Source organism: Streptomyces sp. B6B3, from assembly GCF_039871525.1.
Lineage (GTDB): Bacteria > Actinomycetota > Actinomycetes > Streptomycetales > Streptomycetaceae > Streptomyces.
Genome location: NZ_JBDPLU010000019.1, coordinates 1 through 57,671, shown reverse-complemented (window position 1 = coordinate 57,671; position 57,671 = coordinate 1). Strand labels below are relative to the sequence as shown.

At 72.1% G+C, this 57,671-nt stretch carries 53 protein-coding genes and 1 tRNA gene (1 of these 54 running past the window's edge); 41 read left to right on the top strand and 13 right to left on the bottom strand.

Annotated elements, in window-relative coordinates; all coding sequences use genetic code 11:
- On the bottom strand, nt 1-874 hold the 5' portion of the coding sequence (locus ABGB06_RS30370) for a hypothetical protein (RefSeq protein ID WP_347595397.1). Its footprint begins 209 nt before the window's first position; 874 of the gene's 1,083 nt are visible here — the first part of the coding sequence; it begins with the start codon at nt 872-874; its stop codon lies beyond the left edge, outside the window.
- 181 nt (nt 875-1,055) lie between these two features.
- Between ABGB06_RS30370 and ABGB06_RS30365 the strand changes: the two genes are divergently transcribed.
- On the top strand, nt 1,056-3,698 hold the full coding sequence (locus ABGB06_RS30365; RefSeq protein WP_347595394.1) for a valine--tRNA ligase: 2,643 nt from the start codon (nt 1,056-1,058) through the stop codon (nt 3,696-3,698).
- A 246-nt stretch (nt 3,699-3,944) separates the two neighbouring features.
- Here ABGB06_RS30365 and ABGB06_RS30360 read toward each other — a convergent pair whose 3' ends face one another.
- A complete protein-coding gene (locus tag ABGB06_RS30360) occupies nt 3,945-4,697 on the bottom strand; it encodes a BTAD domain-containing putative transcriptional regulator (protein ID WP_347595391.1) in 753 nt (250 codons plus the stop codon).
- Nucleotides 4,698-4,895: 198 nt separating this feature from the next.
- Between ABGB06_RS30360 and ABGB06_RS30355 the strand changes: the two genes are divergently transcribed.
- The 19 genes from ABGB06_RS30355 to ABGB06_RS30265 all read left to right on the top strand — a co-directional run bounded on the left by ABGB06_RS30355 (nt 4,896) and on the right by ABGB06_RS30265 (nt 27,352).
- Nucleotides 4,896-6,407: a folylpolyglutamate synthase/dihydrofolate synthase family protein gene (locus tag ABGB06_RS30355; protein WP_347595716.1), complete on the top strand. Its 1,512-nt coding sequence runs from the start codon at nt 4,896-4,898 to the stop codon at nt 6,405-6,407.
- Entirely contained in the window at nt 6,407-6,742 is a 336-nt protein-coding gene (locus ABGB06_RS30350; protein WP_347595388.1) for a DUF4233 domain-containing protein, read from the top strand. The genes ABGB06_RS30355 and ABGB06_RS30350 overlap by 1 nt, the downstream gene beginning before the upstream one ends.
- Before the next feature lie 79 nt (nt 6,743-6,821).
- A complete protein-coding gene (gene ndk / locus ABGB06_RS30345) occupies nt 6,822-7,244 on the top strand; it encodes a nucleoside-diphosphate kinase (RefSeq protein ID WP_347595385.1) in 423 nt (140 codons plus the stop codon).
- A gap of 347 nt (nt 7,245-7,591) precedes the next feature.
- The gene (locus ABGB06_RS30340; protein WP_347595713.1) at nt 7,592-8,611 is read left to right on the top strand and encodes a rod shape-determining protein; all 1,020 of its coding nucleotides are present in this window, start codon (nt 7,592-7,594) and stop codon (nt 8,609-8,611) included.
- A 151-nt stretch (nt 8,612-8,762) separates the two neighbouring features.
- Nucleotides 8,763-9,872: a rod shape-determining protein MreC gene (gene mreC / locus ABGB06_RS30335; protein ID WP_347595382.1), complete on the top strand. Its 1,110-nt coding sequence runs from the start codon at nt 8,763-8,765 to the stop codon at nt 9,870-9,872.
- Nucleotides 9,873-9,875: 3 nt separating this feature from the next.
- The gene (gene mreD / locus ABGB06_RS30330; protein WP_347595379.1) at nt 9,876-10,577 is read left to right on the top strand and encodes a rod shape-determining protein MreD; all 702 of its coding nucleotides are present in this window, start codon (nt 9,876-9,878) and stop codon (nt 10,575-10,577) included.
- Entirely contained in the window at nt 10,574-12,709 is a 2,136-nt protein-coding gene (gene mrdA, locus ABGB06_RS30325) for a penicillin-binding protein 2 (RefSeq protein WP_347595376.1), read from the top strand. Before mreD ends, mrdA begins: the two co-directional genes overlap by 4 nt.
- 115 nt (nt 12,710-12,824) lie before the next feature.
- Nucleotides 12,825-13,952, top strand: coding sequence for an FtsW/RodA/SpoVE family cell cycle protein (locus ABGB06_RS30320; protein ID WP_347595699.1), 1,128 nt, complete (start codon nt 12,825-12,827; stop codon nt 13,950-13,952).
- 86 nt (nt 13,953-14,038) lie between these two features.
- Nucleotides 14,039-15,544: a CYTH and CHAD domain-containing protein gene (locus ABGB06_RS30315; protein ID WP_347595373.1), complete on the top strand. Its 1,506-nt coding sequence runs from the start codon at nt 14,039-14,041 to the stop codon at nt 15,542-15,544.
- Between the two features lie 55 nt (nt 15,545-15,599).
- Nucleotides 15,600-17,525 (top strand): TIGR03960 family B12-binding radical SAM protein, encoded by a 1,926-nt coding sequence (locus tag ABGB06_RS30310; RefSeq protein ID WP_347595370.1) that lies wholly within the window; start codon nt 15,600-15,602, stop codon nt 17,523-17,525.
- Between the two features lie 92 nt (nt 17,526-17,617).
- Nucleotides 17,618-17,866 carry a type II toxin-antitoxin system VapB family antitoxin gene (locus ABGB06_RS30305; RefSeq protein WP_347595367.1) on the top strand — a complete coding sequence of 83 codons (249 nt, stop codon included), beginning with the start codon at nt 17,618-17,620 and terminating at the stop codon, nt 17,864-17,866.
- Nucleotides 17,836-18,270, top strand: coding sequence for a PIN domain nuclease (locus ABGB06_RS30300; RefSeq protein ID WP_347595365.1), 435 nt, complete (start codon nt 17,836-17,838; stop codon nt 18,268-18,270). The genes ABGB06_RS30305 and ABGB06_RS30300 overlap by 31 nt, the downstream gene beginning before the upstream one ends.
- A gap of 50 nt (nt 18,271-18,320) precedes the next feature.
- Nucleotides 18,321-18,875: a GNAT family N-acetyltransferase gene (locus ABGB06_RS30295; RefSeq protein ID WP_347595362.1), complete on the top strand. Its 555-nt coding sequence runs from the start codon at nt 18,321-18,323 to the stop codon at nt 18,873-18,875.
- Between the two features lie 102 nt (nt 18,876-18,977).
- Nucleotides 18,978-19,727 carry a TIGR03936 family radical SAM-associated protein gene (locus ABGB06_RS30290; RefSeq protein ID WP_347595359.1) on the top strand — a complete coding sequence of 250 codons (750 nt, stop codon included), beginning with the start codon at nt 18,978-18,980 and terminating at the stop codon, nt 19,725-19,727.
- Nucleotides 19,728-19,927: 200 nt separating this feature from the next.
- On the top strand, nt 19,928-23,872 hold the full coding sequence (locus ABGB06_RS30285; protein WP_347595356.1) for an Rne/Rng family ribonuclease: 3,945 nt from the start codon (nt 19,928-19,930) through the stop codon (nt 23,870-23,872).
- 253 nt (nt 23,873-24,125) lie between these two features.
- Nucleotides 24,126-24,449 (top strand): 50S ribosomal protein L21, encoded by a 324-nt coding sequence (gene rplU, locus ABGB06_RS30280; protein WP_347595353.1) that lies wholly within the window; start codon nt 24,126-24,128, stop codon nt 24,447-24,449.
- Between the two features lie 13 nt (nt 24,450-24,462).
- On the top strand, nt 24,463-24,720 hold the full coding sequence (gene rpmA, locus ABGB06_RS30275; RefSeq protein WP_347595350.1) for a 50S ribosomal protein L27: 258 nt from the start codon (nt 24,463-24,465) through the stop codon (nt 24,718-24,720).
- A gap of 109 nt (nt 24,721-24,829) precedes the next feature.
- Nucleotides 24,830-26,239 (top strand): GTPase ObgE, encoded by a 1,410-nt coding sequence (obgE, locus tag ABGB06_RS30270; RefSeq protein ID WP_347595347.1) that lies wholly within the window; start codon nt 24,830-24,832, stop codon nt 26,237-26,239.
- A gap of 471 nt (nt 26,240-26,710) precedes the next feature.
- Nucleotides 26,711-27,352: an alpha/beta family hydrolase gene (locus ABGB06_RS30265; protein ID WP_347595344.1), complete on the top strand. Its 642-nt coding sequence runs from the start codon at nt 26,711-26,713 to the stop codon at nt 27,350-27,352.
- A gap of 85 nt (nt 27,353-27,437) precedes the next feature.
- On the opposite strand, the gene ABGB06_RS30260 is transcribed toward ABGB06_RS30265, so the two are convergent.
- Nucleotides 27,438-29,492 carry a hypothetical protein gene (locus tag ABGB06_RS30260; protein ID WP_347595341.1) on the bottom strand — a complete coding sequence of 685 codons (2,055 nt, stop codon included), beginning with the start codon at nt 29,490-29,492 and terminating at the stop codon, nt 27,438-27,440.
- Nucleotides 29,493-29,702: 210 nt separating this feature from the next.
- On the opposite strand from ABGB06_RS30260, the gene proB reads away from it, so the two are divergent.
- From proB to ABGB06_RS30235, 5 genes are all read left to right on the top strand, one after another.
- Nucleotides 29,703-30,821, top strand: coding sequence for a glutamate 5-kinase (gene proB, locus ABGB06_RS30255; RefSeq protein WP_347595338.1), 1,119 nt, complete (start codon nt 29,703-29,705; stop codon nt 30,819-30,821).
- A gap of 277 nt (nt 30,822-31,098) precedes the next feature.
- Entirely contained in the window at nt 31,099-31,461 is a 363-nt protein-coding gene (locus ABGB06_RS30250; protein WP_347595696.1) for a hypothetical protein, read from the top strand.
- A 146-nt stretch (nt 31,462-31,607) separates the two neighbouring features.
- Nucleotides 31,608-32,927 (top strand): glutamate-5-semialdehyde dehydrogenase, encoded by a 1,320-nt coding sequence (locus tag ABGB06_RS30245; protein ID WP_347595335.1) that lies wholly within the window; start codon nt 31,608-31,610, stop codon nt 32,925-32,927.
- An 86-nt stretch (nt 32,928-33,013) separates the two neighbouring features.
- A complete protein-coding gene (locus ABGB06_RS30240; protein ID WP_347595332.1) occupies nt 33,014-33,685 on the top strand; it encodes a hypothetical protein in 672 nt (223 codons plus the stop codon).
- A 190-nt stretch (nt 33,686-33,875) separates the two neighbouring features.
- Nucleotides 33,876-35,003 (top strand): hypothetical protein, encoded by a 1,128-nt coding sequence (locus ABGB06_RS30235; RefSeq protein WP_347595329.1) that lies wholly within the window; start codon nt 33,876-33,878, stop codon nt 35,001-35,003.
- A gap of 707 nt (nt 35,004-35,710) precedes the next feature.
- On the opposite strand, the gene ABGB06_RS30230 is transcribed toward ABGB06_RS30235, so the two are convergent.
- Nucleotides 35,711-36,901: a M48 family metallopeptidase gene (locus ABGB06_RS30230; RefSeq protein ID WP_347595326.1), complete on the bottom strand. Its 1,191-nt coding sequence runs from the start codon at nt 36,899-36,901 to the stop codon at nt 35,711-35,713.
- A gap of 180 nt (nt 36,902-37,081) precedes the next feature.
- On the opposite strand from ABGB06_RS30230, the gene ABGB06_RS30225 reads away from it, so the two are divergent.
- The 5 genes from ABGB06_RS30225 (at nt 37,082) to ABGB06_RS30205 (ending at nt 40,923) form a co-directional block, all read left to right on the top strand.
- Entirely contained in the window at nt 37,082-37,255 is a 174-nt protein-coding gene (locus ABGB06_RS30225) for a hypothetical protein (RefSeq protein WP_347595323.1), read from the top strand.
- 9 nt (nt 37,256-37,264) lie between these two features.
- Nucleotides 37,265-37,888, top strand: a complete 624-nt coding sequence (gene nadD, locus ABGB06_RS30220) for a nicotinate-nucleotide adenylyltransferase (RefSeq protein WP_347595320.1) — start codon at nt 37,265-37,267, stop codon at nt 37,886-37,888.
- 21 nt (nt 37,889-37,909) lie between these two features.
- Nucleotides 37,910-39,688 (top strand): LCP family protein, encoded by a 1,779-nt coding sequence (locus ABGB06_RS30215; RefSeq protein WP_347595317.1) that lies wholly within the window; start codon nt 37,910-37,912, stop codon nt 39,686-39,688.
- A 126-nt stretch (nt 39,689-39,814) separates the two neighbouring features.
- Nucleotides 39,815-40,276 (top strand): ribosome silencing factor, encoded by a 462-nt coding sequence (gene rsfS, locus ABGB06_RS30210; protein WP_347595693.1) that lies wholly within the window; start codon nt 39,815-39,817, stop codon nt 40,274-40,276.
- Nucleotides 40,273-40,923 carry a histidine phosphatase family protein gene (locus tag ABGB06_RS30205; protein WP_347595690.1) on the top strand — a complete coding sequence of 217 codons (651 nt, stop codon included), beginning with the start codon at nt 40,273-40,275 and terminating at the stop codon, nt 40,921-40,923. The genes rsfS and ABGB06_RS30205 overlap by 4 nt, the downstream gene beginning before the upstream one ends.
- A 234-nt stretch (nt 40,924-41,157) precedes the next feature.
- On the opposite strand, the gene ABGB06_RS30200 is transcribed toward ABGB06_RS30205, so the two are convergent.
- Nucleotides 41,158-42,069, bottom strand: coding sequence for a helix-turn-helix transcriptional regulator (locus ABGB06_RS30200; protein WP_347595314.1), 912 nt, complete (start codon nt 42,067-42,069; stop codon nt 41,158-41,160).
- 224 nt (nt 42,070-42,293) lie between these two features.
- On the opposite strand from ABGB06_RS30200, the gene ABGB06_RS30195 reads away from it, so the two are divergent.
- Complete coding sequence (locus ABGB06_RS30195; RefSeq protein WP_347595687.1) at nt 42,294-43,682, top strand: MFS transporter; 1,389 nt, start codon at nt 42,294-42,296, stop codon at nt 43,680-43,682.
- 86 nt (nt 43,683-43,768) lie between these two features.
- On the opposite strand, the gene ABGB06_RS30190 is transcribed toward ABGB06_RS30195, so the two are convergent.
- Entirely contained in the window at nt 43,769-44,473 is a 705-nt protein-coding gene (locus ABGB06_RS30190) for a DUF305 domain-containing protein (RefSeq protein WP_347595311.1), read from the bottom strand.
- A 165-nt stretch (nt 44,474-44,638) separates the two neighbouring features.
- On the opposite strand from ABGB06_RS30190, the gene ABGB06_RS30185 reads away from it, so the two are divergent.
- The 3 genes from ABGB06_RS30185 (at nt 44,639) to ABGB06_RS30175 (ending at nt 46,634) form a co-directional block, all read left to right on the top strand.
- Nucleotides 44,639-46,045, top strand: coding sequence for a hypothetical protein (locus tag ABGB06_RS30185; protein ID WP_347595308.1), 1,407 nt, complete (start codon nt 44,639-44,641; stop codon nt 46,043-46,045).
- Nucleotides 46,046-46,230: 185 nt separating this feature from the next.
- Nucleotides 46,231-46,464 carry a hypothetical protein gene (locus ABGB06_RS30180; RefSeq protein ID WP_201868120.1) on the top strand — a complete coding sequence of 78 codons (234 nt, stop codon included), beginning with the start codon at nt 46,231-46,233 and terminating at the stop codon, nt 46,462-46,464.
- A 97-nt stretch (nt 46,465-46,561) separates the two neighbouring features.
- A tRNA-Ala gene (locus ABGB06_RS30175) sits at nt 46,562-46,634 on the top strand.
- A gap of 77 nt (nt 46,635-46,711) precedes the next feature.
- Here the strand turns inward: ABGB06_RS30175 and ABGB06_RS30170 are convergent.
- From ABGB06_RS30170 to ABGB06_RS30155, 4 genes are all read right to left on the bottom strand, one after another.
- Nucleotides 46,712-47,869, bottom strand: coding sequence for a site-specific integrase (locus ABGB06_RS30170; protein WP_347595303.1), 1,158 nt, complete (start codon nt 47,867-47,869; stop codon nt 46,712-46,714).
- Nucleotides 47,866-48,201 (bottom strand): helix-turn-helix domain-containing protein, encoded by a 336-nt coding sequence (locus tag ABGB06_RS30165; protein WP_347595300.1) that lies wholly within the window; start codon nt 48,199-48,201, stop codon nt 47,866-47,868. The genes ABGB06_RS30170 and ABGB06_RS30165 overlap by 4 nt, the downstream gene beginning before the upstream one ends.
- Nucleotides 48,202-48,392: 191 nt before the next feature.
- Nucleotides 48,393-49,202 carry a hypothetical protein gene (locus tag ABGB06_RS30160; RefSeq protein WP_347595297.1) on the bottom strand — a complete coding sequence of 270 codons (810 nt, stop codon included), beginning with the start codon at nt 49,200-49,202 and terminating at the stop codon, nt 48,393-48,395.
- A complete protein-coding gene (locus ABGB06_RS30155) occupies nt 49,199-49,459 on the bottom strand; it encodes a hypothetical protein (protein WP_347595295.1) in 261 nt (86 codons plus the stop codon). Before ABGB06_RS30155 ends, ABGB06_RS30160 begins: the two co-directional genes overlap by 4 nt.
- A gap of 372 nt (nt 49,460-49,831) precedes the next feature.
- On the opposite strand from ABGB06_RS30155, the gene ABGB06_RS30150 reads away from it, so the two are divergent.
- From ABGB06_RS30150 to ABGB06_RS30140, 3 genes are all read left to right on the top strand, one after another.
- Nucleotides 49,832-50,080, top strand: coding sequence for a hypothetical protein (locus tag ABGB06_RS30150; RefSeq protein ID WP_347595293.1), 249 nt, complete (start codon nt 49,832-49,834; stop codon nt 50,078-50,080).
- Nucleotides 50,081-50,179: 99 nt separating this feature from the next.
- Nucleotides 50,180-51,043, top strand: coding sequence for an LLM class flavin-dependent oxidoreductase (locus ABGB06_RS30145; protein ID WP_347595290.1), 864 nt, complete (start codon nt 50,180-50,182; stop codon nt 51,041-51,043).
- A gap of 539 nt (nt 51,044-51,582) precedes the next feature.
- Nucleotides 51,583-52,224: a hypothetical protein gene (locus ABGB06_RS30140; RefSeq protein WP_347595287.1), complete on the top strand. Its 642-nt coding sequence runs from the start codon at nt 51,583-51,585 to the stop codon at nt 52,222-52,224.
- 58 nt (nt 52,225-52,282) lie between these two features.
- Here ABGB06_RS30140 and ABGB06_RS30135 read toward each other — a convergent pair whose 3' ends face one another.
- Nucleotides 52,283-52,708, bottom strand: a complete 426-nt coding sequence (locus tag ABGB06_RS30135) for an ATP-binding protein (protein ID WP_347595284.1) — start codon at nt 52,706-52,708, stop codon at nt 52,283-52,285.
- On the bottom strand, nt 52,705-53,439 hold the full coding sequence (locus tag ABGB06_RS30130; RefSeq protein ID WP_347595281.1) for a DUF317 domain-containing protein: 735 nt from the start codon (nt 53,437-53,439) through the stop codon (nt 52,705-52,707). Before ABGB06_RS30130 ends, ABGB06_RS30135 begins: the two co-directional genes overlap by 4 nt.
- A 620-nt stretch (nt 53,440-54,059) precedes the next feature.
- Here ABGB06_RS30130 and ABGB06_RS30125 point away from each other — a divergent pair.
- The 4 genes from ABGB06_RS30125 (at nt 54,060) to ABGB06_RS30110 (ending at nt 57,062) form a co-directional block, all read left to right on the top strand.
- A complete protein-coding gene (locus ABGB06_RS30125; protein WP_347595278.1) occupies nt 54,060-54,509 on the top strand; it encodes a hypothetical protein in 450 nt (149 codons plus the stop codon).
- A 91-nt stretch (nt 54,510-54,600) separates the two neighbouring features.
- Entirely contained in the window at nt 54,601-55,122 is a 522-nt protein-coding gene (locus ABGB06_RS30120; protein ID WP_347595275.1) for a regulator component, read from the top strand.
- Complete coding sequence (locus tag ABGB06_RS30115) at nt 55,109-56,278, top strand: MAB_1171c family putative transporter (RefSeq protein WP_347595272.1); 1,170 nt, start codon at nt 55,109-55,111, stop codon at nt 56,276-56,278. Before ABGB06_RS30120 ends, ABGB06_RS30115 begins: the two co-directional genes overlap by 14 nt.
- Before the next feature lie 34 nt (nt 56,279-56,312).
- Nucleotides 56,313-57,062 (top strand): SDR family NAD(P)-dependent oxidoreductase, encoded by a 750-nt coding sequence (locus ABGB06_RS30110; protein ID WP_347595269.1) that lies wholly within the window; start codon nt 56,313-56,315, stop codon nt 57,060-57,062.
- Between the two features lie 70 nt (nt 57,063-57,132).
- Here ABGB06_RS30110 and ABGB06_RS30105 read toward each other — a convergent pair.
- The coding region (locus ABGB06_RS30105) for a WD40 repeat domain-containing protein (RefSeq protein ID WP_347595266.1) at nt 57,133-57,671 on the bottom strand (539 nt) is incomplete at its 5' end.

Here is a 57,671-nt window from a genome sequence, read left to right as displayed (position 1 = left end):
CGCACAGCGTGGTCTCGGGCCGGTAGCCGAGGTCGGGGTCGTTCTCGGTGCCGCGCCCGATCTGGCACTTCAGCACCGCGTCCGAGTCGGTGTGGTCGGACGGGCTGTCCACCATCTCGAACTCGGTCTCCTCCTCCTGCTCCGCCTCCTCGGTGGCCAGCGCGAACATCGCGTTCACGGTGGCCTCCGGGTTCTCGACCTCGCCCCACAGGCCGACCACGCCGAGGGTGACGGTGCCCGGCTCCCAGACGCCGCCCGACTGCTCCCAGGCGTCCGGCGGCATGTTCCGGTAGATGCCGTCGTCGCTCTCCATGTCCGCCAGGCCCGCCTCGGCCAGCTCGTCCTCGGTCGGCCCGTCCCCGCCGCCGCCGTCGTACTTGTGGAACTCGCCCGTCTCGTCGGGCAGGCTGAGCGTGTACCTCGTGCCGTCGTCCGCGGCGATGGAGCCCGCGTCGTCCCGCAGCAGGAAGAAGGCCGCGCCGCCGACGACCGCGAGCGCGGCGACGACGGCGACGATGATCAGCGGGGCGCGCTTCCTGCCGCTCCCCGACGGGGGCGGCAGGTGCCCGTACGGGGGTTGTCCCGGAACCTGGCCGGGCATCTGGCCGGGGACCTGTCCCGGCGGCATCGGCTGCTGCCCGTAGGGTCCCGGCTGTTGCGGCTGGCCGTACCCGCCGGGCGCTCCCGGCTGCTGTGGGTAGCCGTACGCCTGTCCCGCGCCGTGGGCCGCTCCGGGCGGCGGCGGAGCCGGTGCGCCACCCTGTCCGTACGGGTTCGGGCCGCCGGGCGGCGGCCCCTGCGGCGGCGGCGCCCCGTACGGGCCGGGCTGGTTGCCGGGCTGCTGCCCGTACGGCCCCGGCTGGTTGTAGCTCATGATGGGTTCCCCTCAGGAACTAGCGCATCGGAATGCTTCCGCTCATCCTGTCTGACGAGATGCATCTGTGTACATCGAGGCCCCGAACGCTTTCAAACCAGGCCGAAAGCCCACCATGCGGGACGGCCGCCGGACGAAACGGATTCGGAGCCGGGACCCCGGCCGCCCTAGACTGTGGGGCGTGACCGAGAACACCCAGCAGCCCACCAACGGGCACCACAGCGCCCCCGCAGACCTGCCGACGCAGTACACGCCGGCCGAGGTTGAGGAGAGGCTGTACGAGCGCTGGGTAGACCGCGGCTACTTCGAGACTGACGCGAAGCGCGAGGACGGCGGCGAGAAGGAGCCGTTCGCGATCGTCATCCCGCCGCCCAACGTCTACGGGAACCTGCACGTCGGGCACGCCCTGGAACACACGCTCATCGACGCGGTGACCCGGCGGAAGCGGATGCAGGGGTACGACACCCTCTGGCAGCCCGGTATGGACCACGCCGGCATCGCCACGCAGAACGCGATCGAGCGGCAGCTGGCCAGCGAGGGCAAGTCGCGCCACGACGTGGGCCGCGAGGCGTTCGTCGAGCGCGTCTGGCAGTGGAAGGCCACCTCGGGCGGCCAGATCGCCGGGCAGATGCGCCGGCTCGGGGACGGCGTCGCCTGGTCCCGTGACCGCTTCACCATGGACGAGGGCCTGTCGCGGGCCGTCCAGACCATGTTCAAGCGGCTCTACGACGACGAGCTGATCTACCGCGCCGAGCGGATCATCAACTGGTGCCCGCGCTGCCTCACCGCCATCTCCGACATCGAGGTGGAGTACCAGGACGACGACGGCGAGCTCGTCTCGCTGCGGTACGGCGACGGCGAGGACTCCGTCATCGTCGCGACCACCCGGGCCGAGACGATGCTCGGCGACACCGCGGTCGCGGTGCACCCCGACGACGAGCGGTACGCCCACCTGATCGGGCGGCGGATCGCGCTGCCGCTGACCGACCGCACCATCCCGGTCGTCGCGGACGAGCATGTCGACCCCGAGTTCGGCACCGGCGCCGTCAAGGTCACCCCGGCCCACGACCCCAACGACTTCGAGATCGGCCGGCGGCACGGGCTGCCGCAGCTGACCGTCATGGACGAGCACGCGGTCATCACGGTGCACGGCCCGTTCCAGGGTCTGGACCGGCTGGAGGCGCGCTCCGCGGTGGTCGCCGCGTTGCGCGCCGAGGGCCGGGTCGTCGACGAGAAGCGCCCGTACCGGCACTCGGTCGGGCACTGCTCGCGGTGCGGCACGACGATCGAGCCGCGGCTGTCGATGCAGTGGTGGGTCAGGGTCGGCCCGCTCGCCAAGGCCGCGGGCGACGCGGTCCGCGACGGCCGGGTCGCCATCCACCCGAAGGAGATGTCCTCCCGCTATTTCGAGTGGGTGGACAACATGCACGACTGGTGCATCTCCCGGCAGTTGTGGTGGGGCCACCGGATCCCCGTCTGGTACGGGCCGGACGGCGAGGTGGTCTGCGTCGGTCCCGACCAGGAGGCCCCGAGCGGCCCCGGCTGGCACCAGGACGAGGACGTTCTCGACACGTGGTTCTCGTCGGGCCTGTGGCCGTTCTCCACCCTCGGCTGGCCGGAGCGGACCGAGAGCCTGGAGCGGTTCTATCCCAACTCCGTGATGGTCACCGGGTACGACATCCTGTTCTTCTGGGTCGTCCGGATGATGATGTTCGGCCTCTACGCCATGGACGGCGTCGAGCCGTTCAGGGTGATCGCGCTGCACGGCATGGTGCGCGACCAGTTCGGCAAGAAGATGTCCAGGTCGTTCGGGAACGTGGTCGATCCGCTGCAGTGGATGGACTCCTACGGCGCCGACGCGGTCCGCTTCACGCTCGCCCGCGGCGCCAACCCGGGCGTTGACATCCCGGTCGGCGAGGACTGGGTGCAGGCCTCGCGGAACTTCGCCAACAAGGTGTGGAACGCGACCCGTTTCGCCCTGCTGAACGGCGCGACCATCGAGGGCCCGCTGCCCGACCCGGCCGAGCAGTCCGCGGCCGACCGGTGGATCCTCTCCCGGCTGAACTCGGTGATCGCCGAGGTCGACGGACACTACGAGGACTACCAGTTCGCCAAGCTCAGCGACGCGCTCTTCCACTTCGCGTGGGACGAGGTCTTCGACTGGTACGTCGAGCTGTCCAAGACGGTCTTCACCGCGGGCGGACGCCCCGCGGAGGTGGCCCGCCGGGTCCTCGGCGAGGTCCTCGACGTCACGCTGCGCCTGCTGCACCCCGTGATCCCGTTCGTCACCGAGGAGCTGTGGACCACGCTCACCGGCGGCGAGTCGCTGGTGGTCGCCGCCTGGCCGGCGGACTCCGGGTTCCGCGACCCGGCCGCCGAGCGGGAGATCGCGGGCGTCCGGCAGCTGGTCACCGAGGTCCGAAGGTTCCGCGCGGACCAGGGCCTGCAGCCGGGACAGCGGGTCCCGGCCCGGCTGGAGCTGACCGACCCCGGGCTCGCGGCGCACGAGGAGGCCATCCGCGCGCTGCTGCGGCTGACCGCGCCGGGCGACGGCTTCTCCGTCACCGCGACCCTGCCGGTGCCGGGGGCCACCGTGGCCCTCGACCTCTCCGGCGTGATCGACGTCGCGGCGGAGCGGCGCCGGCTGACCAAGGACCTCGCGGCCGCGGAGAAGGAGCTGGCCCAGACCAGCGCGAAGCTGGCCAACGAGGGCTTCCTCGCCAAGGCCCCCGACCACGTGGTGGACAAGATCCGCACCCGCAGGTCCACGGCCGAGGCAGACATCACCCGCATCCGCACCCAACTCGACCGCCTCCCCACCTGACCCCCGGGCCCTCCGACCCCGGGGCCACGACGCCCGCACGGAACCGGCCCCGCCGCCGTGCGGGGCCCTTCGGGCGAGCCCCCGAGCCGGTTCGGCCTGCCGTCGGTCGGGGGAGGGGCCGTCGGGCCTGGTACCAGGGTGGCCGGCGCCTCGCGCCCGGCAGTGTTCGGGCGAGCCCGGGCGGCGAGGCCCGCCTCCTGGTTCGGGAAGGGGTGGGGCGGGGGAGGAGCCCAGCGCGGGGAGGTCTCAGCCCGCGCGGCGGGCCAGCAGCCGCTCGTGCAGCAGCGAGAGGCCCTCGTCCGGGTCCCGGCCCAGCTCCTCGCGGAAAGCGACCCGCGCCATCTGGTAGGACTCGGTCAACCGGCCGGGCTCCCCGAGCCGGTGGTGGGCGCGCAGCACCACCTCCCACGCCCGTACCCGCAACGGATCGTTGGACACCACCCGCCACGCGCTGTCCAGCGCCTGCCGCGGCTCGCCCAGCGCGAACCAGGCCGTGGCGACGTCCTCCAGCACCCGCAGCCGCTCGCCGTCCAGGATGGCCAGCTCCTGGTCGAGTATTCCGCGCCGCGCCAGGCCGGCCGCCGCCTGCTCGGAGCGCCACAGCTCGAGCGCCCGGCGCAGCAGCAGCACCGCCCGCAGCGGGTTGCTGGCGAGCACCTCCCGGCCCTGCCGGGCGAACTCCGCGAACAGCAGGTGGTCGCTGTCCTGCCGGGTCAGCCGCAGCTCGTACCCGCCGGGATGGCCGATCAGCGACGTCGCGGCGCAGAGCGAGCGCCGCAGCTGGTGCACGTAGGAGCGCAGGTTGGGCAGGGCGGAGCGCGGTGGCTCACCGTCCCACAGGGCCTCACTCAGCGTGTCCAGCGAGACGACGCGGTTCGCCCGGAGCAGCAGCGCGGCGAGGACGATCCGGGGCTTTCCGCCCTTCAGCGGCTGGCGTCCCTCGCCGACGCGGACCTCGACCGGTCCGAGCAGCCGATAGACCGGATCTGGCTCAGCCATGAACGCTCCCCACTACCCTCGCCTCGCCCGAACGCCCGTACCGCGGTGGCGTCCGCACGAAGTCGAAAGCCTAGTCGATGCGCCTGACGGGAACGCCGCTCGTAGACTGGCCAGGTGACCGAGCGCGACCATCCCGAGCCCGACCGGCCCGACGACGACCAGGCCAACGACTCCGACGACTCCGCCGAGTTCGACCGGTTGGACGAGTTCGACGAGATCATCGCCTCCGAGCGCGACCGCGATCCCGACCTGGCGGTGATCGAGGCCGGCAGCCGGACGCTGCGCACCCAGGGCGGCCCGGCGGCCGAGGACGCGGTGCCGGCCCGCCCCGCCGACCCCGCGGTCGACCGCGCGCTGCGGGACGTGGAGACCGAGCTGTCCAAGCGCTGGGGCGAGACGAAGCTGGACCCCTCGGTGGTCCGGATCCGCGCGCTGCTCGACGTGCTCGGCGAGCCGCAGCAGGCGTATCCGGCGATCCACCTCACCGGCACGAACGGCAAGACCAGCACGGCCAGGATGATCGAGGCGCTGTTGGGCGCCATGGACCTGCGCACCGGCCGTTTCGCCAGCCCGCACCTGCAGTCCATCACGGAGCGGATCAGCGTCGACGGGGCGCCGGTGCCGGCCGAGCGGTTCGTCGAGGTGTACGAGGAGGTCAGGCCGTTCGTCGAGTTGGTGGACGAGCGCCAGCCGTACCGGCTGTCCTTCTTCGAGGTGCTCACCGGCATGGCGTACGCCGCGTTCGCCGACGCCCCGGTGGACGTGGCGGTCGTCGAGGTCGGCATGGGCGGCACCTGGGACGCGACGAACGTGATCGACGCGCGGGTCGCCGTGCTCACCCCGATCGACCTCGACCACACCGACCGGCTCGGCTCCACGCCGGCCGAGATCGCCGTGGAGAAGGCCGGGATCATCAAGCCGGGCGCGACCGTGGTGCTCGCGCAGCAGCCGGTCGACGCCGCCGCCGTGGTGCTGCGCCGGGCGGCCGAGGTGGGTGCCACCGTCGCCCGGGAGGGCCTGGAGTTCGGGGTGCTGTCCCGCGAGGTCGCGGTGGGCGGCCAACTGCTGACCCTGCGCGGCCTCGGCGGTGAGTATCCGGAGGTCTTCCTGCCGCTGCACGGCGAGCACATGGCGCACAACGCGGCGGTCGCGCTGGCCGCGGTGGAGGCGTTCTTCGGCGCCGGCGCGGGGCCGGCGGGTTCCGAGGACAGGCGCACGCTGGACCCCGAGGTGGTGCGCGCCGGGTTCGCCGCCGTGAGCTCCCCCGGACGGCTCGAGGTGGTGCGCACCAGCCCGACCGTGATCCTGGACGCCGCGCACAACCCGGCCGGCGCCCGCGCGGCGGCGGCCGGGGTGTCCGAGGCGTTCGGCTTCAGCCGGCTGGTCGGCGTGGTCGGGACGAGCGGCGACAAGGACGTGCGGGGCCTGTTGGAGGCGTTCGAGCCGATCCTCACCGAGGTCGTGGTCACCCGGAACAGCTCGCACCGCGCGATGGACGTGGACCGCCTGGCCGCTCTGGCCGTCGAGGTGTTCGGCGAGGACCGGGTGCAGGTGGAGCCGCGGCTCGACGACGCGCTGGAGGCGGCGATCACGCTGGCCGAGGAGGAGCAGGAGTACGCGGGGGCCGGGGTGTTGGTCACCGGCTCGGTGATCACCGCGGGCGAGGCGCGGGTGTTGCTCGGTCGCGCCGGCGGAAGCGGGGGGCGTTGATGCGGACGCTGTGCGCGAGCACGCTGGTCGGCGAGTTCATCGTCATCGGCCTCGCCGGGCTGGTCGCCAGCCGGTTGACCGACACCTCGACGGGCGTCGTCTGGACGGTCTCCGGCACCGCCATGGTGCTGTGCCTGCTGCTCGTCGGCATGGTCGGCCGCCCCGGCGGGGTGCAGCTCGGCTGGGTCCTGCAACTGGGCCTGATCGCCAGCGGTCTGGTGGTGCCGGCGATGTTCCTGCTCGGCGCCGTCTTCGCCGGGTTGTGGTGGGCATCGGTCCATTTCGGTCGCAAGGTGGACGAGATCAAGGCCGCCCGCGCCCGTTCCGCCGCCTAGTCAGGACCCTGGGCCGGGGTCGGCCGGGTGTCCCGGTATGGTGCGGCCAACCCACCCCGTCTCCCAGGAGCCGCCCACCATGACCCAGCGCACTCTTGTCCTACTCAAGCCGGACGCGGTCGACCGGGGCCTGGTCGGCGAGATCCTCGGCCGCATCGAGCGGAAGGCCGGCTGGCGGATCGTCGCGTTGGAGCTGCGCACCCTGGACCTGGACACGCTGCGGGTGCACTACGCGGAGCACGAGGGACGGCCGTTCTACCAGCCGTTGCTGGAGTTCATGAGCGGAAGTCCCAGCGTGGCGCTGGTCGTCGAGGGGGAGCGGGTCGTCGAGGGGATGCGCGCGCTGGCCGGACCGACCGATCCGATCGCCGCCGCACCCGGTTCGATCCGCGGCGACTTCGGCACGGTGGTGCGGGAGAACCTGGTGCACGCCTCGGATTCGGAGAAGTCGGCCGAGCGGGAGATCGAGATCTTCTTCCCGACCCTCGCCGGGCGGCCGTAGGGCGGCACGTCGGCATGCGGGGCCGGCGCGGGACACGCCCGGACGGGCGTCAGCGGCGCATGTCCGAGTAGCCCTAATGCGTTACTCCATCCCGGTATGTACAGTCGAACGGGGGAACCCTTCACCCGAACACGACGTCACCATGATGGAGGCTGAGCAGGGTTCCCCCGACAATGGCGAAAGCGGCGCTCCGGCGCTACGAGCTCGACCGGCCGTGGATACGATGGGAGTGCCGCCCTCCCCGCGTCAGCGGGAGGAGTCTGAGGCGCACGTTCATCGCACCGCGCCGACCTCCCTGCACATACCGATCCAGCTGGAAGGCCAGATGCATCTCTATGGCGAACAGTATGTCGTTCATCGGCCGTGACATGGCAGTGGACCTCGGGACGGCCAACACGCTGGTGTACGTCAGGGGTCGTGGCATCGTCCTCAACGAGCCGTCGGTCGTCGCCATCAACACCAACACCGGTGGCATTCTCGCGGTCGGCGCCGAGGCGAAGAAGATGATCGGCCGGACCCCCGGCAACATCGTGGCCGTGCGCCCGCTCAAGGACGGCGTCATCGCCGACTTCGAGATCACCGAGCGGATGCTGCGCTACTTCATCCTGAAGATCCACAAACGTCGTTACCTGGCCCGGCCCAGGGTGGTGATCTGTGTGCCCTCGGGCATCACCGGCGTGGAGCGCCGCGCCGTGATCGAGGCGTCGACGCAGGCCGGCGCGCGCCAGGTGCACATCATCGAGGAGCCGATGGCCGCGGCGATCGGCTCGGGGCTCCCGGTCCACGAGGCCACGGGCAACATGGTGGTCGACATCGGCGGCGGCACCACCGAGGTGGCCGTGATCTCGCTCGGCGGCATCGTCACCGCGCAGTCGATCCGGGTGGCCGGCGACGAGTTGGACAACGCGATCATCCAGCACATCAAGAAGGAGTACAGCCTCCTGCTGGGCGAGCGCACCGCCGAAAGCATCAAGATCACCATCGGCTCCGCCCACGAGATGGACGCGGACGAGCACACCGAGATCCGCGGGCGGGACCTGGTCAGCGGCCTGCCGAAGACCGTGGTGATCTCCTCGGCCGAGGTGCGCCGGGCCATGGAGGAGCCGGTCAACGCCATCGTGGACGCGGTGAAGACGACGCTCGACAAGTGCCCGCCCGAGCTCTCCGGCGACGTCATGGACCGGGGCATCGTGCTGACCGGTGGCGGGGCGCTGCTGCGCGGCCTGGACGAGCGGCTGCGCCGCGAGACCGGCATGCCGATCCACATCGCGGAGGACCCGCTGGACTCGGTCGCGCTCGGTTCCGGCAAGTGCGTCGAGGAGTTCGAGGCGCTCCAGCAGGTGCTGGACGCCCAGCCGAGACGGTAGCCGGTGCGGGCCCGCCGCCGAACGGCGATCCGCCGCGCGGTGCAGACACCATTCCGCGCGGCGGGTCGTTAGCAGGGCAGCTCCATCCAGCTCGACCGATCCAGCTCCATCGACTCAGCTCCATCGATCCAGAAGGGCACGGCCGCCACACGTGAGGGACACCCGAGAGAGCCGGCTGCTGCTGATCCTGCTGGTCTCCGTTGCATTCGCGCTCATCACGGTGGACATGCGCAGCGGCGAGAACTCCCCGCTGGACGGCCCCCGGGAGGTGGCCGCGGCCGTCTTCGGCCCGGTCGAGGAGGGCGTCGCCGCGGGCGTCGACCCGGTGGCCAACGCCATCGCCGCCGTCCGCGACTCCGGCGAGCGGCACGACCGCATCAGCCAGCTGGAGGAGGAGAACGCCGAGCTGCGCCAGGAGTTGGGCAGCCAGGAGCACCGCGAGTCCCGGATGGAGCAGGTCGAGGAGCTGCTGGGCACCGCCGGCGCCGGCCAGTACGGCATCGTCGGGGCCCAGGTGATCGCCATCGGCGCCGCCCAGGGCTTCTCCTGGACGGTCACCATCGACGTCGGCCGGGACGACGGCATCACCCAGGACATGACGGTCCTCAACGGCGACGGTCTCGTCGGCCGGGTCACCACGGTCGGCCCCGGCACCGCCACCGTGCTGCTGGCCAACGACCCCAGCTTCACCGTCGGCACGCGCCTGGAGGGCAGCGAGGAGATCGGCTTCGCCACCGGCCGCGGGGACAACGAGCTGGACGTCCAGCTGCTCAACCACCAGGCCGACGTGCACGAGGGCGACCGCATGGTCACCTTCGGCTCGGAGGACAACGAGCCGTTCGTGCCGGGCGTCCCGGTCGGCGAGGTGGTGAGCGTCGACCGCAGCGCCGGCGACCTGACCCGCACCGTGCAGGTCCGCCCGTACGTGGCGTTCACCCAGCTCGACATCGTCGGCGTCGTGGTCGAGCCGCCCCGGAGCGACCCGCGCGACACCCTGCTGCCGCCCCGCCCCGAGGAGACCGACGAGTCCGGCGGCTCCGCCGGCGAGGGCGACGAGTCGGGTGCCGGCGGCGAGTCGGGCGAGGACGGCGAGACCCGGGACGGCGAGGCGTCCACCGACGGGACGGACAGCGGGAACGAGACCGAGGGCGACTCCGTCGAACCCGAGGAGGACCCGACCGCGGCCGATCCGGCCGGGTACGCGCGACAACCCGAGGAGCACGCCGCCGCCCACGCCCGAACCGACCCCGCCAGGAGCTGACCGATGCGCCTGTCCCGCACCGTGCTCGCCGCCCTGCTCGTGGTGGTGGCGCTGGTCATCCAGGTCACCGTGCTCGCCCGGCTGCAGCTGCCGGGCGCCGTCCCCGACCTGCTGCTGCTCACCGTGCTCGCCCTGGCCCTCGTCTACGGCCACGTCGGCGGCGCCCTGACCGGCTTCTTCGCCGGCCTGGTCGCCGACCTCGCGCCGCCCGCCGACCACGCCGTCGGCCGGTACGCGCTGGTGCTCTGCGTCATCGGGTACGCGGCGGGGCTGACCAAGCCGGAGACCGGGCAGCACCGTTCGGCCACCGTGCCGATGCTCGTGGTGGCCGCCGGCGCCGCGAGCTCCACCCTGCTCTACGCCGGCGTCGGTTCGCTGGTCGGCGACACCGCCGCGCGGGACGTGGGCCTCACCAGCCTGCTGCTCACGGCCACCATCTACGACCTGCTCCTCGCCCCGTTCACCGTGCCGTTGGTGATGGGCCTGGCGCGCAAGCTGGAGACGGATCCGCTGGCGGGGGAGGGCGGCTCGGGATCCGCGGCCGGCGGCGACACCGCCGTCGCCTGGCTCGGCGGCGGCTCCGGGCTCCGGACCCGCGCGCCCCGCCGCAGCCGCTACGGCCGCGCCGGGGGTTCGCGGGGCTCACTGCTCAGCCGGTCGGCCCGCGGCCGGGTCGGACGCATCAAGGGGGTCAAGCGCCTGTGACGAACATTCCGGAGACCGGCCGAACGTCCCGGATCACCATCCGACTCATCGTCATCCAGATACTGGTCTTCTCACTGCTCCTCACCCTCGGCGGGCGGCTGTGGTACCTGCAGATCAGACAGGGTGACGAGTTCGCCGAGGCGGCCGCGGGCAACCACGTGCAGCAAGTCGTGCAGCCCGCCGTGCGCGGCGCCATCCTGGACGCCAACGGCGTGCCGATCGCCGACAACGAGACCCGCCTCGTGGTCTCCGCCGACCGCACCGAGCTGCTCCGCCAGTCCGACGACGGCGAGGCGGTGCTCGCCGACCTCGCCGAGCTGCTCGGCATGCGGGTCGAGGACGTCACCAACCAGGTGCGGCTGTGCGACGCCGAGACCCCGCAGCCCTGCTGGAACGGTTCGCCGTACCAGCCGATCCCGATCACCGACGAGGCCACCACGCAGCAGGCGCTGCAGATCCGGGAGCGCGCCGAGGACTTCCCCGGCATCACCGCCGAGCCGACCGCGGTGCGCCGCTACCCCTCCCCGTACGGCGCGAACACCGCCCAGGTGCTGGGCTACCTCGGCCCGGTCACCGACCAGGAGGTGGCGGACTCCGAGGACACCGACAATCCGCTGCTGCGCTCCGACCAGATCGGCCGCTCGGGCCTGGAGAGCACCTACGACGGCTATCTGCGCGGCCAGGCGGGCGTCACCGAGTACGAGGTGGACAAGTTCGGCCGGGTGCTGGACGAGTCGCAGAGCGAGGCGGCGGAGGCCGGGTCGAACGTCATCACCAGCATCGACTCCCGGGTGCAGGCCGTCGTCGAACAGGAGCTGCTCGCGGCCATCGAGACGGCCAGGGGCACTCCGGACCCGGTCACCGGCCGGGACTACGAGGCCGACTCAGGCGCCGCCGTGGTGCTCGACAACGACACCGGCCAGGTCGTCGCCATGGCCTCCGCCCCCGACTACGACCCGAACGTCTGGGTCGGCGGCATCTCCAGCAGCGAGTACGCCGGGCTGACCGACGAGGACGCCAACAACCCGCTGCTGAACCGGGCGATCCAGGGCCAGGGCCCGCCCGGATCGACGTTCAAGGTCATCTCCTCCACCGCCGCGGTCAACGCCGGCTTCGACTGGGACGGCAGCTACAACTGCTCCTCGTCGTACAACATCGGCGGCCAGAGCTTCGACAACTTCGAGTCCTCGGCGTACGGCCCGATCTCCCTGGGCCAGGCCATCGAGGTCTCCTGCAACACCGTGTTCTTCGGCCTCGCCCACCAGATGTGGCAGGACGACGGCGGCACCGACCCCGTCGAGAACCCCGACGACTGGCTGTTCAACACCGCCCACGACTTCGGTCTCGGCTCGCCCACCGGCATCGACCTGCCCGACGAGGCGGCCGGCCGGGTCCCCGACCGCGAGTGGAAGCACGACTACTGGGAGGCCAACGAGGAGACCTGGTGCGAGCTCGCCGAGTCCGACCGGGACGACTACGAGGCCCAGGTCGCTCGCGAGAACTGCACCGAGGGCATGAACATGCGCGCCGGTGACATGCTCAACTTCTCCATCGGCCAGGGCGACGTGCTGGTCACCCCCATCCAGCTGGCCAGCATCTACGCCGCCATAAGCAACGGTGGCACCCTGTACGAGCCCTCGGTCGGCATGGCCGTGGTCAGCCCCGACGGCCGGCACGTCGAGGAGATCGAGCCCACCGTCGCCGGCCAGCTGCCGGCCAACGACGCCACCATCGCCGACCTCCAGGACGCCACCGAGAGCGTGGTCACCACGGGCAGCGCGGCCTGGCGGTTCGGCGGCTGGCCGCAGGACGAGATCCCGCTGCACGCCAAGACCGGCACCGCCGAGGGCTACGGCGACCAGCAGACCGACTCCTGGCTGGCCACCTACACCGACGACTACACCATCGTGATGACCATCTCCCAGGCCGGCACCGGCTCCGGCGCCTCGGGCCCGTTCGTCCGCAACATCTACGAGGCCATCTACGGCGTCGGCGAGGACGGCTCGATCAACGAGGACGTCGCGCTGATCCCCGACCCCGACCGGGAGCTGCCGGAGATCGACGAGAACGGCAGCATCGTCGCGGACCGGGACCCGGACTTCGACGTCTCCCGCACCTCGGGGACGCAGTGACGCGCCCGCGGTCGACCGGTGGCGGCGCGATAAGCCGCCGGAGGGCCCGTTGAGCGTCCACACCCTGACCCTCGACCGGCGCCAGGCACCGCAGCGCAGCGCCTGGCGCCGGCTGATGGCCCGCGACTCGCTGGCCCGCCGGGTGGACTGGATCCTGCTGCTGGCCGCCGCCGCGCTGTCCGCGCTCGGCTGCCTGCTGGTGTGGTCGGCCACCCGGAACCGCACCGACATCAACAACGGCGACCCGCAGTTCTTCCTGATCAGGCAGGGCATCAACCTGGCCGTCGGGGTCGCCATGGCGGTCGGCGTGATGTGGCTGGGCCACCACCGGCTGCGCAGCGCCGTGCCGTTCTACTACGCCTTCTCGCTGATCGCGATGCTGCTGGTGTTCAGCCCGCTGGGCACCGAGATCAACGGCCAGCGCGCCTGGTTGGCCATCGGCGGCTACACGCTGCAGCCCGGCGAGTTCGCCAAGGTGGCGATCACCCTCGGCATGGCGGTGATCCTCGCCGCCCAGGTGGACGCCGGCGACCGCGACTACCCGGGCCCCCGGGCCGTGATGCAGGCGCTGGCCCTGGCCGCCGCGCCGGTGGCCATCGTCGTCATAGACGACATGGGCATGGCCATGGTGCTCAGCGTCGTCATCCTCGGCGTGCTGCTGGCCTCGGGCGCCGCCCTGGGCTGGTCCATCGGGCTCATCGTGGCCGGCGCCGCCGGCGCGGTGCTGGTCTGGGCGCTCGGCATCCTCGACGAGTACCAGCTCGACCGGTTCGGCGCCTTCGTCAACCCGTCGCTGGACCCGGCGGGCGCCGGCTACAACACCAACCAGGCCAGGATCGCCATCGGCTCCGGCGGCCTGTTCGGCAAGGGCCTGTTCCAGGGCACCCAGACCACCGGACAGTTCGTCCCCGAACAGCAGACGGACTTCATCTTCACGGTGGCCGGCGAGGAGCTCGGCTTCGTCGGGGCCGGCGGGATAATCCTGTTGATCGGCATCGTGCTCTGGCGCGCCCTGCGGATCGCCCGCGGCGCGAGCGACCTCTACAGCACCATCATCGCCGCGGGCATCGTCGCCTGGTTCGCCTTCCAGTGCTTCGAGAACATCGGCATGGCCCTCGGCATCATGCCGGTGGCCGGCGTCCCGCTGCCGTTCCTCTCCTACGGCGGCACCTCGATGTTCGCGTCCTGGATCGCGATAGGCCTGCTGCAGTCGGTTCGGATGAAACGACCGATTTCCGCCTGAGTACTCTTGGAATGTCGGGTACGTGAAGAGGAGACCCACATCCCACGCGTGAGCCGACGCCCGGGGCGTCGGCGACGGAGGCCATCATGGGCGCCACCACGAAGACGCGGAACACCACGGAGACCGAGCGGAAGTACGACGGCGTCGACGACACGAGTCCGGACCAGCTGGCCGGACCGCTCGTCGGCGTCGGCGCCATCGCGGCGGTGGCGGGTGACGGCGTCGTCTCGCTGACCGCCGAGTACTACGACACCAGGGACGAGCGGCTGGCCGCCCAGGGCATCACCCTCCGCCGGCGCACCGGCGGGCACGACGCCGGCTGGCATCTGAAGCTGCCGGTCGGCCCGGACACCAGGGAGGAGATCCAGGCGCCGCTCGCCGACCGCCCACCGGAGGCGCTGGTCGCCCTGGTGCGCTCCCGCGTCCGGCGCGCCGAGCTGCTGCCCCTGGTGACGCTGCGCACCCGGCGGGACCGGCGCGCCCTGTCGAACGCGGACGGCACCGAGCTGGCCGAGCTGGTGCTCGACCAGGTCACCGCCGAGCGGGGCGAGCACACCGCGCGCTGGAGCGAGGTGGAGGTCGAGCTGGCGGAGGGGGCCGATCCGGCCCTGCTGGACGCCGTCGAGGAGCGGCTCGCCGCCGCCGGCCTGACCCGTTCCGCCGCGCGGTCCAAGCTGCACCGCGCCCTCGCCGAGACGGGCGCCCGGCCGCCGGAGGCCGGCCCCGCCGCGCCGCCGGCCGACGACGACGCCGCCGGGTCCTACGTGCTCGCCTACGCCCGCCGCCAGGTGCGCGCGCTCGTCGACCTCGACCCGGCCGTCCGCCGCGATCTGCCCGACGCGGTGCACCAGATGCGGGTGGCCACCCGCCGGCTGCGCAGCGCGCTGCGCACGTTCCGGCCGGTGCTCGACCGCGGCGCCACCGACCCGGTGCGGAACGAACTGCGTTGGCTGGCCGCCGAGCTCGGGCTCGAACGGGACCGCGAGGTGATGGCGGAGCGGCTCTCCGCGCGGCTCGCCGAGCTGCCGCCGCGGCTCCGACTCGGCCCGCTGGACCAGCGGCTGAGCGCCGACACCCGCACCCGCCGCGCCGAGATCAGGGAGCGGGTGCTCGCCACCCTCGACGGCCCGCGCTATCTGGATTTGCTCGACACCCTGGACGGGCTGCTGGCCGCGCCGCCGCTGCGCGGGGCCGCGACGTCGCCGGCGCGCGAGGTGCTCGCGGACGTCGTGCGCCGCGACCGGGACCGCCTCCGCGCCCGCCTGCGGACGGCGGAGACGGCGCCGGCCGGGACCGAGCGGGACGTCGCCCTGCACGAGGCGCGGAAGGCCGCCAAACGCGCCCGGTACGCCGCCGAGGCGGCCCTGCCCGTCCTCGGCTCGTCCGCCGAGAAGAAGCGCAAGCGGTTCAAGGGAGTGCAACAGGCCCTCGGCGAGCACCAGGACAGCGTGCTGGCCCGCGCGGAGCTGCTCCGCCTGGCCGACCAGGCCCAGCAGGCCGGGGAGCCGACCTTCAGCTACGGCGTGCTGTACGAACGCGAGGCGGAGTTGGCCGCCGCGGCCCGGCGGAAGCTGCGGAAGCTGCGCTCGTGACGAGGCAGTACGCTGGTGGGTCACCGTTCCCCCAGCCTCACCGAAAGACACCCTCATGCCTGTCGAGTCGGTCTTCCCGCGCCTGGAGGCCCTCCTCCCGCACGTCCAGAAGCCGATCCAGTACGTCGGCGGCGAGCTGAACTCCACCGTCAAGGACTGGGACTCGTGCGACGTCCGCTGGGCGCTGATGTACCCCGACGCCTACGAGGTGGGGCTGCCGAACCAGGGCGTCATGATCCTCTACGAGGTGCTCAACGAGCGCGAGGGCGTGCTGGCCGAGCGCACCTACAGCGTCTGGCCCGACCTGGAGCGGCTGATGCGGGAGCACGGCGTCCCGCAGTTCACGGTGGACGCGCACCGCCCGGTCGCCGCGTTCGACGTGCTCGGCGTCTCCTTCGCCACGGAGCTGGGGTACACCAACCTGCTCGCCGCGCTCGACCTGTCCGGGATCCCGCTGCTGGCCGCGGACCGGACCGAGGAGCACCCGCTGGTCATCGCCGGCGGTCACGCCGCGTTCAACCCGGAGCCCATCGCGGACTTCGTCGACTGCGCGGTGATCGGTGACGGCGAGCAGGCGGTGCTGGAGATCACCGAGCTGATCCGGGCCTGGAAGCGCGAGGGCCGCCCGGGCGGCCGGGAGGAGCTGCTGCTCCGCCTGGCCAGGACGGGCGGGGTGTACGTGCCCGGCTTCTACGACGTCGAGTACCTGCCGGACGGCCGGATCTCCCGGGTGGTGCCGAACCGGTCCGGCGTGCCGTGGCGGGTCTCCAAGCACACCGTGATGGACCTCGACGAGTGGCCCTACCCCAAGCAGCCGCTGGTGCCGCTGGCCGAGAGCGTGCACGAGCGGATGTCGGTGGAGATCTTCCGCGGCTGCACCCGCGGCTGCCGGTTCTGCCAGGCCGGCATGATCACCCGGCCGGTCCGGGAGCGGTCCATCACCGGCATCGGCGAGATGGTCGACCGGGGCCTGCGGGCCACCGGCTTCGAGGAGGTCGGCCTGCTGTCGCTGTCCTCGGCCGACCACAGCGAGATCGCCGACATCACCAGGGGCCTGGCGGACCGGTACGAGGAGGAGAAGATCGGCCTGTCGCTGCCGTCCACCCGGGTCGACGCCTTCAACATCGACCTGGCGAACGAGCTGACCCGCAACGGCCGCCGTTCGGGCCTCACCTTCGCGCCCGAGGGCGGCAGCGAGCGGATCCGCCGGGTGATCAACAAGATGGTCTCGGAGGAGGACCTGATCCGCACCGTCGCCACCGCCTACGGGAACGGCTGGCGCCAGGTGAAGCTGTACTTCATGTGCGGCCTGCCCACCGAGACCGACGAGGACGTGCTGCAGATCGCCGAGCTGGCGACGAAGGTCATCGCCAAGGGCCGCGAGGTGTCGGGCTCCAACGACATCCGCTGCACGGTCTCGATCGGCGGCTTCGTGCCCAAACCCCACACGCCGTTCCAGTGGGCGCCGCAGCTGTCGGCGGAGGAGACCGACGCCCGGCTGGAGAAGCTGCGCGACGCCATCCGCGCGGACAAGCGGTACGGCCGGTCCATCGGCTTCCGGTACCACGACGGCAAGCCCGGCATCGTCGAGGGCCTGCTGTCCCGGGGCGACCGCCGGGTGGGCGCGGCGATCCGGGCGGTGTACGAGGCGGGCGGGCGATTCGACGGCTGGCGCGAGTATTTCTCGTACAAGGTGTGGATGGATTGCTCGGAGAGCGCCCTCGCTGTATATGACGTGGATGTCGATTGGTATACCACGCGCGAGCGCGAGCCCGAGGAGGTGCTCCCCTGGGACCATCTCGACTCGGGCCTCGACAAGGACTGGCTGTGGGAGGACTGGCAGGACTCGCTCGACGAGACCGAGGTCGAGGACTGCCGCTGGACCCCCTGCTTCGACTGCGGCGTCTGCCCGCAGATGGACACCACCATCCAGATCGGCCCGACCGGGAAGAAGCTCCTTCCGCTGACGGTGATCAAGTAATCGCACGATCGGGTGATGCGCAGGAATGTTTCTGCATGGTCGGTTCAGCTATATCCTTGTGGACATGTTCCCCACCCACCAGGAGGTCCCGCATGGCCAAGACCGTGATCGACATCGATGACGAAGAGCTGGCACTCGCCGCGGAAGTCCTGGGCACCAAGACCAAGAAGGACACGGTCAACGCGGCGCTCGCGGCCGTCGCGGCCCGCGCACGCCGACGAAAGGCACTGGAGGCGCTGATCGAGCTCGACAGACAAGGAGCCTTCGACAAGGCGAGGGAGCCGGGATTCAAGAGGGAGGTGCGCGGCGCATGGGCGGTGGAGGACGCGACTGTTTCCTGATCGACACCTCGGCCTGTTCCCGGTTCCCCCGGGTCGCTGAGAACCAGACCGGATGGGGAGACCTCGCCGAGGAGGGGCGAATCTCGATCTGCGACCCCACCAAGTCCGAGCTGCTCTACTCCGCCCGCTCCGCCGCGCAGTACAAGGAGATGTCAGACGGGCTCGACCAGATGTACACGTGGCGGCTGGTTCCGGACGATGCCTGGAGACGGGTGCACGACCTGCAGGAGAGGCTCGCGCACGGCGGCTGCCTGCGCTCGGCCGGGGTGGTTGACTTGCTCGTCGCGGTGACGGCACAGCATCACCGCCTCACGATCCTCCACTACGATCGCGACTTCGAAACGATCGCGCGGTACGCCGACCTCAAGACCCGCTGGCTCGCCGAACCGGGAACGATCGTCTGACCGCTGGGAACCGGGTTGCCGTCGCGGCCTCCGCGTCCGAGGATGAAGCGGTGCCCGACCTGATACCGCCCACCACCAGCGTCCACGCCTCCTTCCTGGAAGCGGTCAGGGAATACGAGGCGGAGGGACGCGGCGGGCTCGGGGACGATTCGACGCTGGGCGCCGACATCCTCCGCTACCACCCCCGCTGGGAGGCCCTCCCGGTCTTCGCCGAGTACGTCGAGCGCACCCACGCGCTGGCCCGCGACGAGACCGAGCGTCCCGCCGGCCACGTGCCGACCACCACCCTGTGGTACGTCGCGGGCGAACGGCGGGAGATCTTCCTCGGCCGGCTGACCATCCGGCACCGCCTGACCCCCCGGCTGCTGGACTGGGGCGGCCTCATCGGATACGACGTGCGCCCCTCCGCCCGCCGTCGCGGTCACGCCACCGCCATGCTGCGCGCCTCCCTCCCGGTCGCCCGTGACCTGGGCCTCGACCGGGTCCTGGTGACCTGCGACCACGACAACGTGGCCTCCCGGAAGGTGATCGAGGCGGGCGGCGGGGTCTACGAGGACCGCAGGGGCGAGAAGCTGCGCTACTGGATCGACACCCGGGGCACGTAGTCTGGAAGACAAGCAACGGCCCGCATGCCGGGCCACTGGTACGCACGAGGGACGAGAACACTGGGGAAGCGACAGCCCGCGGGGCCGCCGCCCGCGCCAGCGGTGCAGCGCATCCGACTGCGCTACACCAAGCGTGGCCGCCTGCGGTTCACCAGCCACCGTGACTTCCAGCGCGCGTTCGAGCGGGCGCTGCGCCGGGCAGGGGTGCCCATGGCGTACTCCGCGGGGTTCACCCCACACCCCAAGGTCTCGTACGCCAACGCGGCACCCACCGGTACCGCCAGCGAGGCCGAGTACCTGGAGATCGCCCTGACCACGCCGCAGGACCCGGAGACGCTGCGGGCCCGGCTGGACGCGTCGATGCCGGACGGCCTCGACATCGTCGACGCCGTGCCCGTCGAGGTCCCCGACTTCGCCGAGCTGCTCGTGGCCTCCGCCTGGGAGCTGCGGCTCGACGGCGTCGCGCCGGAGGAGGCGGAGCGCGCGGTCCGCGCCTTCCTCGCCGCCGACGTCGTGGAGGTGCGACGGCAGACGAAGAAGGGCATGCGCACCTTCGACGCTCGGGCCGCCGTGGTGTCACTGACGGTCACGACGGGCGGGTCCGATGGGCCCGGGGCGCGCCCTTGTGCGATACTGCGCCTGGTAGTACGGCATCTCACACCTGCCGTGCGACCCGACGACGTCCTGTCTGGTCTCCGCGCTACGGCCGACCTGGCGCCGCCGGTCCCCGCAGCGGTGACCAGGCTGGCGCAGGGGCCGCTCGATGAGGAGACCGGCACGGTGACCGATCCGTTCGCGCCCGACCGCGACGCTGCCCAGCGGACCGCGGCGGCGCCGGAGATCGCCGTCTAGCGATGCCGTTGCTGCGCCGCCGAGGCGCCTGGTGCCAGAGAGCCACTCGGGCCCAGCACTTCCGGCGGACGCACCGACCAGAAGACTTTCGCCGTAGCCGGGCCATGACGGACCGGAACCGGTGAGCGACACGACAGCTCCCGAGCGGCGCCCGCCCCCTGAGGCGTGGCGCCCGGGGGCGTGACGGGAGAACCGCCCGCATGCACGAGCCCAACCAGTCCACGGACGTGGACGGCGACAACAACACCACACCGAGCGACACCCTGCCGCCCCGCCGCCGCCGTCGCGTGGCGAGCAGCCCGGCGGGCCCGCCGGCCACCACGGCCGGCGCGGAGACCACCAGCGACACCACCGACCCCATCGAGAGCACCACGAGCGACCTCGGCGCGGAGCCCGCGGTCGAGCCGCCGGCCGCCCCGGCGCGCGGCCGGCGTCGCGCCACGCGCGTCACATCCTCCGCGGCGGCGACGGAGACCGCCGAGGCCGGGACCGCGGCGGTGCCCGCGGCCCGCCAGGAGTCCACCGAGCCGGCCGAGCCGGCCGAGTCGACACCGGAACCCCCGACCCGCACCCGGCGCCGTGCCACCCGCGCCGCCGCCACCCCTCCCGCGCCCGAGCCCTCGGTGACGGTCGGTGACGCGGGGGCACCCGAGACCCCGGCGGCTCCCGAACCGGCCGCCGAGGGATCCGCGGCGGCCGAGGACAGGACCGCGCCCGAGGCGGCGGAGGCCCCGGAGGCCAAGCCCCGGACCCGCACCCGGCGCCGTGCCACCCGCGCCGCGGCCGCCCCCGAGACGCCCCCGGCCGCCGAGACCCCGGCGGCTCCCGAACCCGCTGCCGAGGGGTCCGCGTCGGCCGGTGACGAGGCCGGCCCCGTGACCGCTGCCGAGGCGTCCGCGCCCGAGGCGGCGGAGGCCCCGGAGACGAAGCCCCGGACCCGCACCCGGCGCCGTGCCACCCGCGCGGCGGCCGGCCCCGACGAGACCGCCGCCTCCGCGGACGCCGACGAGCAGCCCGCGCCGAGCGCCGAGCCTGCCGGCCAGGCGCCCGCCGACGAGGAGCCCGAGGCCAAGCCGCGGACCCGCGGCCGGCGGCGGGCCACCCGCGCTGCGGTCACTCCCGAGGGCACCCCGCAGGCCACCTCCGAGCCGGCGACGGAGCCCGCCGAGCCCGCCGAGCCCGTCGCCTCGCCGGACGCCGACGAGCAGGACGCGGCGGACGCCGGGGCCGCCGGCAAGGCGCCCGCGCTGGCCGCCGTGCCCGCCGCGCCGACCGTCGTGTTCCAGGCGCCCGTGTTCCAGGCCCCGATGTTCCAGACCCCGGAGCGCGCCGCCGCCGCGGCGGCCGAGCACGCCGTCGTCGAGGACGAGGACGAGGACGTCGAGACCGACGAGGACGACGTCACCGAGGAGACCGCCGACGAGGCGGAGGACCTCGACGAGGCCGAGGACTCCGCCGACGCGGACGACGAGCAGCAGTCCGAGCGCCCCACCCGCCGCCGGCGCCGCGGCGGTCGCCGCCGCCGGCGCGGTGAGACCGCCGAGCGGGCGGCCGAGGCCGCCGGCTCCTCCGGAGCGCGGTCCGAGCGGAAGGACGACGCCGACGACCGCGACGCGGACGCGGGCGAGGACACCGAGGCGGAGGAGGCGGACTCCGGCCAGGAGAACTCCGCCGAGGGCGAGGGCGGCTCCGGGTCCTCCCGGCGCCGCCGGCGCCGGCGGCGCCGCAGCGGCGATTCCGGCGAGTCGGGCGGCGGCACCTCCGACGACCCGGAGCGCACCGTCGTCAAGGTGCGCGAGCCGCGCCGCAGGAAGGACGAGTCGGAGTCCTCGGACGGCGTGCAGTCCATCAAGGGCTCCACCCGCCTCGAGGCCAAGAAGCAGCGCCGCCGGGAGGGCCGGGAACAGGGCCGCCGCCGGGTGCCGATCATCACCGAGGCCGAGTTCCTGGCCCGCCGCGAGTCCGTCGAACGGGTCATGGTGGTGCGGCAGCACGGCGAGCGCACCCAGATCGCGGTGCTGGAGGACGGCGTCCTCGTCGAGCACTTCGTCAACCGCGAGCAGGCCACCTCGTACGTCGGCAACGTCTACCTCGGCAAGGTGCAGAACGTGCTGCCCTCGATGGAGGCGGCGTTCGTCGACATCGGCAAGGGCCGCAACGCGGTGCTCTACGCCGGCGAGGTCAACTTCGAGGCGCTGGGCCTCGGCAGCGGCCCGCGCCGGATCGAGACCGCGCTGAAGTCCGGGCAGCCGGTCCTGGTGCAGGTCACCAAGGACCCGATGGGCCACAAGGGCGCCCGGCTGACCAGCCAGATCTCGCTGCCGGGACGCTACCTGGTGTACGTGCCCGAGGGTTCGATGACCGGCATCAGCCGCAAGCTGCCGGACACCGAGCGGACCCGGCTGAAGCAGATCCTCAAGCAGATCGTTCCCGACGACGCGGGCGTCATCGTGCGCACCGCGGCCGAGGGCGCCAGCGAGGAGGAGCTGACCCGGGACGTCGAGCGGCTCCAGGCGCAGTGGGCGGACATCCAGCGCAAGGCCAAGAAGGGCAACGCGCCGTCGCTGCTCTACAGCGAGCCCGACATGACCGTCCGGGTGGTCAGGGACATCTTCAACGAGGACTTCTCCAAGGTCATCGTCTCCGGCGATGAGGCATGGGAGACGATCCACGGCTACGTCGCACACGTGGCGCCCGACCTGGCGGAGCGGCTCCAGAAGTGGAACTCGGAGGTGGACGTCTTCGCCACCTACCGGATCGACGAGCAGCTGATGAAGGCCCTGGACCGGAAGGTGTGGCTGCCCAGCGGAGGCTCGCTGGTGATCGACCGCACCGAGGCGATGGTCGTCATCGACGTGAACACCGGCCGCTTCACCGGGCAGGGCGGCAACCTGGAGGAGACGGTCACCAGGAACAACCTGGAGGCGGCCGAGGAGATCGTGCGCCAACTGCGGCTGCGCGACCTCGGCGGCATCATCGTGATCGACTTCATCGACATGGTGCTGGAGTCCAACCGGGAGCTGGTGCTCCGGCGGCTGCTGGAGTGCCTGGGCCGGGACCGCACCAAGCACCAGGTCGCCGAGGTCACCTCGCTGGGCCTGGTGCAGATGACCAGGAAGCGGGTCGGGCAGGGGCTGCTGGAGTCGTTCTCCGAGTCCTGCGCGCACTGCAACGGGCGCGGCGTCATCGTGCACATGGAGCAGCCGCACGTGCACGGCGGCGGTGGCGGCAAGCGGTCCCGGAAGAAGGCGAAGGCCGCCGCGGCCGCGGCGCCTGCCGCGGAGCAGCGGGAGGAGACCGTCGCCCAGGAGCCCGAGCCGGTCGAGACGACGGTGCCCGAACGGCTCCCCGAGCCGGCCGAGGAGACCGCGGTCGTCGAGCCCGCGGAGACGGTCGAGCCGGTCGCGGAGCCGGAGGCGCAGCCAGGCGAGCGGCGCCGCAGGCGCCGGGTCGCCCGCAAGGTCAGCGTTCCGGCGGGCCCGCCCAAGGCGGCCGAGGAGGCGGTGACGGTGGTGACGCCGGCCGCCGAGTCGGCGCCGCCGGAGGCGGACACCGTGTCCCGGCCCGCGGCCGAGGCCCCCGCCGAGACCCCCGCGGCGGCCCAGGCCGAGACCCGGGCGGAGGCCGTCGCCGAGGAGCAGCGCGACGTGGCCGCCGAGGAGGCCCCGGCCGCGCCGCCGGCCCGGCGGCGGGGCAGCCGTAAGGTCAGCGTTCCCGCCGGCTCGCCGAAGAGCACGGAGGAGGCCGGCGTGCTGGTGATCGCCGCCGGCGAGACCCCCGAGGGGCAGCCGGAGCCGGCCGAGGCCGGGCCCGAGCCCACGGCGGGCGAGCCGGGCGCCGAGCCGGAGGGGCCGCGCCGCCGCCGGGTGTCCGCGCCCGCGGGCTCCCCGGAGGGCGCGGAGGAGGCGTCGGTGACCGTCGTCGCCCCTGGCACCGCCAGGAAGACCGCGAAGAAGGCGGCCAAGACCGCCAAGGCGGCGAAGACGGCGAAGGCCGCCAAGAAGTCGCCGGCGAAGAAGGCCGCCGCGAAGAAGGCGACCAAGAAGGCGGCGACCAAGAAGACCGCGAAGAAGACCGCGGCGCAGGCCACGGCCGCGGCGGAGCAGCAGCAGCAGCCCTCGGTCTCGGCGTCCACCGAGGACTGACGGGACGAACGCGCACCAGGGAGGCGCCGGGAGGCCGGTCGGCGAATTTGACCAGCTTCTCGGCGCCTCCGTATTCTGGGTGATCGGCGTGTCGCCAGACGCGCCAGGTTCCTGAGCATCCGCCTCCCGCACCGACCGGGCGTCAGTCCGCGCCGCGGGAGAGGCCGAGCCCACCCCCAGGACCCCGCGTGGGTCGAGGGCGCCTGGCTGGCTGGCATCAGGGATTCCACGACGAGCGAGAGAGAGTTGGCGCGTGTACGCGATCGTGCGCACCGGCGGCCGGCAGCAGAAGGTGGCTGTCGGGGACGTCATCGAGGTTGACCGGATGGCCAGCAAGGAGATCGGCGACTCCGTCGAGCTCTCCACCCTGCTCGTGGTGGACGGCGACACCGTCACCAGCGACCCCTGGGTGCTGGCCGGCGTGAAGGTCCAGGCCGAGGTCCTCGACCACCACAAGGGCGAGAAGATCCGGATCCAGAAGTTCAAGAACAAGACCGGTTACCGCCGGCGGATGGGTCACCGTCAGCTGCACACCCAGCTGAAGATCACCGAGATCCCCGCCCCGGCCGCGAAGTAAGGACACAAGCGAGATGGCACACAAGAAGGGCGCCTCGTCCACTCGGAACGGCCGCGACTCCAACCCCCAGTACCTGGGCGTCAAGCGCTTCGGCGGCCAGCTGGTGAACGCGGGCGAGATCCTGGTCCGCCAGCGCGGCACGCACTTCCACCCGGGCAACGGCGTGGGCCGTGGCGGCGACGACACGCTGTTCGCGCTGCGCGCCGGCACCGTGCAGTTCGGCCGGTCCCGCGACCGCAAGGTCGTCAACGTGGTCCCGGTCGCCGAGTAACACCCACCAGCTCACGTCCCAGGGCGGGCCGCCTCCCGGTGGGAGGCCGGTCCGCCCTCGGCGTTGCCGCACGGCGGCATCCGCACGAACCGCACTGGGAGGTGCATCCATGACCACCTTCGTGGACCGCGTCGAACTGCACGTCGTCGCGGGCAACGGAGGCCACGGCTGCGCCTCCGTGCACCGCGAGAAGTTCAAGCCGCTGGGCGGGCCGGACGGCGGTGACGGCGGGCGCGGCGGGGACGTGGTCCTGGTCGTCGACCTGGACGTCACCACGCTGCTCGACTACCACCACCGGCCGTACCGCAAGGCCACCAACGGCCGGCCCGGCGCCGGCGGCCATCGCACCGGCGCGGACGGCCAGGACCTGGTCCTGCCGGTCCCCGACGGCACGGTGGTGCTCGACCGCCGGGGCAACGTGCTGGCCGACCTCGTCGGCGAGGGCACCACGTTCGTCGCCGGCCAGGGCGGCCGCGGCGGCCTCGGCAACGCCGCCCTCGCGTCGCCGCGCCGCAAGGCGCCGGGCTTCGCGCTGCTCGGCGTGCCGGGCACCGGCCGGGAGCTGGTGCTGGAGCTGAAGAGCGTGGCCGACGTCGCGCTCGTCGGCTATCCGAGCGCCGGCAAGTCGTCGCTGATCTCGGTGCTGTCGGCGGCCCGCCCGAAGATCGCCGACTACCCCTTCACCACGCTGGTGCCGAACCTCGGCGTCGTCACCGCGGGCACCACGGTCTTCACCGTCGCGGACGTGCCGGGACTCATCCCCGGCGCCAGCCAGGGCAAGGGCCTGGGCCTGGAGTTCCTGCGGCACGTCGAGCGCTGCGAGGTCCTGGTGCACGTGCTGGACTGCGCGACCCTGGAGTCGGACCGGGACCCGCTGACCGACCTGGAGGTCATCGAGGCCGAGCTGGCGCAGTACGGCGGGCTCGCGGACCGGCCGCGGCTGGTCGTGCTCAACAAGACGGACATCCCCGAGGGCCAGGAGCTCGCCGACCTGGTCCGGCCGGAGCTGGAGGCCAAGGGCCACCGGGTCTTCGAGGTGTCGGCGGTCTCCCGCAAGGGCCTGCGCGAGCTCTCGTTCGCGCTCGGCGCGCTGGTCTCGGAGGCCCGCGCGCGGCGGCCCCGCGAGGAGGCGACCCGGGTCGTCATCCGCCCCCAGGCCGTCAACGAATCGGGCTTCACGGTCAGCCGCGAGGGCGAGGCGCTGTACCGGGTGCGCGGCGAGAAGCCCGAGCGCTGGGTGCGGCAGACCGACTTCTCCAACGAGGAGGCCGTCGGCTACCTCGCCGACCGGCTGAACCGCCTCGGCGTCGAGGACGAGCTGTTCCGGGTCGGCGCCAGGGAAGGCGACGGCGTGGCCATCGGGCCCGAGGACAACGCGGTCGTCTTCGACTGGGAGCCGTCCGTCGTGGGCGGCGCCGAGATGCTCGGCCGCCGCGGCGAGGACCACCGCCTGAACGAACTCCGCCCCGCGGTCCAACGCCGCCGCGACCGCGAGGCAGAACGCGCCGACCCCGAGTAGCCCTTGCCGGGCGGACCCCGCACCGCGCCAGGCGTTGGGCCACCGCACGCCGGCGACGCCGGGACCGGTCCGGTCGAGTGGGGTGACCGCGCTCCCCGGGGGCGGCTCCGCGCCCGGCTGGGCTGCTGCGCGCGCTGAGGCCATCCCAGGGCGCCCCGCGCCCGGGCGGTGGGCTGGTGCGCGGCCGGGTTGTGTTCGGGCGCCGGCGTCGCGTTGGCGGGCGCGCGGCAGCTGGCAGGTTCGCTGGTGCCGACGCGCTGGGCGCTGGGTCACCTGACACCTGCGGGCGGGGCCTGCCCTGTGCGGTCGCCTCAGGGCGCCCCGCGCCCGGGCGGTGGGCCGATACTCGGCGTGGCGCGGCTGGCGCCGTCCCGGGGATGGTGGGCTGGGCCGGTCCCGGGGTGCTCCGCGCCCGGCTTGGCCGGGCGAGCCGGTGTGGGGTGGGGGCGTCGGAACGGACAGACTGGGGGGATGAGCGAGCGCAGCGAGACCGTGGAGACGCCGCAGGGTGACGCCCGGATCCATTGGCATCGCGCCAGGGACGCCCGCGTCGTGCTGGCCCTCGGGCATGGCGCCGGCGGCGGCGTCGAGGCGGCCGATCTGGTGCTGCTGGCCGCCGAGCTGCCCGAGCGGAGCGTCACCGTGGCGCTGGTCGAGCAGCCCTGGCGCGTCGCCGGCAAGCGGCTCGCGCCCGCCCCGCGCACCCTGGACGCCGCCTGGACCGCGCTGTGGCCGGCGCTGGACGGGCCCGGCCTGCCGGTCATCGCCGGCGGGCGCAGCGCCGGCGCCCGCGTTGCCTGCCGCACGGCGCGTACCCTCGGCGCCCGCGCCGTGCTCGCGCTGTCGTTCCCGCTGCATCCCCCCGGCCGGCCCGAGAAGACCCGCGTCGCCGAGCTGAGCGGGGCCGACGTGCCCGTGCTGGTCGTGCAGGGCGGGCGGGACACCTTCGGCACGCCCGCCGAGTTTCCGCGCGGCACGGAGCTGATCGAGGTGCCGCACGGGGACCACTCGTTCGTCATCCCCAAGAAGGCCGGCATCACCACCGAGGCGGCGTTGGCCGAGGTCGTCGACCCGGTCGCCGCCTGGCTGAACCGCCAGGCGGCGACCGGCTAGGGGAGCCAGGGGCCGATCCGGCGCCGCACCGCGGGGGGAGCGCCCCAGACTTCCGGGGGCTCCCACGCGACACCGCGGGAAGCGCTCAGCGCGCCACCGTGGCCGTCGTCGACTCCCGTGGCGCGGGGGACTGGGCCTCCCCGGCCTCGCCGGGCTGCGGGTGCCGGGCGCGCCGCGCGTCCGCCGCCGCACACAGCGCGCGGGCCGCCTTGCGGAAACGCGCCAGCGACGGCGGCTCGGCCGGCCCGAGCAGGTACTCCTTCAGCACCGCGCGCTCCTCGGCCAGCTCGTCCAGCGCCGGGTCCACGACCGCCGCGAGCAGCTCGGTCAGGCCGTCCGCCTCGGGGGTGAGGATCGTGGCCGCCCGGACCGTCGGGTTCGCCGCCTTGAACTCCTCCTCGGTCAGTCCGCTGGTGTTGGCCACCGCGTACGGCTTGGCGCTGGCCAGGAAGTCGGAGACCACGCTGGACACGTCGGAGACCAGCAGGTCGGCCTGGTTGAAGCAGGTGTAGATGTCGGGGCGCGGCCCGGTCAGCACCAGGTGGCCGGCCGGCGGCTGGGCGGCCCAGAACGCCGTCCGCCAGGCGTCCGAGGCCGCCGCGACGGCCTCCGCCCGGCCCGACTCCGGTGCGCCCTGCACGCTCATCCGCTCCACCTCGTCCGCGTTCGGCCGGAACGCCGTCGCGGTCAGCGCGTCCAGTTCGGCGGTGCGCCGGGCCAGCTCGGCCTCGCGCGCCGCCTGGTCGGGGTGCGCCGCGCTGGCCCCGGCGGCGTTCGCCTCGGCGATCATCGCCCGGATTCGCTGGTCCGCGGCGCGGGCCCGGGAGTCGACGCTGCCGGTCATCGGGTGCGGCTTGTAGTGCAGCCGGACCCGGGGGTCGGCCAGCAGCGCGCGGACGATGTTCTCGCCGGCCAGGATGAGCGACGTGTTGCCCGGGTCGGTGGTCCAGCCCTCCCAGGTCGGCGCGTACAGCACCGTGATCGGGCCCTCGGCGGCCGGCGGGCCCGCGTACGGCAGGATCGGCGCCAGCTGCGGGCGGCCGACCTCCACCACGTCGCGGTCGTCCACGCCGACCTCGGCCTCCGCGTACCGCCGGCGGGCCGCGGGGCCGGCCACCCACACCTCGTCGTAGACCTTGGCGTACGGGTTGCAGCTGGACAGCTTGTCGCTCTCGCCATGGTTGGTGAACGCGTGCTTGAGCGTGGGGATGCGCAGCACCTGGGAGGTCTTGGGGGCGTTCGCCGGGTGCAGCAGCATCTTCAGCGTGGAGTTCTCCAGCATCATCAGCTGGGCCACCCGCGGCAGGCAGACGATCGGCACGTCGGTGGCCGCGATCAGCTGCATCATGCCGCGTTCGCGCAGCACGATCACCGGCCGGCCGTCCAGCGCGGACAGCGTGGAGAGCCACATGTTGGCCTGGTACGCGGTCGAGGAGCCGCCGGAGAAGTAGAGGCCGACGTCAGGACGGTAGTCCGCGAGCCAGCGCCCGAACCAGTCGACGACCCGCTGTTCGCTCGGGGTGCGCTTGGCGGGCAGCAGCCAGGTCGCCAGGTATCCGGCGCTCGCCACGAAAAGCGCCAGCGAGAGGCCGACGCCGGCCATGCCCCAGCCCCCGTCGTCGGTGGCGATGGTGGTCAGCATGCCGGCGGTCGCAGGCACCGAGAACAGCAGCTGCCGTCGGGCCGACTTCGTCAGCAGGGCCGGCGGGGCCGCCGGCAGGTTCAGCTCGGAGGTGTCGATGTTGCGGGTGAGCACCGGCAGCGTCCGGGTGCGCCGCACCAGCACGGCGAGCGCGCGGGTGAGGTAGTGGCCGCCGTAGCAGCACAGCAGGCCGCTGACCAGCAGTATCCGCGCCGCACCTCCTATGTCGGTGAGCTGGACCAGCGCCATCAGCGTCAGCAGGTCGCGTAGCAGCTGTCTGACGCTCTCGTCGCAGTGCAGCTTGGCCAGCGTGCTCAGCGGGCCGGGGAACCACTGCCGCAGCGCCAGGTCGAGCAGCAGGCCGGCGGCCGCCGCGACGATCAGCGGGCCCGAACTGGGCAGCTGCGCGCCGAAGAGCTGCACGACGAAGCAGCCGAGGAGCGCGACGAGTGAGGTCCATTGCAGGGTGCGGCGAAGGGTCGGTCCAGCAGCAGGCACAGCTAATGCTCCGGAGGGATGAGACAGGGGGTGTACGGCGTCGGTCGCGAGGTAGGTGGGGGTGGGGGGAAATGCACGGGCGGCCTCCCGGTGCATTGGCATAGATTACGGACAGGGGTCCTGACGCGCGAGCAGAGTGGCCGGGACGAGCGAGAGGTCCGTGCGGGCCGCGCCCAGGGGCGGCGCCGGCACGGCAGGCGAGGGAGCACAGTGACAGCGGCACGGCAGGACGTCAGGGACGCCCGCAGGATCGTCGTCAAGATCGGCTCATCCTCGCTGACCACGGCGGCCGGCGGTCTGGACGCCGACCGGGTGGACGCACTCGTCGATGTGCTGGTGAAACAGGACGGAAAGCAGATCGTACTGGTCTCCTCGGGTGCCATCGCGGCGGGGCTCGCCCCGCTGGGCCTCACCAGGCGGCCCCGGGACCTGGCGCGGCAGCAGGCCGCCGCCAGCGTCGGGCAGGGGCTGCTGCTGGCCCGCTACACCGCGTCGTTCGCCCGCTACGGACGGCGTGTCGGGCAGGTGCTGCTGACCTCCGACGACACCAGCCGCCGGGCCCACTACCGCAACGCGTACCGCACCCTGGAGCAGCTGCTGACCATGGGCGTGATGCCGGTGGTCAACGAGAACGACACGGTGGCCACCGAGGAGATCAGGTTCGGCGACAACGACCGGCTGGCCGCGCTCGTCGCCCACCTCGTCAAGGCCGACCTGCTGGTGCTGCTCTCCGACGTGGACGGGCTCTACGACGGAGACCCGTCCCGCCCCGGTGCGACCCGGATCGAGGAGGTCGCCGGGCCGGCCGACCTGGCCGGCATCGAGCTGGGCCGGGCCGGCCGGGCCGGGGTGGGCACCGGCGGCATGGTCACCAAGGTGGAGGCGGCCGCGATCGCCACCGAGGCGGGCATCCCCGTGGTGCTCACGTCCGCGGGGCACGCCTCCGACGCCCTGGCCGGGACCGTCACCGGCACCCGGTTCCGCCCCACCGGCCGCCGCTCCACGGGCCGGCTGCTGTGGCTGGCGCACGCCTCCACCCCGCGCGGCGCCGTGACGCTGGACGACGGGGCGGTGCGGGCGGTCACCGAGCGGCGCAGCTCGCTGCTGCCGGCCGGGATCACCGCCGTGGAGGGCGACTTCATCGCGGGCGATCCCATCGAGCTGCGCGACCGGACGGGCCGGGCGGTGGCCCGCGGCCTGGTCAACTTCGACGCGCGCGAGATCCCCCGGCTGATCGGCCGCTCCACCAGGGAACTGGCGCGCGAGCTGGGCCCCGAGTACGAGCGCGAGGTCGTCCACCGGGACGATCTGGTGCTGCTCCGCGCGTAGTCGCGGCCGCGTCCCCCGGGGTCCGGGCGGCCGGGGAGGCGCCGCCGGGTCCGCCCGGCGCGACGTGGCCGATGTGTGAAGGAGGCGTCGCGAGCCGGGAGGTTTCCCGAATCGGCCCCGCCGGCGCGGGCGAACTGCTGCACTTCTCGTGGTGCCGCTCCAGCACCGCGCCGCATGCGTCACTTCAGCACCAGTCAGGAGGCCGCAGGTGAGACGTCTAGCCAGCGTCGAGGGGGGCCGGACCGCCCTCGGGGAGCCGAGGAGGGCGGAGGACCACCTGGTCCGCGTCGCGGACGAGGAGCCACGGCTGTGGCACATCATCCTCAGCGTGGCCGGCCCGGCGACCCCGCCGGCCGACGTGCGGCGGGGGCTGGAACGGCTGGCCCACGACCATCCCTTCCTGCTGACCAGCCGCTACGCGGCCGACCACGCGGAGATCCGGTACTGGGAGGAGGCGCGCGACCTGCACGACGCGGCGGCGTTGGCCCTGCGGCTGTGGGGCGAGCACCGGCGCACCGCCCAGCTGCCGCCGTGGGAGATCGTCGGCCTCGAGGTCGTCGGGCGGGAGACCTACCACCAGCGGGTCGCCGAGGGCTACGGCCCGCCGCCCGCCACGTCCATCGGCGTCCACCCGTTCTGACCCGCCCGCCGCCCGCCGCCCGCCGCCCGCCGTCGCCCGTCACCCCCGCCGGATCCCGCCCTGCCGGCCGCGCGTCCGGTCCGTAACCGTCCGGCCCGTGGTCGTCCGGTCCGGGCGCCCGGCCGCACGGACTACCCTTCGGGAGCATGAGCCGTTCCGCCGAGTCTCCCGTCGTCTCCGCAGCCCAGCCCGCGGCCCAGCCCGCCGCGGAGAGCCCCGTCCTCGCCGTCGCCCGCCGGGCGAAGGCCGCGGCCACCGTGCTCGCGCCGCTGCCGCGCACCGCGCGGGACGCGGCGCTGTTGGCCATCGCCGACGCGCTGCTCGCCCGGGCGGACGAGATCGTCACGGCGAACGCCGAGGACATCGCCAAGGCGCGCGCCGCCGGCACCCCCGAGGCGATCATCGACCGGCTCACCCTGACCCCGGAGCGGATCGCCGCCATCGCCGAGGACGTGCGCAGCGTGGTCGCGCTGCCCGACCCGGTCGGCGAGGTGGTGCGCGGCTCGACCCTGCCCAACGGGCTGGAGCTCCGCCAGGTCCGGGTGCCGCTCGGCGTCGTCGGCATCGTCTACGAGGCCCGGCCGAACGTCACGGTGGACGCCGCCACGCTCTGCCTGAAGGCCGGCAACGCCGTGCTGCTGCGCGGCTCCTCCTCCGCCTACGCGTCGAACACCGCGCTGGTCGCGGTGCTCCGCGAGGCGGTCGCGGACGCCGGCCTGCCCGCGGACGCCGTGCAGCTGGTGCCGGGCGAGGGCCGGGACTCGGTGCGCGAGCTGATGCGCGCCCGCGGCCTGGTCGACGTGCTGATCCCGCGCGGCGGCGCCTCGCTGATCCAGACCGTGGTGCGGGAGTCCATCGTGCCGGTCATCGAGACCGGCGTCGGCAACTGCCACGTCTACGTGGACGAGCGCGCCGACCTCGACATGGCCGTCGACATCCTGGTCAACTCCAAGGCCCAGCGGCCCAGCGTGTGCAACGCCGCGGAGACGGTGCTGGTGCACGCCGGGATCGCGGACCGGTTCCTGCCCCGCGCGCTGGCCGCGCTGACCGAGGCCGGGGTGCGGGTGCACGGCGACGAGGCGTGGCAGAAGGCCGGCGCCGCCGCCGGCGTGGCGGTGACCCCGGCCACCGAGGAGGACTGGGAGACCGAGTACCTCAGCTACGACATCGCCGCAGCCGTGGTGCCCGACCTGGACGCGGCCGTAGCCCACATCCGCCGCTGGACCTCGGGGCACACCGAGGCGATCGTCACCGGGGACACCGCGGCGGCCCGCCGTTTCGTCTCCCGGATGGACTCCACCGCGGTGATGGTCAACGCCTCCACCCGGTTCACCGACGGTGGGCAGTTCGGGTTCGGCGCGGAGATCGGCATCTCCACGCAGAAGCTGCACGCCCGCGGCCCGATGGGCCTTCCGGAACTCACCTCCACCACCTATGTGGTGACCGGCGACGGACACGTTCGGTAGTCGCCGGCGGCCGCCGGTGTGCCCCCGAATCGGGTGAATTCCCCCGGGCCCTCCCCCTGAGGGCCCAAGCCGCCTACGCTGGATACGTGCCGGACAATGCGGAGGGCTACCCGTTCCGAGACGGGGAAGGGCCCAACAGCCAGGATCGCGGGGCAGCCGACGAGGCGTTCGCCGCCGTGGTGCTCGACGAGGAGTTCGTCGAGGCCGCCGCGATCCACGAGCCGAGCGCAGCCGAGCGGATACTCTACGCGGCCCTCGAGCGCGCCGAGTCCGAGGCCGTCACCGAGCATTCCCCGTACCCCGACCTCGACTTCGACGCGGGTACGCCGGACGGCGCCGGCGGGTATCCGGTCGACGCCGACCTCCGTGACCTCGACGAGGACCTGGAGGACGAGGAGCCGGACGACGAGGAGGGGCGGTTCGACCGCTCCGACTACACCAGGTACCTGTCGGACGAGGACGAGGAGGAGCTCGGATACGGCGGATACGCCGGCTATCCGGCTCCCGGCGCGCTCACCGGTCGCGCGGCCGCGCCGCGCGGGGGTTGGCGACCGGCGCGCTGGCAGCGTCCGGTGGCCTGCGTCCTCGCCATGGTGATGGGGATCAGCGTCATCGCGTTCGCCCTGATAGCCATCCAGCGCGCCGGTTCCTCCGCCCAACGCGGCGAGCCCACCCCGCTGCCCGCCTCCCCGGCCGACGGGCCGGACGACGGCCTCCCCGCCGACGTCGAGGCGGACGTTCCCGAGGACGACCGCTGACGCGGCCACCCCGCGTCACCTCACGTCATCGCACGTCACCACGCGTTCCTCAACCGCCCGTTCGCACGCCCCTCGCGCCACCGCCGCGCTCCCCGCGTGCTCCCGGCAAGCGCCACACACGCGGCCCGCGGGCGAAAGAGATGGCCATCGAGGGCTGTTTACGCACCTGTTATCGACCTACGCTGGTCTGGTGGCCGGGCGTACTGACCCTCCCGAAGGGACCCCCGGGGGCGTCTCGGGAGCCGGGGACGAGGAATACCGATCGACCGTCTTCGACGAGTCGTTCGTACGAGCTGCGCGGCTCCAGGAGGCCTCCGCCCAGGAGCGCCTCGAGACCCACGGCGAGGCGGTGCGCAGCCGTTCACCGGACGCGACGCCCGGCGGCAGCGCCGGAAACCGCACGGTGCCGAAGCAGGGCATAGCCCTGGCCCTGATCATCCTCCTCGCCTTCGCCGCCGCCATCTACCTCGGCAGCAACAACCCCTACGGCGCCAGCCCCGCCGTCGCCGTCGAACCGCCCGTCGGCTCGGTGACCCCGCTCGCCCCGGACGGCGCGGTGCCGGGATCCGACGACATCGTCGCGCTGTACGCCGCCAGCCAGGCCGCGGACTTCGGCCTCGGCGAGGGCGGCGTCTCGTTGCCCGATCCGCGGGCCACGGCCCACTTCACCCAGCAGCAGGTGTGGACGGCGCTCACTCTGGCCAAGGAGTACGTGGTGGCCAGCGCGTTGACGGAGGACGTGGTCACCGGCGAGACCTCGGCGCCCGTGCGCGAGCTGCTCGGCGAGGACCAACAGCACCAGTTCGACGACGCCCTGGCCGGCAGCGCCGCGGAGCACCCGGACGCGGCGGACACCTCGGCCACGGACTGGCTGGTGCGGTTCGCGGCCGACCCGACCCAGCAGCGGGTGGCGCTGGCCGATCCGCTGCCCCGGGTGGAGGGCCGCTTCACCTTCGACGAGGTGTCGGAGGGCGTCATCGAGGTGGCCGGGCAGCACGTCTTCGTCTACGCCGTCCGTCCGGCGGACGCCCCCCTGGCCCCGGCCGCGCTGTTCACCGTGGAGCGGGACATCCGGCTGCAGTTCGGCGAGGACCAGCTGCGCGACCGTCAGGTGATGCTGCGACAGGTCGACTCGCTGGCCGGGCCGATGGACTGCACGGCGGAGACGGCCGCGGCGTTCGACCCGCTGCTGGCGGGCGAGCGCGCCGCGCACTCGCCCGCCATGGAGACCACCGACCCCTACGCCACGCGGGCCGCCGGCGCGACGATATGCGGCACCCTGTCCGCAAGCGCCTTGCCGGCGCTCCCGGACACGTGACCCCAACCCCGCCCGGGCCCGGCACCCTGATCCCGGGTCCTGTTCCTGAGCCCTGAGCCCACGTCCTGGTCGGTGTCCTGGGCCGGCGTCCTGATCCCACGCCCCGCGCCGCGAGCCGGTGTACCTGATCCCGGACACGAGTCGGCGCCCTGATCCCGCGCCACGAGCGGCGGGCGGGTGTCCCTGATCCCGTGTCCTCAGCTCTGAGCCACGAGCCGGTGTACCTGATCCCGGACACGAGTCGGCGTCCCGATCCGGCGTCCTGATCTCGCGCCACGAGCGGCGGGCGGGTGTCCCTGATCCCGTGTCCTCAGCCCTGAGCCACGAGCCGGTGTACCTGATCCCGGACACGAGTCGGCGTCCCGATCCGGCGTCCTGATCTCGCGCCACGAGCGGCGGGCGGGTGTCCCTGATCCCGTGTCCTCAGCCCTGAGCCACGAGCCGGTGTACCTGATCCGGCGTCCTGATCCGGCGTCCTGATCCGGCGTCCTGAGCCCGCGTCCTGAGTCGGCGTCCCGAGCCCGGGTTCGGGTCTCGTGCCCTTGAGTCCACATCCCGAGCCCGACCGTCGGAGTCCGTGTCGCGTCGGCGCCGGTTGATGACCGGAGGTCGCTGTGCCGCGGCGGTGTCCGTCACGACCGCGGGTCCTCCGCCCTCCGCCGGCGTGCGGCCCGACGGAGTCGGGTGCCGCACGCCGGCGGAGCCGTTCAGTCGCGCGGCGGTCCCGCGTCTCCGTTCGTCGGTCCCGTCCCGCCGCTCCCGCCGCTCCCGCCGGCGTCCGGGCCGGCGTCCGGACCGGACTCCGTGTCGGTCTCCGTGGTCTCCGGCGCCTCCGCCTCGCGGGTCGCCGTGCCGCCACCCCGGCCGCGCCCCGTGGCGAAGTCCCGCAGCCGGCCGCCCAGATCGCTCGCGCCGCCGGCCACGTCGTTGACCAGCTTCATCAGCGGGTCCTTGCTGCTGCGCATCGTGGACGTGTAGTGGTTGGCCGACTCCCGGAAGGAGTCGCTGACCGACGCGTCCCGGTCCTCGCCGCGCCGCGGGTAGTGGCCGTCCATGATCCGCTGGTAGTCGCGGCTCTGGGCCCACTTGCGCAGCTCCGCCGCCCGCACCACCGCGAAGGGATGGGTGCGCGGCAGCACGTTGAGGATCTTCAGCACCGAGTCCCGCAGGTCGCCGCCCGCCTCGTACTCCTCGGCCTGCTCCAGGAACGCGTCGACGTTCATCTCGTGCAGGTGGTTGCCGCCCGCCAGCTTCATCAGGCCGCGCATCGACGCCTGCGGATCCTGCCCGACCAGCAGCCCCGCCCGGTCGGCCGACAGCTCCGACTTGCGGAACCACTCGCGCAGCGCCGAGACGATGGCCATGATCGCGATGTTCCCCAGCGGGATCCACGCCACCCGGACCGCGATGTTGGTCAGGAACAGCAGGATCGTGCGGTAGACCGCGTGCCCGGACAGCGCGTGCCCGACCTCGTGGCCGACGACCGCCCGCATCTCCTCCTCGTCGAGCAGCTCGACGAGGCCGGTGGTGAGCACGATGATCGGCCGGTCCAGGCCGATGCACATCGCGTTCGGCTTGGGATCCTGCGTGACGTACATCGGCGGGACCCGTTCCAGGTCCAGGATGTAGCACGCGTCGAGCAGCATCTGGTGCAGGTGGGCGAACTGCCGCTCGTTGACGCGCACCGAGTCGGACAGGAACAGCAGCCGCAGGCTCCGCTCCGGCAGCATGGCGCTGAGCGCCTTGAACACCGTGTCGAAGCCGGTCAGCTTGCGCAGCGCCACCAGGGCGGAACGATCCGCCGGATGTTCGTAGGCCCGGGACGATATGTCCGGGAATCGCCGCCTGTTGCGGCTCGGTATCCGCTCGGCGCCATCCGGCGTCGTGCCGTCTGTCATGTGAACCCCCTGCTTGCGTGGTCTCCGAGCGTCCCCCTCACCCAGCCCCGCGGAGCCCGGGAGGTCCCCCCACCACTCCATCTCACCGCGACCGGTGGGGGCAAGGGCCCGGCGCCATCTCGTCGGCATACGATGGCTCCGACCCTACGTTCCAGCCGCCACGTTCCCGGATGGGCCTTCATGAGCATGTCCAGCCTCCCGCCCCGCGTCTCGGACGCCGTCCTGACCCTCGCCGAGAGCGGCGAACACGGCGGCAACCACGACAGCCTGAACGCCTACGCCATCGGCGGGGGCACGTTCGCCGCGCTGCTGTTGCTGCTGTGGATCACGACCCGGCTCAACCGCGACCGCTAGGGTCTGCCTATGCGAGAGGTGATAGCGCCAGGGAAGCGGCGCCTCGGCGTGATGGGTGGCACGTTCGACCCCATCCACCACGGGCACCTGGTCGCCGCGAGCGAGGTGGCGTCCCAGTTCCACCTGGACGAGGTCGTCTTCGTGCCGACGGGGCAGCCGTGGCAGAAGACGCACCAGGACGTGTCGCCGGCCGAGGACCGGTACCTGATGACGGTCATCGCGACCGCCTCCAACCCGCAGTTCTCGGTCAGCCGCATCGACATCGACCGCGGCGGCAAGACGTACACCATCGACACACTGCGCGAGCTGCGGGATCTGCACGGGGACGCGGACCTGTTCTTCATCACCGGCGCCGACGCGCTGGCGCAGATCCTCGGCTGGCGGGACGCCGAGGAGCTCTTCTCGCTCGCCCACTTCATCGGGGTGACCCGGCCGGGGCACCAGCTCGCGGACCCGGGGCTGCCCGGCGGCGGCGTGTCCCTGGTGGAGGTGCCGGCCCTGGCCATCTCCTCCACCGACTGCCGCGAGCGGGTGGCCCGCGCGGACCCGGTCTGGTATCTGGTGCCGGACGGAGTGGTGCGTTACATCAACAAACGGGCGCTCTACCGGCACACCTCGGGACCGGCGCGCTGATCGGGCGGAAGGGCGGCACGGGTGAACGACCGGCAGGATCCGTACGGGCAGCAGGCACCGGGCAACACCGAGTTCTACGGCTATGACGAGTACGGGCGCCCGGTGTACCGCCCCGCGCCCGCCCCCCCGCAGGCACCGCCGGACGGGTACGGCTACGGCGCGGGCCCCCAGCAGACCGGTCAGCAGCCGGCCTACGGCGAGTACGACTACGGCACCGGCGAGCAGACCCCGGTCCACGACGGCTACGACTACGGCACGGGCGAACAGCGGCCCGTGCCCCCCGGCTACCCCGGTCCCGGCTACCCCGACCCCGGTCACCCAGGCACCCAGGAGGGCTACCAGGGCTACGACTACGGCACGGGCGAGCAGCCCCCGGTGTACCCGGGCTACGGCCCCGACACCGGCGAGCAGACCAGGGTGCCACCCGCCGCGCCCGCCCCGCCGGAGGCGGCGAACGTGCCGGGCCAGCGCCGGCCGCCGGAGGCCGGCGGCAACTACGACACGGACGAGTTCTCCTTCGTCGAGGAGAACGACCAGGACTCCCAGGACGTCATCGACTGGCTGAAGTTCACCGAGAGCCGCACCGAACGCCGCGAGGAGGCGAAGCGCCGCGGCCGCAACCGCCGCCGGCTGCTCGTCGTCACGCTCGTGCTGGCCCTGCTCGGCGGCGCCGGCTACCTGTGGGCCACCGACCGGGTGCCGTTCCTGCCGGGCACCGAGGCCGGGACGGAGGGCGGCTCCGCCGCCGAGGTGCGCGACGTCATCGCGGTCCACCTCAGGGAGACGAACGGCGACACCACCTCCACCGCGCTGCTGGTCGCCAACGAGACCACGGAGCAGGGCACCACCCTGCTGCTCCCCAACGAACTGGCGGTCACCCCGGACGGCGCCCCGACGACGCTGGGCCAGGCGGTGACCGAGTCCAGCGCCGGCGAGGTCAGGGACGCGCTCGGCGGGCTGCTGGGCGCCGACATCAAGGGCACCTGGCGGCTGGACACCCCGTACCTCGACTTCCTGGTCGAACTGGTCGGCGGCATCACCGTGGACACCAACGTCGAGGTGCCGGCCGGCGCCGGTGCCGGCGGAGACGGCGAGGGCGAGGGCGACGGCGAGGGCGACGGAGACGGTGAGGGCGGCGGCGAGCCGCTGGTGCCGCAGGGCAACGGCGTCGAGATGGACGGCGAGGCCGCCATCGGCTACGCCACCTACCGGGCCGAGGGCGAGCCCGAGAGCGCGCAGCTGGAGCGCTTCGGCCAGGTCATGGCCGGCGTGCTGGAGAACCTCTCCTCGAACGAGCGCACGGTGACCGAGACCCTCCAGGCGCTCAACCAGATCCCCGACCCCTCGCTGTCCCAGGAGGAGCTCGGCGCCAGCCTGGCGCAGCTCGCCGGCTACGCCCAGTCCGACGCCTACGAGACCACGCTGCTGCCGGTCGAGGACGGCGGGCTGATCAGCGACGACACGGCCGGCGGGCTGGTGCGGGACGTGCTCGGCGGCACGGTCGCCGACCAGGAGGCCGGCGGGGTGGCCCGGATCGGCATCCGCGACGCCAGCGGCGTCGAGGGCACCGCGGAGGACGCCCGGATCACGCTGGTCAACGGCGGCTTCACGGTCGTGGACGCGCGGGCGGTCGAGGAGATCCAGAGCACCTCCCAGGTGACCTACGGCGACGCGGCGCACCGGGAGACCGCCGTCGAGGTGGCCAGGACGCTGGGGCTGCCCGAGGACGCCGTCACCGAGGGTGAGAGCGTGGGGAACTCCAACGTGACCATCGTGCTCGGCGAGGACTTCGTCGAATGACCCGGGCGGTCACGTTCCGTGACGCCCTGGGGGCGAATATCCCGCGGCGCGGTGGGCGCGGCGTGAGACCCTGGAGAGATGCGCCCGCCCACCGGGGTCGCCGAACGGATGGAGAAGGCAGCACCTGTGACCGCCACGGACCGTGCCACCGAGTTGATCGAGGCCGCCGCCCAGGCCGCCGCTGACAAGCTGGCCCACGACATCATCGCCTACGACGTCAGCGACGTCCTGGCGATCACCGACGCGTTTCTGCTCGCCTCCGCGCCCAACGACCGGCAGGTCAGGTCGATCGTGGACGGGGTCGAGGAGCGGCTGTCGAAGGACTTCGGGGTCAAGCCCGTGCGCCGGGAGGGCGAGCGCGAGGGCCGCTGGGTGCTGCTCGACTACGTCGACATCGTGGTGCACGTCCAGCACGCGGAGGAGCGGGTGTTCTACGCGCTGGAGCGGCTGTGGAAGGACTGTCCGACGCTGCGGCTGCCGCCGGACGCGGAGGCCACCCGCGGCCGGGCCAGGGAACACGCCGGCGAGCAGGTGTCGACCCCCGACGGCTCGCCCGCGCCGGGCGCCGCGGGCGGTGAGCTCCGCTGAGCGGCTCCGCCGGCGCCGGGCGCCGGATCGTGCTGTGGCGCCACGGTCAGACCTCGTGGAACCTGGAGCGCCGCTTCCAGGGGACCACCGACATCGACCTCACCGAGACGGGGGTGACCCAGGCCCGCCGCGCGGCGCGCCTGCTGGCCGCCCTGGAGCCGCACGCCATCATCTCCTCCGACCTGCGCAGGACCGTGGCGACGGCCGCCGAGCTGGCCGCGCTGACCGGCCTGGAGGTGACGTACGACGAGGGCCTGCGGGAGACCTACGCGGGGGTCTGGCAGGGCCTGACCCACGACGAGATCCAGTCCCGGTACGGCGACGAGTACGCCGCGTGGAAGCGCGGCGAGCCGGTGCGCCGCGGCGGCGGCGAGCTGGAGACCGAGGTGGCCGACCGGGCCGCGCCCGTCGTGGAGCGCAGCGCGGACAAGCTGCCGGCCAGCGGCGTCCTCGTGGTGGTCAGCCACGGCGGGGCGATCCGCACCACCATCGGCCGGCTGCTCGGCCTGGAGCCGCACAGCTGGGAGGCGTTGGGCGGCCTATCCAACTGCAGCTGGTCGGTCCTCGGCGAGGGCGTCCGCGGCTGGCGCCTCCTGGAACACAACGCCGGCTCCCTCCCCGAACCCGTCCTCGGCGACGACGTCTGACCCTCCCGCCACCCGGACGCCCCGCGAACCACCGCGCCGGCGGCGGGGCCGGGCCCGGTGTCCGACCGCCGGCTGAGCGCCAACGCCCTCGACCGTCTGTCCCGGGGCCGATAACGTTCGGCCCTCAGACCGTCCCCGGCCACCCAGGACCGGTGTCCGACCGCCTGACCCCGGCGGAGCCGGGGCGCGTCGGCGTGGAGCCGTCTCCGGCCGTCCGAGCTTTCCGGGAAGGAACTACGCAAGGCGCCCGCGGAGGGTGGTCACGAGCCGGCCGCTCTCCTCGTCGGCCGCGGTGTAGACCACCATCCGCGCCTCGGGGATGCCGTGCACCGACATCGACACCGAGCGCAGCCGCACCTCGCCGACCTCCGGATGCCGGAACGTCTTCACCCGCGGCCCCGGCGGCACCACCTCGCCACTGGCCCACATGCCCGCGAACTCCTCGCTGGCCCGGCACAGCCGCCCGATGAACGCCTCCCAGGACGGTTCGCCGACGTGGTTGCCGTAGCCGGCGCGCAACGTGGCGACCATGACCCGCAGCTCGTCCTGGCGGAACACCAGCGGGCAGTCCTCCCGCGAGCCGGTGAACAGCGCCCACAGCACGTTGTGCGCCTCGCCGTCCGCGGCCGTGCGCTGCCACCTGTCGGTGCGCGCGAAGAACAGCGACCAGTAGGCCCGGTTGAACGAGAGCACGTCGAAGCGGGCGTTGTAGATCACGGCCGGCAACGGGTCCACCGCGTCGAGCACCGCCTGCACGTCGGGGCTGACGGCCCGCGCCCGCGGCTCCGGCTCCCTGGCGTAGGGCACGCCGGCCAGCTGGTACATGTGCTCGCGCTCGTGCTCCGCCAGGCGCAGCGTGCGCGCCACCGCGTCCAGCACCTGCGGGCTGGCGTTGATCGGACGGCCCTGCTCCAGCCACGTATACCAGGTGACGCCCACGCCGGCGAGCTGCGCCACCTCCTCGCGGCGCAGGCCCGGCGTGCGGCGCCGCGGCCCTGGCGGCATGCCGACGTCCTCGGGCGTGATCCGGGCCCGCCGGCCGCGCAGGAACGCCGCCAACTCGGGCCGCCGCCGTTGCCCCGCCGCACGCGGCGGCGTCCGCGGCGGCGCCTCGTGTGCTGCCGCCTCGCGTGGTGCCGTCGCCATCCTCATCCCCCCAGCGTGCCCGCCCGCGGCGCCCCCGGCCACGCCGTAACCGGGTGCTGCCAGTACCAGTATCGCAGGGCTCTCGTTACCAGTACCGGGCGCGTACCAGGCTGTTCGGCATGACCACCACTCCTGAGGCGACCTCCGAGGCGATCCCCGAGGCGGCTCCCGGCGCGCCGGCCGCGCCGCCCGCGCACCGGCGGGCCGGGCTGCTGCTGTTCACCCTGCTGGCCGCCCAGTTCATGAACCTGCTCGACGTGTTCATCGTCAACGTGGCCGCCCCGACGGTGCAGTCCGACCTGGGCGCGTCCGGTGGTTCGTTGCAGCTCGTCGTCGCCGGTTACACCATCACCTACGCGGTGCTGCTGGTCACCGGCGCCCGGCTGGGCGGCCGGCTCGGCCCGGGCCGGCTGTTCCAGGTCGGGCTGGCCGCGTTCACCCTGACCTCGCTGGCCTGCGGCCTGGCCGCCACCACCGGCCAGTTGATCACCTTCCGCTTCCTGCAGGGCGTGGGCGCCGCGCTGATGCTCCCCCAGGTGCTCAGCCTCATCCAGCGGACCTTCACCGGCGCCGAACGCGGCAGGGCCCTCGCGATGTTCGGGGCCGTGATAGCCACCGGCGCCGCCGCGGGGCAGGTGGCCGGCGGGGTGCTGGTCAGCGCCGACCTCTTCGGCTGGGGCTGGCGCCCGATCTTCCTGGTGAACGTGCCCATCGGGCTGGCGTTGCTGGTCCTGGGCGCCAGGGTGGTGCCGCTGGACCGTCCGGGCCCGGGGGAGCGGGCCCGGGAGCTCGACCTGCCGGGCCTGGCCCTGCTGAGCGCCGCGGTGCTGGCGTTCACCGTGCCGCTGGTGCTGGGCCAGGAGGAGGACTGGCCGACGTGGTGCTGGCTCTCGCTGGCCGGCAGCGTGCTGCTGCTGGCCGGGTTCGCCTGGTTCGAGTCGCGCCTGGCCCGGCGCGGCGGCGCCCCGCTGCTGTCCCCGCGGGTGCTGCGCAGCCCCGGCATGGGCCTGGCAGTCACCCGCATCTGCCTGGTGATGGCGGTCAACTCGGGGCTGATGTTCGCCTTCTCGCTGCACCTCCAGGGCCCGGAGGCGGGGGAAGGACTGGGCTACGGCGCGCTGCGGGCCGGCCTGAGCTTCCTGCCCACCGCCCTGATGTTCGGGCTGGTGTCGTTGACCTGGCGCCGGCTCCCCGCCGCCTGGCATCCGTATCTGGTCCCCGCCGGACTGCTGACCGCCGCGGCGGGCACGCTCGGCGTCGGCCTGCTGCTGCGGGACGGCGACCCGCTGGGCCCCGCCGTGCTGACACTCTTCGGGGTGAACGGCGCGGGCATGGCGCTGGCCTACGCGCCGCTGCTGGTGCGCGCGCTGTCCTCGGTGCGTCCGGAGGACGCGGCGGACGCCAGCGGCCTCACCGGCACCATGACGCAGCTCGGGATGCTCGTCGGGACCGCGACCTTCGGCACCCTCTTCCTGGAGCGGACGGAGTCGGCCCTGTCCAGCACCGACGGCCTGTGGGTCACGACGCTCGCGCTCAGCGCCACCTGCGTCGCGGTCGCCGCGCTCGGCCTGCTCGGCGCCCGGGGCGCCCGCGGCGGGACGCCACGGCCCTGACACCGGGGGGCGGCCGGTCCCGTACCCTCCGGGGCGGGACCGGCCGCATGCCGTGCGGGCGGCGTGGAGCGGCCGTTGGCCAGGACCTAGAGCAGGCCCTCCATCCGGTCGATCTCGACGCCCTGGGTGGCGACCAGCTCGGCGGCCATCTCCAGGGCCGTGGTCTCGCTGCCCTGCGCCGTCTCCTCCGTCGCCATGGTGATCGCGCCCTCGTGGTGGGCGATCATGAGGTCCACGAACATCCGGTCGAACTCGGCGCCGCGCGCGGCCCGTAGCTCGTCCAGCTGCTCCTCGGTGGCCATGCCGGGCGCGGCCCCGTCCTCGTGGCCCTCGTGGCCCCCGCCCTCCTCGTGGCCCTCGTGCCCGTCGCCGGTGTCCTCCGGCGCGTCCTCGTGGGCGTCGAGCCACGCCTCCATCGCCTCGATCTCGGGCTCCTGCGCCCGCTCGACGCGTTCCGCCATGTTCCGGACGTCGCCGTCCTCGGCGTGCCGCTCGGCCAGATCGGTCATCACCAGGGCCTGCTCGTGGTGCTCGATCATCATCGTCATGAACGCGCGGTCGGCGGCGTTCGGCTCGGCCCGTGCCTGGTCCGCGGCCTCGCCCGCCTCCTCGGGGGACAGCGTCTCGGCCTCCTCGCCCGGCTCGCCCGGGGCGATGACCGACGCGTCGCCCGTTCCGTCGCCGGCCACCGGCTCCTCGGCCGCGCCGCCGGTGCAGCCGCCGAGCGCCAGCGTCGCCGCCAACCCCGCGACGCCGAGTCCGAACCGGCGCCGGCACCACCCGTGTGTCACACGTTCCTCCAGAGCTGGTCACGAAAGAACTTGTTGCACCCATCTATTGATGTGCACATGCAGATGGGGGAAGGATACTGACGCATATTCGGAACCAGTCAACTCCGATGGGGAGTAGCAGACCTAAAGGGGAGAACCCACGTGACATCGTTCCACGGTCTTCTCGTGGGGCGCCGAAGGCTCAGCGTGGCGGCCGTCGTCACCGGCCTGCTGGCGTCCCTCTGCCTTGCCGGCACGGCCACGGCCACCCCGGACGACGGGGCGGAGTCGTCGACCACCGCCGAGGCGCTCCGCACCGCGGCCGACGACGCCGCGCACAGCGACAACATCAGCCTGCTGTCCAACACCGAGAACTCGGGGGCGCTCACCTCGACGAACTCCGACCTGGCGTTCCAGGGTCGGTACGCCTTCGCGGGCAACTACGACGGCTTCACGATCTTCGACATCAGCCGGCCGTCCAAGCCGAAGATCGTCAGCCAGGTGCTCTGCCCGGGCTCGCAGAACGACATATCCGTCTCCGGTGACCTGCTGTTCCTCTCCGTCGACTCCTCGCGCAACGACGACTCCTGCGCCAGCTCGACGGCGCCGCCGACCGAGAAGAGCTCGTGGGAGGGCATCCGGGTCTTCGACATCAGCGACAAGCGCAACCCGGAGTACGTCGCCGCGGTGGAGACGCCGTGCGGCTCGCACACCCACACGCTCGTTCCCGAACGCCGGAACGTCTACGTCTACGTCTCGTCGTACTTCCCGAACGAGACGTACCCGGACTGCCAGCCGCCGCACGACGGCATCTCCATCGTCGAGGTGCCGCGCAACGCGCCCGACGAGGCCGAGCTGGCCGACTTCGACCTGCTCTTCCCCGGCGGCGGCTTCCCAGGCAGTGAGACCGGCACCGAGACCTCCGGCTGCCACGACATCACCACCTACCCGGCGCTCGACCTGGCCGCCGGCGCCTGCATGGGCGACGGACTCCTGATGGACATCTCGGACCCGAAGGAGCCCGAGATCATCGACCAGGTGGAGGACGCCGAGCACTTCGCCTTCTGGCACTCGGCGACCTTCAGCCAGGACGGCAGCAAGGTCGTCTTCACCGACGAGCTGGGCGGTGGCGGCGGCGCCACCTGCAACGAGGAGACCGGCGCCGAGTACGGCGCCGACGGCATCTACCACGTCGTCGGCCGCGGCGACGCCCGCCACCTGGTCTTCCAGGGCTACTACAAGATCCCCCGCTTCCAGGAGGACACCGAGAACTGCGTGGCCCACAACGGCTCGCTGATCCCGGCCGAGGGCCGCGACATCATGGTCCAGGCCTGGTACCAGGGCGGGCTCTCCGTAGTCGACTTCACCGACTCCGACAACCCGGAGGAGATCGCCTACTTCGACCGCGGCCCGGTCAACCCGGACGCGCTCACCTTCGGGGGCACCTGGTCGGTCTACTACTACAACGGCTACATCTACTCCAACGGCCAGGCGGGCTTCGACGTGCTCCGCATCGACGACCCCCGCACCGACAGCGCCCGCGGCGTGCGGCTTCCCGAGCTGAACGCCCAGACCCAACCCACCTACCGCTGAGATCCGAACGCGTGTATCGATCACGTCTCCCTTCAGGGGAGGCGTGATCGGTGGCTTATCCACCTGGCCACCACATGGCAGAATCGTTCTCGCTGGGCGAGCCCGGCCGACGATCAACGGCGTCCGACGGAGGGGTATGCCACGTGCGCACGGCCCAGGCCAGAGGGTGCGGTGGCTGATCGCTCATGGGTGCTCACAGTAGGAAGTGCGACTGGTGCGGCTGTGGCACGCCCATCGTGCGTGATCTCCAGCCGGTGAACGTGGCGTACCAGTACTGGTGCGTCGAGTGCGCCCGGGCGCTGATCATAAAAGGCGACCCGATCGAGGTCTATCGGGAGCTGGAGGGCGAGCCGATCTACGGCCGCCTGCTCGACGAGCACTGCGCCCTCAAGCGCTTCTACTCCTTCGCCAGCGTCTGACCCTCCCCGGGCCCGCCAACCGATTTGGCAAAGCCCCACCTCGCCCGTGTACAGTAGGCGACGCCGCCAGGGACACCACCCAGGCGGACCACCTCCCGGGGCTATAGCTCAGTTGGTAGAGCGCTTGCATGGCATGCAAGAGGTCAGGAGTTCGATTCTCCTTAGCTCCACAGGTCAGAGGCCCTCTCCGATGCGGAGAGGGCCTTTTGGGTGCCTAACTGGGTGCCTATCGTTCCCGGGGCCGCCGTCACCCCTCAAAGATGCGGTCTATGGTCGTCGCCCCGGTCTGGATGACGGGCCGGATCTGCATCCGGTACACCTTCTCCGTCGTGGCCGTGCTGGAGTGTCCGACGAGCTGAGAGATGACCTCGATCGGCACCTCCCGATCGGACAGCAACGACACGAAGCTGTGCCGCAACTCCCTGGGCGTCCACTCCGCCGGATCGATGCCGTCCACCCGGCCCAGCGCCCGCCGAAAGGCCCTCCGGACATTGGCGGCGTCGAGTGGCGTCCCCACCGCGGTGGTGAACACGAGCCCGTGCTCCCGCCATCGTTCGCTGGCGGCCTGACGCTCGGCGTTCTGCGCCAGGCGGTGCAGCCGGAGTGCCAGCACGGCGCGGGCGGGGAGCGCGAGGGTGCGCCGGGACTTCCTGGTCTTGGTATCGCCTCCTTCGCGGACCGAGCGCCACACGGCGATATGCGGCGGGATTGGGGGTTGAGTGTCGGGCTGCCCGTCCAGATCAACGTGGTCCCAGGTGAGCGCTCGCAGCTCCTCGGTCCTGGCCCCGGTCAGCAGTGACACCACGACGTAGGCGTGCATCCGATCGCTCTCGATGGCTTCGAGGATGGCCTCGGCCTGGGCGAACGTGAGCGCCTTCGATGGCCGTCCGGGTCGGCCGGTTGGCACGGCACACAGCGCCACGACGTTGCGCCGCACCTTGTCGCGGACGACGGCGCGTTGTACGGCTCGGTTGAGGCAGGAGTGGATCGACTGCAGGCTGCGGGTGCTGAGCCGTTTCGCCTTCGCGGCCAGCCACCTGTCGACATCGTCCACGCTGAGGTCGGTCAGCCGTCGTTTGCCCAGGGCGGGGATGACGTGGGTGCGGCAGAGGATGGCGTAGTTCTCGACGGTGGCCGGGTCCTTGCCGGGCAGCCCGAACTCCAGCCAGTTGGTGACGGCCTCCTCGACGGTGCACGTCTCGGACGGACGGACGAGGCTCCTCTCCTCGTGCTCGCGGATGATGCGCTTGAGCTTGTCCTTGGCCTCGGTCTTGGTGCGTCCGCTCGCCTTCTTCCTGATGCGCTTGCCGTCCCCGTCGTAGCCGAGGCTTGCGGTGGCGATCCAGCGCTTGCGTTCCTCGTCCCAGTGCAGACTGCCGTCACCCCGGCTGCGGCGCTGGGTCATTTCTCCGTTCCCGCCTCGCGTTCCAGGAGCGCGACGTACTCGTGGATCGCCGACGCCGGGATGCGGCGGGAGCGTCCCTCGCTGACGGTTCGCAGCCGCCCGGTGCGCATCAGGTCGTAGACGACGCTGCGGCTGAGATTGAGCAGGAGCGCGGCATCCGGGACGCGGTAGAGGAGGGGGGAGTTGCCCAGTTGGTCGGGGTGGTGTGCGGTGCAGTGGACGACGGTGGTCTCCCGCGAGGTGTCCGGGAGGCGCTGTCCGGTGGTGATGGCGACGGCTTGGAAGTCGCCGCAGTTCGAGCATGGTGGCCGGTCGGGGGAGGACTCGGGCATGATGTGGACTTCCTTCTCGAATCGCTCAGGTTCGGGTGAGGGAAGGCCCGTCCAGGCGGAGATGCTTGGCGGTATCGAGCCGCCTGGTCGGGCCGATTCAGAGCTCTGTCTGGACCGATGATCAATTCACAGTCGTTTATGACCGTAGATCTGCGATCACTGGATATGCCGGGACGATTCACTGAGATCACCTAAGTCCCCTCGTTCGGCGGATAAACAGATGTAGATGGCGCCGGGGTCGGGGATCTGAGTCGGCCGAGGTCCACGAGGAGCGTCTTCGCGTTGGCCCAGGAGACCCCGATGCGGGTGGCGACGAAGTTGGGGGTGAGCGGCCCTCGGTCGGGGGCGAGAGCGCGCACCTCATCCAGCAGCTCCGCCCGGGTCCGTCGGCTCCTCCGCTTCGCTTCTGACCGACCGTCGGGTGCGTCGGTGTCGGGGTGGGCCGAGTCGGCCCCGACCAGCTCCGCCTCGGCTCCTGCTTCCCCCGACGAGGGCTGATCGGTGCTGATCGGCCCCGACGAGTCGTGCGACTGGTCTGGGGCATCGTTGGCGATCTCGACGCCGCGGTGCATCAGGGCGGCGACCAGGGCCCAGCCGCCGCCGCATGCGACGGCGGAGACGATCATGGTGATCGTCGTATCGGGTGCCGCGCCGTAGTAGACATGGGCGCCGATCTCCGCGCCGTATCCGGCGACCGAGGCCGCCGCGCCGCTGATCAGGATCCACCGCCGGCAGAGGATCGAGTTGAGGACCATCGTGGCCTCGCCTGCGATGACGAAGGTCTGTACGGCCACCGGCACGGCCCACGTCACCCCGGGCAGCGCCTCCGGCGAGGCGAGGTAGGTGCGCATCGCCATGACGTTCACCCAGCCTGTCCACGCCGAGGCGATAGCCAGAGCCACGAGCACGAGTGGCAGCAGGACGTTGAACGCCGCCGAGGCGATGAACGCGGCCTGAGCGCGTACGCGTTGTTCGACGGTCGGCATCGTGGTCGCCGTCATCGGTCGCCCTTCGGGCGGTTGCCGGTGGGGAAGATCCTGAATCCGCACCGAAATCGCAGCGGACAGCCGTCGCAGATGGCCGCCGCCTGGAGCCTGTCCTCGTGGTGGGTGACGCGTTCGGGGTCCTCCACCTGCTCGAACAATTCGGGGTGGGAGGCGCATGCGGCCCGGCCCTGGTCGGTGCCGACCACGGTTCGTACGGCGGACTTCGAGCGCCGAGCCATGGCGGTGATGCCCTTGTCGGTCTTCCTGGTCACCTGCTGCCTCCCACAGGGCGGCGGTGGCTCTTCATGGCCTGGGTGGGCTGGTCGGGCAGATCGAGAGGGGTGTGGCTAGAGGGACGCATAGCTCGTCCTCCAGTGATGACTGATGGATCGGGTCAACCGGCGGCGGCGGCGACGAAGCGCCGACGTGGAGCTACTCGTCGTGACCCGCCGGACATCATCAGTTTGCACAACATGGCAATGTTGCGCAACATCTATATCTCGCACAACACACTCCAAGGGCGGAGGGTCGATGCACGGTGTGGAACGGTCGGCGCATGCGAGCCCTTCCGGGCCGCTGGGCTGCACGCCTCGTTGCGCAACCTGATCATGTTGTGCAACAAATGCTTCCCGTACGATGTGGCCATGTCGAACGACACACGGGACGGCGACGTGCGTCTGCCGCGCACGGTGCGCATGCAGTCTGCGGAACTGCGGAAGGGCATCGTCAAGGTGATGGGCAGGGTGCAGTACGGCCGCGAGCACATCGAGGCCGTGCGCTACCAGGAGGCCCAAGCTGTCATCGTCCCGGTGGACTGGTACGAGAAGGCGTGCCGAGCTCTGGGGGAGGAGAACCGACTCCCCGCGGTCGAGGAGGGCTCCGGCGGTACCTGATTCCATACGCGCGCGGACAGGGCTCCGGATGGAGCGCGCATGGTCCGCCGGGGTCGGAATCGGATTGCCCCTCTGTGGCGAGCCGCGCATGCTGCTGGGATGCGCTTCTCCATCAACATCCCCAACTTCGGTGAATTCGCCGACCCGCGCAACGTCGCGACGGTGGCGGCTGCCGCGGAGGAGACTGGCTGGGACGGGCTCTTCGTGTGGGATCACGTGCTGCACCGGCATCACCAGGGGCGGCCCTTCGGGGATCCCTGGATGCTGTTGACCGCGGCGGCGTTGGCGACCTCGCGGATCCGGCTGGGTACCCTGCTGACGCCGGTGCCTCGTTACCGTCCCCAGCAACTCGCCCGTCAGGTGGCGACCCTGGATCATCTCAGCGGCGGTCGGGTGATCTTCGGCGCGGGCCTGGGCGGTCCGGTCGAGGACGAGTACCGCAGCTTCGGCGACGCCGCCTCGCCACGGGTCCTCGCGGAGCGGTTGGACGAGGGACTGGAGTTGCTGCGGCGCTTCTGGTCCGGGGAGTCGGTGAGCCACCAGGGCCGGCACTACGAGGTGGTGGACGTGACGCTGCTGCCCGCTGCCGTGCAGCGGCCGGGACCGCCGGTGTGGATCGGCGGGTTCTGGCCGCGTCGTCCGCCCATGCGGCGCGCCGCGCGGTGGGACGGCGCGGCGCCGCTGTTCGAGACGGCCCGGCACGGGCAGGTGCCCGATGTCGCGGAGGTACGGGACCTTGTCGGCTACGTGCGCCAGCACCGTACGGCCGAGACCGGGCGCCCCTTCGAGTTCGTGCTCGGCGGTGCCACGCCCTCGGATCCGGCCAGGGCCAGGGACGTGATCGGTCCACTGCACGAGGCCGGCGCCACCTGGTGGGACGAGCGTCAGATCCAAACCGGTCCCGACCTGGACCGCCTGCCCCCGGTACTGCGCCGCATCGAGGCGGGACCGCCGGTGCTCTGACCCACCGCGCCTCGCACGACTCGTCCCGACCACTCCGGCCAGTAGTCCGGTGGCGTGTCACGCCTCGATGGCGTGGGCGCCGCGGCAGGCCCCGCGAAGCGGGGTGCGCGCCACCCGCGCCACCCGCGCCACCCGTCTGCCGATCGGCCCTCGCAGCGCCGTAGTACCTGCGCCCGTCGGCGCATGAGGTACCACCACCCGCCGTTCGACGAACAAGGGCGTCGCCTCGACGCCTCCTCCCCTGTAACCAGCCCTCTTTGACCGTCCTTTGCGTACGACCCCCACTCGTCACCCAAGCCAGCGGCGCCGGTTCCCCGTCGGCTCCTGCAGTGTGAACCCTGAGGCCACTGGCTGGGACCCCTCCCAGGGGGCGGTGTCAGTCTGTCTGCGCACGTGAGTCGACGCGTCCCCTGTCCGGAACTGCCGGTGAGGAGAGAGCCGCTATGAGCCGGGAGGATCCCGCTCCGCATATACCGCCGCCGCCCGACCACCCGCCGGTGGCCAGCCGGTCCGGCCGCGGAGGACGGACCGCTGCCATCGTGGTCGCCATCGTCGCCGCCTTGGCCATCCTCGGCGGCGGCGCGCTCGTTGTCCTTGACGATGACGGCGGGGGAGAGGTCGGCATCGGTCCTGACGACGGCGTTCGTCACCGTCTCGAACTGCCCCAGCTCAGTGGCCGCTTCAACCTCATGCAGACGCACTCCGAGGAGGTGAACCAGGACGCGGCCCGTGCCATGGGCCTGCGCACCGAGGGCGGGGCCGCGGGCCTCTACCGCGATACCGCCCTGGAGGACGAGGGCGACGCGGGCGATTACCTGCTCTCCTTCCGCGGGCGCTGGGGCGAGGTCCAGGACCCGGAGCGGGCCGCCGCGCTGTGGCTCGGGCTGATCGCCGAGGATCTTGAGGAGGCTGATCTCGTCGGCGCCGGTCCCTCGTCCTTCACCGACGAGGACGTGGCGGTCGAGTGCCAACTCGCCAGGGACGTGGAGCCGAACGCCGACGCGGCGAGCGCTCCGGACCGGACGCTGTGCGTCTGGGCGGACTACAGCACGATGGGCTCGACGTACTTCCTGGTGAACCCCGACCACCCGGATGTGGAGCCGCTGTCACCCGCAGTGGCCGCCGCACTCACCAAGCGGTTCAGAGAGGACGCCCTCCGGGAGATCAACGGTGGCGCGTGACCAGCTCACACCGAGTCGCGGAACGGCTCAGGGTAACGCCACCCGGCGGGCCCTCGACTCAGGACGCGTCATTGACGTGCACGGTGCACCACACCTGTTTGCCCGCGCCGTCGGGTGTTGCTTCGGCTCCCCACCCGTCGCAGAGCTGGTCGACGATGGCCAGACCTCTGCCGCCTTCGTCTAACGAACCGGCCTCCCGTTGAGACGGGATGAAGGGAAGGGAAGGCGAGGAGTCCGAGACGGCGATACGCAGGCGCTGGGTCTCACAGTCGACTGACACCGTCACGGTGTCGTCCTGGCTGGTGCTTCCGTGTTGAACTGCGTTGGCGAGCAGTTCGTCCGTGGCCAGGACAACGCCATCCACCACCTCGTCGAGCCCGCAGGAACGCAGGTGCGCCGCGATGAGGCGGCGTACCCGAGCAACCTCCATGGGCGAGGCCGGGAAGGACGCCCGAAACCGACGGATGCCCGCGACGAGGGTCATCGATGCCGCCTTGAGTCCGCGGGCTGTGAGCAGACACATGCCGAGCGAGCCGTGAGGGCGGCCAGGGCGACGGTCAAGGCAATCATCAGGTGCGACGGGATTTCGTCGTGGAACGTGGCGCACGATAGTTGAACGCCGTCCAGGGGAGAGACCACGTCCAGATGCCAGGCCTCGGGGATCAGCAGGACTCCGAAGAATCTGTTGCGAGGGGGCGCGTAGCTCAGCCTGATCGCGTTGTCCGGTGAGGTTGCCTGGTAGTGCCCTTGTTCGCAGGCCACGGTCCACCCGGCGTCGGACAACGGTTGCCACGCGGCTCCCATGTCGTCGAGGCGCTTGTTGCGCAGGTAGGGCCGGGGTTCGGTCGCGGTGTCAGCGTCCGTGGCGAGCGACGAGACGATCGCCGTGATCAGTTCCATCGGTGTGTCGATGGCGAGATCCATGGACCAGGCGGGCGGTTCCTCCGCCGCGGATCGGGCCGCGATATGCCAGTGCAGCGTCGAGGTGCCCGCCTCGCGCAATAGCCCCACGTACAGTCGACCCTCGTCTCCGAAAGCCTCGTACTCGCCGCTCTGGTGGTGCTCAACGTGCCATGTATCGCTGGTCAAATGGTCAAACACCGCACAGCAACGCCAGCGTTCGCCGGTCAGGTATCGTGGGGTTACGGCGATTGCGGTTGCTCTCTCTTCAAGAGGATCCGTTCGGCGACGGAAGAATGGTGACCGCTCGTCCATGACGACACTCCATCTCATGCGTTGATAGCTCGAAACGACAGGGCGGCGCAACAGCATTACTTCCTCGCTCCGTTCTCGTGCGCGCGCATTCGGCGTCACGGAAACATGCCGTAGGGCGAGGTGAATGTCTCGGTGCTGACGCGCCCGGCTATGCCTTGCGGCCATGCGGCCTTGAGATCCCTTAGCTCCCAGCGGGGCGGGACCTCGCAGTTCAGATGACCGGCGTGGCTATCAACGGGACCGCAAAGAGGAGGGCGGGCTCGCACGAAGCTCCTGCGGTGCGAGCGGCAACGGTGGGCCTGTGAGTCGGCATCGTGGGCGACCCTTCGATCAACGGCGATGATGACGCGCGTGATGAATCGCGAGGCTTGGAACGTACTCAGCGGATGAAAAAGTGTCAAGCCATCCGCTGACTATAAAGAGTGACGGATAGATTCAATGTTCGATAGTGCGCACCGGATGGCCTCTGTGAGCTGCGAAGTTCCTGCCTTCGCAGGCCCGATGCGGGCGATGTGTTGTTGTCGCGCGTGGCGGACGGCGGTATAAGTAGTCCTCGGCGATCTGTCCGCAACGGCATCCCGCTGTCGGCAGACGTGTCTATTCCCGAGGGGTAAGAAACATTGGTCACCAGCGATGATCCCGGTGGCGGTGCCGAACTGCCGCCGCTAGCGCAGCGCCTGGAGAATATCATCTCTGTGTACTATCGCCATAAGAAGCGGCCCAGCTACAAGGAGATGGCCAAGGAGATCGATCAGGTCACCGGCCGATCTTTCTCGGGCACCTACTTGTGGGAGTTGGCGACCGGCCGCAAGCACAACGTGACGGCAGAACACCTTCACACCCTCGCCGAGTTCTTCGGCGTGACGCGTGACTACTTCACCGACCACGAAGTCTCGGAGCGGGTCCGGCGCCAGATCGAACTCGCGGTCGCCCTCGGAAACAGCAAGGTTCGCACCCTGGCGGCCAGAGCAGATGGCCTCTCGGACGCGCACCTCGACGCCATCCTCGCGGTGGTGAACGCCATGTCGGACACGGCCGTACGCGTTGACGAGCCGACGAGTCCGCAGTAGCCCGGTCGGCGCCCGGGGTAAGGGAAGGCCCGCCATGCTCGATGACGCTTTTCACCGTTGTTGTCTGCAGAGAGAAGAAGCGGAGCAGCGTATGGCAACGATCAGCGACTATGCCCAGCTGCAGGCCCGTTGCCAAAGCATCCTCGACGAGTTGGACGTCCCTCGGCCGTACTCCCGGGATGCCGTCGTTCGCTGGATGGAGGACCTGCGCGGCCGGCCGTTGCTTCTCAGGGGACTGCCGCCTCAGGCCGCCCAGACCGGAGCGTGCGGGCTGTGGCTGGGCACGGACGACGCGGACTTCGTCTTCTACGAGACGCGGACCGCTCCGCACCATCAGGAACACATCATCCTGCACGAGATCGGCCACATGCTCTGCGGCCACCACCACGCCCCGGACGTCGAGATCGACGCCGGGCTGGAGAGCCTGCTCAGAGACCTCAAGCCGCACCTGATCAAACGCCTGATGGCGCGCACCAGCTACACCAGCGTCCAGGAGCAGGAGGCCGAGATGCTCGCGAGTCTCCTCCACAGCAGCGCGGCGCTGCCCCGATCCGGCGGAACCCTGGGTCGACTCGGAGCGCTTCTCGGGGTGAGGGCCGATGGCCGTCACTGAATTCGCCGACAACATCGGCCGTTTCAGCATTGTCCTGATGTGGGCCGCGCTCATCATCCGGTGGCGGCCGGCCATGAAAGGGCGCCAACAACGCGGCCTGTGGCTGGCGGTCCTCACAGCCGCGATCGCCACCACACTCTTCCAACCGCAGATCATCGACCGGGCCGTCGACATCACCGGCGACGCCCACGCCGTCACCCTGTCCCGCAACCTGGTCGGAGTGGTGGCTGCCGGTCTCACCCTCCTGCTGTTCGTCGGCGACTCCGCCCGTCCACGCCGTGCGGGACTGATCACCGTGGTCACGCTGATCGGCACCGCGCTGGCGCTGCTCGGCATGGACCTCGTCTCCGGTGACCCGGCGGGCCCCAGCATCCCCGCCGACGGCGGGCCGGCAACCCCGTCGGCGGCCTACTGGGTGCTCGTCTGCGGCGCTCACCTCGTCGCCGACGCCGCTATCGTCGTCATCTGCTGGCGGTACAGCCGACGCACCGACGACCGGGACCTGGTCTGGTCCCTGCGGCTCTTCGCGTTCGGGAGCGTGCTGGCCGCCGGCTACTGGGCGGCCTGCTTGGTCCACGTCTACGTCCGGATCCCCGATGCCCTGCCGTACCTGGCGGTCATCATCAACGTCCACGGGGTCTCGCGGGCGCTGACCCTGTTGGTTCCAACCGCGTTCAGCCTCGCCCGTCGTGCCCGGGACGCCCGCACGGTCTGGGTGCTGTGGCCGATGTGGCGAGACCTCTCCGCCGCGGTCCCCACCATCTCGCTGGCCCCGCCGCGAGCCACGCGCCTGCGGCAGTTCCTCCGGCCCCGCTCCCCACTGGCGTTGCAGGCTCACCGGCAGCTCATCGAGATCTACGATGCCGTCCTGCACCTGCAATCCCACCTCTCCGCCGACGTGTACCGGCAGGCTTGCGACCATGCCGAGGACCTGCGGATCGCGGACCACCGCGTGAGCGCCGCGGCCCTGGCAGGCGCACTCGTACGGGCCCAGCGGGCGAAACTCTTCGGAGCACCAGGGCACACGGCCACCGAATCCCACGCGCTGTCGCATCTGGGCCAGGCCAACAAGACGCTGCTGCTCGCAATGGCCCGCCACTGGCCGTCCGTCTCGCGTGCCCTGCCGGTGCCGAAGGTCGTTGACACCAGCCCTTAGCCCTCGTCTGTCTCGCGTAGAAAGCACTCGCAGCATGACCACTGCCCTGATCACCGGTGGAACCGCGGGTATCGGCCTGGGGTTCGCCCACCGTTTCGCCGCGGACGGCCACGACCTGGTCCTCGTGGCCCGCACCCCCCCGCGGCTGGAGCAGGCCGCCGCTGAACTCCGCCGCCGCTACGGCGTCCACATCGACACCATTACCGCCGACCTGGCCACCCCCGACGGATGTGCCGGGGTCGAGCAGCACCTGGCCTCGGCCTCTGTCGACATCCTCGTCAACAATGCAGGTCACAGCCTGCCGGACACCTACCCGCACAGCTCGCTCGCTGACGAGGAACGCATGCTCGACCTCCTGGTCCGCGCACCGCTCCGCCTCACCCACGCCGTCATCCCGCACATGACCAAGCAGGGCCGCGGTGTCATCCTCAACATCGCCTCGGTCGCCGGCCTGGTCCCCGCCGGCACCTACGGCGCCGCGAAGGCCTGGCTCATCCACTTCAGCGAGTCCCTACGCCTGGACCTCGCACCCCAGGGCGTCCGCGTCCTCGCGGTCTGCCCGGGCTTCACCCACACCGAGGCACCCCACATCGACACCGTCCCGGACTGGATCTGGCTCTCCGTCGACCAGGTCGTCGACCAGGCCATGAAAGACCTTCACCGCAAGGCCCCCCGCAGCATCGCCGGCCGCCACTTCAAGCTCTACTCAGCCGCCGTCCACCACGCCCCTCGCCGCCTCGCCGCCCACATGGCCCGCTCCCGCACCCCGAAGCACGACATCTGACGAATAATCCAGCAACAGGCCACGCCGCGCCGGGAAACGCCGTCCCGGCTTGAGTTCCGTGAATGCGAGTTCAACTTTGCTGGAGGGTCAGCGCCATCAGGCCGTTACTGAGTCCGACGATGAGCAGGTCGCCTGCTTGGGTGATCGTCCGGGTAGGGGAGCGGACCGGAATCTCGACCACGGTGCGTGCGGTGGCGGCGTCCCAGATGCGGACGGTGCGGTCGTAGCTGGCGCTGGCAAGGAGGGTACGACCGGCCACATTCACCGCACACAGGCCGTTCACCCCATCGGTGTGGCCTTCGAGGGTGTGGAGGTGTTCGCCGGTGGTGGCGTTCCAGATGCGGACGGTGTGATCGCCTGCGCTGGCGAGGAGGGTGTGGTCCGGCATTGGTAGGGCGCATACGGCGTTGACCCAGTCGGTGTGGCCTTCGAGGGTGTGGAGGTGTTCGCCGGTGGTGGCGTTCCAGATGCGGACGGTGCGGTCGCCTGCGCTGGCGAGGAGGGTGTGGTCCGGCATTGGTAGGGCGCATACGGCGTTGACCCAGTCGGTGTGGCCTTCGAGGGTGTGGAGGTGTTCGCCGGTGGTGGCGTTCCAGATGCGGACGGTGC

Coding starts and splice junctions, on each gene's coding strand:
- ABGB06_RS30360 (WP_347595391.1), bottom strand. CDS start 4,697: ATGGCTGAGCCAGATCCGGTCTATCGGCTGCTCGGACCGGTCGAGGTC.
- ABGB06_RS30350 (WP_347595388.1), top strand. CDS start 6,407: ATGCGGACGCTGTGCGCGAGCACGCTGGTCGGCGAGTTCATCGTCATC.
- ndk (WP_347595385.1), top strand. CDS start 6,822: ATGACCCAGCGCACTCTTGTCCTACTCAAGCCGGACGCGGTCGACCGG.
- ABGB06_RS30340 (WP_347595713.1), top strand. CDS start 7,592: ATGTCGTTCATCGGCCGTGACATGGCAGTGGACCTCGGGACGGCCAAC.
- mreD (WP_347595379.1), top strand. CDS start 9,876: ATGCGCCTGTCCCGCACCGTGCTCGCCGCCCTGCTCGTGGTGGTGGCG.
- ABGB06_RS30320 (WP_347595699.1), top strand. CDS start 12,825: ATGGCCCGCGACTCGCTGGCCCGCCGGGTGGACTGGATCCTGCTGCTG.
- ABGB06_RS30315 (WP_347595373.1), top strand. CDS start 14,039: ATGGGCGCCACCACGAAGACGCGGAACACCACGGAGACCGAGCGGAAG.
- ABGB06_RS30310 (WP_347595370.1), top strand. CDS start 15,600: ATGCCTGTCGAGTCGGTCTTCCCGCGCCTGGAGGCCCTCCTCCCGCAC.
- ABGB06_RS30305 (WP_347595367.1), top strand. CDS start 17,618: ATGGCCAAGACCGTGATCGACATCGATGACGAAGAGCTGGCACTCGCC.
- ABGB06_RS30300 (WP_347595365.1), top strand. CDS start 17,836: ATGGGCGGTGGAGGACGCGACTGTTTCCTGATCGACACCTCGGCCTGT.
- ABGB06_RS30285 (WP_347595356.1), top strand. CDS start 19,928: ATGCACGAGCCCAACCAGTCCACGGACGTGGACGGCGACAACAACACC.
- rpmA (WP_347595350.1), top strand. CDS start 24,463: ATGGCACACAAGAAGGGCGCCTCGTCCACTCGGAACGGCCGCGACTCC.
- obgE (WP_347595347.1), top strand. CDS start 24,830: ATGACCACCTTCGTGGACCGCGTCGAACTGCACGTCGTCGCGGGCAAC.
- ABGB06_RS30265 (WP_347595344.1), top strand. CDS start 26,711: ATGAGCGAGCGCAGCGAGACCGTGGAGACGCCGCAGGGTGACGCCCGG.
- ABGB06_RS30245 (WP_347595335.1), top strand. CDS start 31,608: ATGAGCCGTTCCGCCGAGTCTCCCGTCGTCTCCGCAGCCCAGCCCGCG.
- ABGB06_RS30230 (WP_347595326.1), bottom strand. CDS start 36,901: ATGACAGACGGCACGACGCCGGATGGCGCCGAGCGGATACCGAGCCGC.
- ABGB06_RS30225 (WP_347595323.1), top strand. CDS start 37,082: ATGAGCATGTCCAGCCTCCCGCCCCGCGTCTCGGACGCCGTCCTGACC.
- nadD (WP_347595320.1), top strand. CDS start 37,265: ATGCGAGAGGTGATAGCGCCAGGGAAGCGGCGCCTCGGCGTGATGGGT.
- ABGB06_RS30200 (WP_347595314.1), bottom strand. CDS start 42,069: ATGGCGACGGCACCACGCGAGGCGGCAGCACACGAGGCGCCGCCGCGG.
- ABGB06_RS30180 (WP_201868120.1), top strand. CDS start 46,231: ATGGGTGCTCACAGTAGGAAGTGCGACTGGTGCGGCTGTGGCACGCCC.
- ABGB06_RS30170 (WP_347595303.1), bottom strand. CDS start 47,869: ATGACCCAGCGCCGCAGCCGGGGTGACGGCAGTCTGCACTGGGACGAG.
- ABGB06_RS30165 (WP_347595300.1), bottom strand. CDS start 48,201: ATGCCCGAGTCCTCCCCCGACCGGCCACCATGCTCGAACTGCGGCGAC.
- ABGB06_RS30160 (WP_347595297.1), bottom strand. CDS start 49,202: ATGACGGCGACCACGATGCCGACCGTCGAACAACGCGTACGCGCTCAG.
- ABGB06_RS30150 (WP_347595293.1), top strand. CDS start 49,832: ATGTCGAACGACACACGGGACGGCGACGTGCGTCTGCCGCGCACGGTG.
- ABGB06_RS30145 (WP_347595290.1), top strand. CDS start 50,180: ATGCGCTTCTCCATCAACATCCCCAACTTCGGTGAATTCGCCGACCCG.
- ABGB06_RS30135 (WP_347595284.1), bottom strand. CDS start 52,708: ATGACCCTCGTCGCGGGCATCCGTCGGTTTCGGGCGTCCTTCCCGGCC.
- ABGB06_RS30130 (WP_347595281.1), bottom strand. CDS start 53,439: ATGGACGAGCGGTCACCATTCTTCCGTCGCCGAACGGATCCTCTTGAA.
- ABGB06_RS30120 (WP_347595275.1), top strand. CDS start 54,601: ATGGCAACGATCAGCGACTATGCCCAGCTGCAGGCCCGTTGCCAAAGC.
- ABGB06_RS30115 (WP_347595272.1), top strand. CDS start 55,109: ATGGCCGTCACTGAATTCGCCGACAACATCGGCCGTTTCAGCATTGTC.
- ABGB06_RS30110 (WP_347595269.1), top strand. CDS start 56,313: ATGACCACTGCCCTGATCACCGGTGGAACCGCGGGTATCGGCCTGGGG.